Genomic DNA, 57671 nt, shown 5'->3' on the forward strand with positions numbered 1-57671 from the left:
TTTTGGTGACTATTCACCCCGTATCAGAATAGCTCTCATTTGATGCATGTTATATAAAAAACATTTTAAAAAAACCGCACATCATCATTGGGCCAAAATATTTTTTATTTAACCTGCACTAAATCTAAACCTAGCTTTGATATAGGGGTAGTTCATTACAATTCTTGAGGAATTCTTTCGCCACCGCAATATCATCATATATCTGCGCAATTAAAGCATCCACCGAAGTGAATTTAACCTCATCACGCAATTTGTGCAAGAAAAACACTTGCAATAATTCACCATAGATAGACTGATCAAAATCGAATAAATGCACTTCCAAAATATTCTTACTGCCATCTACTGTAGGACGACGTCCCACATTAGCAACACCATATACTATTTGGTTAGCAATTCGAACCTGAACTGCAAATACCCCCTGTAAAGGTAACGAGTATCGGTTCAGAGCCAGATTGGCAGTAGGGATTCCCCACTGACGCCCTCGTCCATCTCCATGTAACACACGCCCACAAATACTATAAGGTCTACCCAGGTATTTGGTAGCTGTATTCAACTCACCATGCTGTAATGCTGTTCTAATTCGAGTGGAGCTGATTCGGTTTTCATTAATACAAAAATTTGAATAAATATTCACATCGCAGGCATACTGAGAACTGAGCTCTTTCAATAAGCGCACATCACCTTCTCTATTTTTACCAAAACGAAAATCTTCACCTATGAGCAAATATTTTACATGGAGTGTAGAAAACAAATAGGTGCGTGCAAAATCAGTCGCAGATGTTTCCGCTAATACACTATTAAATTTTAAACAGTATACATAGTCAATCTGACATGAGCCTAAAACCTCTAATTTTTCTCTTAAACTGGAGAGTCGTGCAGGCGCTTTTTCCTGTTGGAAATATTCTCTAGGCTGTGGTTCAAATAGAATAAGAACTAAAGGTAACTTTAAGTCATTTGCTTTATTTCTTAAAGTCCTAATAAGATTTTGATGACCTAAATGCACGCCATCAAAGTTACCAATAGTAGCTACCACACCTTTATCAAAAGCAGAAAAATGTTGAATCCCGCGCAACAATTTCATAATAATTCAATCGTGTAACTCGAATGCAAGTAGTATACTTGTTTTCTGTCCAGTTGAGAAATTAAAAGATTGAAAAGAAACTATTAGAATTCCCTGCAAATTTGGGGCAAACAAAGCGTAACCTAGGTTCCTAATGGAAATTATTCTCTGGATTCGCTTTGCTGCTCTGGTACTATTCTTATGATTTTTCTGGATGAATAGAGCGGACAATCAATACATCACATTGAGCTCCATGCAAAATTGAGTTTGCTGTTGAACCTAATAATAATGAAAGCCCATGTTTTCCATGACTTCCGGTAACAATCAAATCGATATGTCGCTCATGCGCAACTCTTAAAATTTCATTTTTGGTGGAACCAAATTCAATAAATCGGTGTTTTGCATCAACCCCCAACTTTTCACCCAATTCATTGAGTTCTTTTTCGGCTTGCTCACGAATGGATAATTCAACCTCAGCAAATCCGGCAAAACCAGGATATGCATATGCAGGAATGGGTTCTACGACATGAACTAATATCAAATCAGCGCCATTTTCATCAGCAATTTTTTTTGCTTTATGCGCTGCTATAATACCAACTTCATCAAAGTCAGTAGCAAATAATACCCTCTTATACATCATTTTCTCCTTAAAATTCCGATGCCTACTTATAGACTAGCAGATTTAAAATTAATTGCATTACAATTAGGAAGGGTTTCATATCTTAAAGAACAGATTATTAATGTATGTAATTTTTTGTTCTTTTCGGAAGGACGTGTTTTCGTTACCAACGTACTTCCGAATGACTCTAATGAAGTTTTTTCAAATGACAGGTTTAGGTCTTAATTTATTTTGGCATTTATCGTAATCTAATATGCTCTTCAGCTTTAGCAATGGCTTTTCGAATTGCATTCGCTTCTTCTGATTGTTCTGGCGCCAGTTTTAATAAACGTTGCCAATAATTAATTGCATCCTCATAAGCATGACTCACAAAAGCATCCATCGCAAGCATAGCTAGTGCATCTGGCTGATTTGGATTATTTTTTAATAATCGACTAAATATTTCGGTAATTTGTTCGGTAAATTGTTGGTTATTCAGAACCCACAAGCTATGTGCATAATTGACGGCATATTGTTCATCATCTGGATAAAATTGATATGCTTTCGAAAAAGCCTCTACAGCGTTTTGCCGTTTATCTTGGCTATTATACAAACGTCCCAATAGATACCATCCTTTAGCACTCTTAGGAGTATCATCCAATTTTGCGCGTAATTTATCGATTAACTCTTGCGGGCTTTTAACTGATTCCAGCATTTTTTTAGCTTGTTCCTGAGCGTTCCGATGTTGAATGTATTTTTGCCATCCACCAAATCCACCCCAATAATAATATCCAATAAATGCCACCAAAAATATAACCGGAACCAACAACAAACCCGTTATAAAATGACGTCTGAATGGATAAATTATAATCATACAGGCCAGTCCTGCTAGACCTGCTAATAATCCCAATAACCACCATTCATTCATAAGAAACTCACTAATTTTAAACAGTACCTGGGTTCGCGAGAGCCCAATCCCATGACTCACTAACCTAGTTCAAGTGAAGTATGCTTCTTCTCTCGGGTTCTAAAACAAGTTCGCCAAAAAATAACAAACCCTAATAATAAAAATAAAAGAGGTCCAAACCACAGTAAAAAAGTTACCGACTTAACAGGTGGTTTGAATAGGATAAAATCACCATAACGAGCAGTTAGGTAATCACTAATTTCACTATCACTTTTACCTTGTTTAACCATTTGATACACTTGAGCACGCAGGTCTTTGGCTAATTCAGCATTGGAGTCAGCCAAGTCTTGATTTTGACAAACCAGGCACCGCAAATCTTTGAGTAGATGGTTAAACTGAGCTTCCTTTTGAGCTGAATCCAAAGGATAAGTGCTGTTTGCCCAAATAGATGAGCATAAAAAAAGTAACAATCCAAACAAAATTTTGTCTATTCTCATGATGTCTGCTCCAATTGTTTTATCAAAGGTAAAACCTCTTTTAACCAGACTTCTTGAGTCAAAACTCCTGCATGTCGATAGCGAATGACTCCTTTCTTATCCACCACAAAAGTCTCCGGTGCCCCATAAACTCCCAAATCAATCGCAACCTTTCCATCTTGGTCCTGGATAATGAGCTTATAGGGATTTCCCCATTGCTCTAACCATCGGAGTGCATCATTTGCTTTGTCTTTATAATTTAACCCATAAATGGGTATTCCTTCACGCGCCAGTTGCAACATAAACACCTGCTCATCAATACAAGCCGCGCACCAACTGGCCCAAACATTTAACAAAAGTACCTGATCGCGTAATTGATTTGAATTAAAAAAGGAATTCGGATCCTGCAATTGGGGTAAACTAAACTCAGGCAATGCCTTTCCCAGCTGAACTGAAGGTAGCTCGTGTGGGTTTAGAGATAAACCGCGCCAAAGGAAAACACATAGCAGCAAAAAAAGAGCAATTGGAATAACCTTCCATCCTATTTTTTTCATGCTTTTAACTCCTGTACAGCACCCACAACCGACTGTCTTTTTTGATAATATCGTCTGTCAGTCAATGCAAAAAAGCCACCCGCTAAAATCATGAATCCACCTGCCCAAATCCAGCGGATTAAAGGTTTATAATAGAGTCTTACCGACCATGAATCACTCGTTAATGGTTCACCGAGGGCAATGTAAATATCTCTAAAAGGTGTTACATCAATTGCCGATTCAGTCATAGGCATTTGCCCTATTGTGTACAGCCTTTTCTCAGGATAAATCATCTTCGTCCTACCTTGATAATTTATTTTAAATTGCGCTTTGGTTCCTTTATAGTTAGGGCCTGATAATGACTCTTGCTGCACAAACTCGATAGAATAACCTTGCAGGCTAACCTTTTTCCCTGGCTCCATTTGCACATCATCTTGCACGCCATACGCTGTGGACACTGCTATACCAATTACCGTAGTAGCCACACCTAAATGCGCTAGAATCATTCCCCAATAAGCTTGCCCTACCTGAAATAAGCCACGCTCGTAAATCCGTTTGTAAGCCGCTTGAATCGTGCTTAAAATCACCCAGGAAGCCAGACTTAAACCCATAAAGGCAGCAATGTCAAATTCTCTGGAAGTAGTAAGCAATAAAACGAAAGGAAATAAAACACTGAGAAATGCAGTTTTCCAAAGTTTCTTTAACACATCTCGCCAACGATCACTATTCCATCTTAAATGAATACCAATTCCCATCAATAACAAAAGAGGAATCATCAATGGAACAAAAACCGCATTAAAATAAGGAGCGCCTACAGATAATTTACCCAGTCCTAATCCTTCAACAAGCAGCGGATATACTGTTCCCATTAAAACAGTAAGCATAATTACCACTAAAAAAACGTTATTTAATAACAAAGCACTTTCTCTCGAAAAAGGACTTGGGTTACTGCCTGACTGCAAATTTTGTGCTCTAAAGAGAAACAATAATAAAGATCCGCCAATAACAAATATTAAAAAACCTAAAATGTATAATCCACGCTGTGGATCTACAGCAAAGGCATGAACTGAGGTGAGAACACCGGAACGTACCAGAAAAGTACCAATTAAACTTAAAGAAAATGCTGCAATTGCCAACAACATAGTCCACGCTTTAAATTGTTGACGTTGCTCCGTAACTGCCAAAGAATGCAATAAAGCAGTTCCTACTAGCCAAGGCATAAACGAAGCATTCTCTACTGGGTCCCAAAACCACCACCCTCCCCAGCCTAATTCACGATAGGCCCACCAACTTCCTAAAGTAATCCCTGCAGTTAAACAACACCAGGCAGCTAGAGTCCAGGGCCTAGTCCATTTGGACCAACTGGTTTCTACCTTTCCAGCCCAAAGTGCTGCAATAGCAAAAGCAAAAGCAACTGAAAAACCAACATAGCCCATATACAACATGGGTGGATGAAATAAAAATCCGGGGTCTTGTAACAGAGGGTTTAAATCACGGCCCTGAGTATCTAAAACTTGAAATTGACGTAAAAAAGGATTGGAGGTGGTTAGTAAAAACAAAATAAAACCTATACTAAGCCATCCAAGAACTACTAAAACGCGAGTCCGCATCGCCTTGTCGAGTCCTGTACTGCAAAAGGCTACAAGTAACATCCAAAAACTAAGAATGCCGACCCATAACAGCATAGAACCCTCATGCCCACCCCAAACAGCGCAAAGTTTGTAAAACCAAGGTAAGGAAATACTGGAATTACTAAGTACATAAATTACTGAAAAATCATTCTTTAAAAAACAAAGAGTAAGGAACAAATAAGACAAGGCAATAAAGAAAAACTGGGAAACCACATAAATGCCTGCAGCGTCCATCCAGTTACTGCGTTTTAATTGCAACCCTGCAAGCGGAACCAATGCAAGCATTATGGAAGAAAGTAAAGCCAAAATTAAAGAAAAAACCCCTAATTCTGCAATCATGAGTGTACCTTTTTAGATAAAGCGGCTTTCACTTCCGGCGGCATATAATTTGCATCATGTTTCGCCAATACTTGTGAGGCACGAAAATGTTGATTATCAAGCAGCTGCCCTTCAGCAACTACCCCCTGCCCCTCTCGAAACAAATCAGGAAGAATTCCCATATAAGTTACGGTAATTGTTTGATCAAAATCAGTTATTTTAAACGTTACATTCAAACTATTTTTCGAACGGACGATGGAACCTTTCTCTACCATACCCCCTACTCGAATTGTATGTTGTTTTGGTGCTTCCCCTGCTACAACTTGGGTTGGAGCATAAAACAGGCTGATATTTTGCCTTAAAGCATATAGAACCAACGCCGCAGCAATGGATAAAATAGACAAGCTAAATGCGAGAATCTTTATCTTGCGTCTGCGTACTGGAGTCATTTTTATCGCTTAAACCATTGTTGTAATTTTTGACGTGTTTGTTTTCCTTTCCATTTCATACCTAATAAATTCATTACTAAAACAACACAAACCAAACCATAAGCAGGCCAGACATAGATGGAATACCCCCCCATTGCCAACCATTCTAAAAATTGATTCATTTAACTTCCCCTTCAAACTGAACCTTGACCCAAGCTTGTCTTTTTTCCCTAATTAACAATTCTTGACGTGCTTTCTCTAAAATAATCCACAGACAATATAAAAAAAATCCAGCTATGGTTATCAATAAAGGATATAACATGCTCCCATCAATTTTAGGTTTGGCAAAAACTGATAAAGTAGATCCTTGGTGTAAGGTATTCCACCAATAAACGGAATAATGAATAATTGGTAAGTCAATAATTCCAACTAAGGTTAAGATGGCAATAATTTTGTCACCATCTTCTTTGTTTTTAATAGCATAATGAGTTGCTAAAATCGCAGCATAAAGCAATAAAAGGATCAATTCAGACGTTAAACGAGCATCCCAAACCCACCAAGCGCCCCACATGGGTTTCCCCCAAATACTTCCGGTGACCAGCGCCAGAAAAGCCATACTAAGACCAATTTGGGCCACAATATTAATTAAAAGACCGGCGATTTTAATACGCCACACCAAAAGCAATACCGCTAAAAATCCCATCCAGGCGTAAAGCATCATGGACAAAAATGCACTGGGAACATGGACATAGATAATTCGAAATGCATCGCCTTGTTGATAATCAGGCGGTGTAAATACCAATCCCCAAATAATACCAACAAGTAACGTTACTAAAGCACCCACTGCTAAGATTGGAGTGAGACGTCCAGTAAAACTATAAAATAACTTAGGCGAAGCCAGTTGGTATAATAATTTCCACATAGGAATAATTGAAATCAAAAAAACCGGATTTTATCACGTATCCACCTATTCGCAAACACTTACGGTCTGTTTCCCTTTCGCTAGCTTGAGCCCAAATGGCTCGATTTGCGACTACTGAAGCGCAGCATACATAAAGTATGTGAGCATCGGAACGCAGAAAATCGGGACAGTTTGGGCAAGCTAGTAGAAAGGGAAACAGACCTATTCAATGTGACTGATACGCATAACACCGGCTATTGCATAGGGTAAAAAACCCGTAGCCATCACAGACATTGCTAATAATAAGGCCAAATAGGCACTTATGGGCAGTCCTTGCATGGCAATATTTAAAGTTCCACTTCCAAAAATAAGTAAGGGCAAGGTTAATGGTAATAAAATCAAAGCCATTAAAAGACCTTTTTGATTGACTCCAACACCAAAGGCAGCTGCCAAGGCACAAAGAAAAAGCAAAGCGGGGGTTCCACAAATAATAGTCAGCGCAAGAACTTCTGTTTCCCATGCGGTCAATGAAAACAATAAAGCAATTAAAGGGCATAAAACAAGTAAAGGGAGTAAATTGAATAACCAGTGCGCAATTACTTTTGCACTAATCAATAAAGGTAATGAAAGACCGGATACAATCCATTGTTCAATTACGCCATGCTCGTAATCTTGCTGAAATAAACGCTCTGCTGAGAGCAGTAACGAGAAAAGTATTGCCATCCAAACCATACCAGGAGCTATAGTCCTAAGCAAGGTAACTTCTGGCTTCACGGTGAGAGGAAACATAAACAGAAAAATTAATAAAAATAAGCATGAATTGACTAAAAAACGAATTTGTCGTACTTGAATAAGCAGCTCACGCTTGCATTGGTTAGTAAATAAAGCAAAAGCTGAAATCATAAAGAATACTCCTCATAATCAGAGGAGCTGAGTGGTAATTGTTGGTGCGAAGTCAATATAACGGAACCACCCTGCTTCCGATGCGCGGCTATTTTATCCATAATTCTAACTATTGACTTATCATCCAGTGCCACTAAAGGCTCATCTAGTAGCCACAATTTGACCTTTGAAAACCACAAGCGTAGCAATCCTGCTTGTCTACGCTGTCCTGCAGATAATAAGCCACAGGGGGTATTAAGATGATGTTCCAGTTTAAAAATTGCAGCCAACTCTTCTAAAGAGATAAATTTATCTTTCTTCATACCAGGCAAAAAGGTGGAAGGATAATGAAGATCAAAAAAACAATTTTCTTTTAACGTCAAGTTAGGATTAATCCCTGTTTTGTGACCTACAAAACATACTTGGCGTTGATAAGCCGCTCGATCGTGATCAATATTTTGACCAAAAAATTGAATTTCACCGTAATGCGGATGATATAAACCGGCTATTAATTTCAGTAAGGTCGTCTTACCAGCACCATTTCTCCCTCGTAGATGAATTAACCCACCTGATGGCAAATGAAAAGCTACCTTCTTTAAAAGAGGCTGCTCCTGGTAATCAAAATCAAGGTTAATCACATCGAGCATAGATAAATAATACACTTCATTGGTTGGTTTTAAGTAGCCTAGGTGCTGCACAGCGGAACCGGAAAATTTAGGTCTCCTAAATTCCCGAGTTCCGCAATGCTGCACTGGGGGCTAAACTTTATAAAGAAATACTACTCGAACTAAAAAACAAAACAAGTTTTATTTCATTTGCAAAGATTGTTCAAACTCCAGATCGCTTTTTCGTTCAGCGACCATCTCTCTGAAAGCAATTACCGAAGAGGTGTCACGTCCTAAAATCCAAGTTGTAAACCCTTGGCTTGTAGCAAGAACCTCATATTCTTTCGTTTTAGTTAACCTCTCTATGGTTTGCTCCAAATTATCTAAGGTTGTTTTTTCAAGTTGTTTTTTAAAATTCAACAAAATTCGGCTTTTTAAATGATCACCTTTAAACTGTGTATAAATACCACCTAATTTCTCCCCTTTTGCCTCGAAGAAGTGATATCTATTTTCTGATCGATTATTTACTTGAGCCTCATAATGTGTACTTAACAAATTAAAATTAGGTCTAGTTAACTGCGATACGTTGTCAATTAAATCCGCGCAAATTGTATTTTGTTTTTCAGCTTGCTCCATAGCCGCTTTCGGAACATTTAAATCAATCAATGGAAAAATGTTAGGACCAAACATTCTGCCTAAATTCTCAGATCCCATCTGAGTAGCTTCCTTTTTTTTGCTCACTTTGTTTAATAGGGTCAACAAGCAATAAGCAATTTTCTGATTGCTCTCTGATTTTCCTTTTAATATATATTTGATAACTTCTAGATAATTATCTTTTTGGTTTTTAGCTTCGTTTAAGGTATTAAATTGGACCGAACTAAACAAGGCCTCATCATGACCTTGTAACGCACCTAAACTTGATTTGAGTAGTTGGGCACATTCAGAAATAGACATTCCGGTGAAATCTGCTTTTCCTTCTTCTATTTCAGCAATTTTGGCCTTACGTTGTGGCTCTGTTAACGCGGCTACACGAAAAAGCCCTATAGGGAGAGCTTTTTCATTTTTTAACTCAGTATCTATTAGTTTGATTAGCTTTAAACTAGCATCCTGCAAGTGTTCAATTTTCTTTTGTCTTAATTTTGCATTGGATGGCATAATGTTATCTTCTCCTATTTTTAATGTAGTAGTGAACTAACTCTTGCGAACTCTCTTATTGAGAGCCATAATTTCGTTTTTATTTTTAAGGTTAATGATGGAATTTTTAGCACAATACGGTATGTTTCTTTTAAAATCAGTGACTGTAGTGATTGCCTTTCTCATAATATTTGCAGGTTTCTTTTCCCTAAGCCGCAAACCCAAACCTAAACTTGAAATAACATCCTTAAATAAGCAACATGAGCATATCATAAACATAATGAACAAAGAAGTGCTTGGCAAAAAAACACCCAAACCGAAAAAAAATAAAGAAGAACAACCCACTCTTTTTGTTCTTGATTTCCATGGAGACATGCGAGCCTCTCAGGTAGAACAACTTAGAGAGGAAATAACGGCAATTCTCTCCATTGCAAAAGCTGGGGACGAAGTTTTAGTTCGACTGGATAGCCCTGGTGGTGTAGTCAATAGCTACGGTTTGGCTGCCTCACAGCTCCAACGTATTCGCGATCGAAATATTCCTTTGACGGTAAGTATTGATAAAATGGCTGCCAGTGGTGGGTATTTAATGTCCTGTGTAGCCAATAAAATTATTGCAGCACCTTTTGCGATTATAGGCTCTATAGGTGTAGTAGCCCAAATTCCTAATTTCCATCGATGGCTTAAAAAACATGATATTGATGTAGAATTGTTAACCGCTGGAGAATATAAACGGACCTTAACACTCTTCGGTGAAAATACTGAAAAAGGAAAGAAAAAAGCTCAGGATGATCTCGAAAAAATTCATGCGGCATTCAGAAATTACGTGGCTGCAAATCGAGAGCAACTTGATATCGATCAGGTTTCCACAGGAGAACATTGGCTAGCCAAAGATGCATTTGATCTGAAACTCGTCGATAAACTCTGCACTAGTGATGACTATATCATCGAAAAAATAGCGAACTATAAGGCATTTAAATTAACCGTGCCTCCCAAAGCGTCTCTAGCCAATAAATTACTTAAACCAGCAGCACGACTGATGCACCCTTGGGGATAAAAGAACCGCAGGGACATTTCTATATTAATGTTCTTGCTAATAAGTCATACCCAGGGTTTAGATCTCCCGTGATTTTTGATGTCATTCCCGCGAAGGCGGGAATCTATTTTTAAATAATTCCTCACTGCATTTATGAGAATGCATTCCTTCCTGAGCGGGAATAAGAAAAAAGGGAAGATTCCTCAGGAATAAGAACAACACACCCCAAGATTCGGCAGCAGAATTAGGAACTAAAAAGCTTTAAGATTCAAAATACTGGAGGAACTGCTGAATTTGAGATAATGGTATATAATTAACTTAGATTACATAAGGGAGTGCGCTATGAGTGACTTTAAATCAAAACTACCTGACCTCAAAGAATTAGCTTCAATGACAAGCAAGTTATTTACAGATATTAAAAAAAGTGTTGGTGAAATCGTTCAAACTTATAAAGAAAATAGAGCACAAGAAGCAGAGGATGCAGCAAAAGCAGAGCAAGCAAATGTAGAACCGGTTAAAGAAACTAAATCTAAAAAACCTGTTGAAGAACATGTACCTACAGAACCTACTCAAGTTGATCCTGTTCCACCGGTTAAATCTGCCCCACCAGTTGAGCCTATTCCACCGGTTGAACCTGTACCACCAGTTGAGCCTGAACCACCCATTGTAACTCCAGAAGAGTCCAAAACTGATGACACAAACCGTAAGTAGTCTTACGGATCATAATCTTTCCTGGGTGAAGCGCAGCGAAACCCGGGAGATACCTATTTAATATCCAACTAATAATCACACCCAAATTTCTAAGGTCACCATCGTTTCAAACTCGTTCGGGCCGCGTCAGTCCATATTTGCGCATTTTTTCTACCAAAGTAGTTCGCCTCATATTCAAATAACTCGCAGCATGTGCAACTACCCAATCTGACTCATTTAAGGCTTGGCTAATAAGAGCTAATTCAGTTTTCACTAGATGTTCTTTTAAGTCGATCCCCTCAGTACCCGAAATTTGCTCTTGACTCATTACGTCAAATAAGGCTTCTCGTTCAGAACTTGATGTATCAGATCCTGTTTGCGAAGGTTTATAGCCACCTCGTATCTTTTGTGGTAAATCCTCTTCACTCAAAATTCCTTTTGGATATAAAATAGTTAAACGCTCTACTAGATTAGCTAACTCCCTAATATTACCAGGCCAACTATACTGGCTTAAGGAAGCCATAGCATCGGGCATTAAGCGTACGCTAGGTCTGTTTTCGCTCTCAATACGAGAGATCAACTCATTAAATAATAATGGAATGTCCTCAGCTCGCTCTCTTAAAGGAGGCATTTCTATAGGAAAGACGTTAAGCCTATAAAATAAATCCTCTCTAAATTTTCCTTCTTTAATTGCTTCTTCCAAATTTCTATGCGTGGCAGCAATAATCCTTACATTTACATCAATACTTTTATTGGAACCTACTCGTTCAAAACAACGCTCCTGTAATACTCGCAATAGTTTTACTTGCATAGGTAATGGCATATCACCTATTTCATCAAGGAATAAAGTACCACCATTTGCTAATTCAAATCGTCCTTGACGGGATGTAATCGCACCAGTAAACGCACCTTTCTCATGTCCGAATAATTCACTTTCAAGCAATTCTCCGGGAATGGCACCGCAGTTAATAGGAATAAATGGCCTAGTGGCTCGTGAGGATAGAGTATGGATATTACGTGCTACAACCTCTTTACCAGTTCCAGATTCTCCAAGAATTAGAACACTTGCTTCAGTATCAGATACTTGCTCTATTAATCTGCGAACATTACGAATACTGACACTATTACCTACGAGGCTGCGCAGTAAGGGATTTTTATGATTATTGAGTACAATCGATTTGACTGCTTCTTTTGCAATCTGGCATTGATGCAAAGACTCCATTATTTGAGCATAAGTAAATGGGAAGGGTTGGCAAGCAACAACATTACGTAAAAGGCACTGAGTATTATTCAATTTTTGACCCACAAGAATCACTGGAACCTTGGGAAATCTATTCACCAAAGAATCCAGCTCATTTATAGTCTCCTGGGTTGCTTCGCTAGCACCCAACAGAATAACATTAGGCTCAAAATCAGCAATTTGCCACTCACGGTACTTACTGACTTCAGTAGATTCACCGATAAAATCAAGTATTGTTCGCAGCGTGTTGCCGCGACGTTCATTATTATCAATGATAAAAACTATGTCATTAATACTCATAAACTTATCCTTAAGTTTTATAACCCCACCTATCATTCCTTCTCCTAAAAAGAGAAAGAGTTCAACAATTTACTATCGATAACACACAATCAATTTGAAAGCATTGCACTGATTCCCAAAACACAATTCCTGACTACCAATTGTTTTTGTAGCACTTACCTGACTTTCTTTCACAAAATGCTTGGCGCGTATAAAACCCATACGGCTGCAAAAGGAATTAGCCGCTTGGGAACCACAACCTCGTTTTTGGTCATAACACCAATCCACTCGATATTCATTAAAACGAGGGACAGCAAAACTCTTTTCTCGATAATGATAGGGTTTTGGAGGGGTATGAGATAAGCCATTAGCACAAACAATGGTCATAAAACCATTACATCGCCAACCTTTACATGTTGCGCTCGTTGAGAGGTAATGGGTTAATCCTATATTGTAAGCAATTTCATTATCGCTGGAATAATCGTAACCTAACATTTGGCAATAATGATCTGCTACCATCTTGCCACATTCCTTTCCATCCACCGTACAATAATCCAGCCGCTCTCCTAGATAAGTAGGATGCCAAAAATTTCGAAAAGCTTTATTGTGCTTTTCACTTATATTTGAATGAACCGAAAAGGAACAACATAAAAAAACTAAAAACATAAAGTAACGAAAATTGCTCATTAAAACAATCCTTTAGCGACTATCAAATCATGTTAGCCTATGACGCCAACAGGTACAAGAGTAACATAAGGCAAATCACTATTGATTTATTAAATGTAGCACATTTAAGTCCATTCATTTTTCAAATAGTGATTATTGTTGCTAGTTAAATGATAATTAACTTTCTAGAAGGATAATTGAATTCTTTGCATAATGACCCGTTCATTTGGGCGGTTTATTACTTTACTCGTCGAAGCAGTTGCATAGTATTAGCGGTTAAGCATCCAGGTGTGATAGGTGCATTTAATGCTCCTGTTGAGCAGCCTCCTAAAAAGTTAGTTTGATCATATCGGTCATAATGACTATGATCCCTATTCCCCAGGTATTAGCTCTTTGAACGGATAATCTAGGATCAGCAAAGGTGTAATTAGTTTGCTCTCCTTCGGTAATAAAATAACTAAAAATATTATTATCCATTGCTAATTGGGACCATCTTGCTATTAATTGAAACGCACCCAATGCTCCTCTCTCCCTAGGGGAAAAATTGCGATTAGGTCTTAATGTCCCGAAGGTAAAAGGTTCTTGAGTCAAATTATATGCCACTTGAATCTCAGCGGCATTGTTTCTCACAGAAAACGAATTGGGGATTGGCATTAGGGAAAACCTGACCCTTTGACAAAGTTTGCTGAGTTTGTGTCCATTCCCCAAACAGACCAAAAGAACCGAGAAACCAAAAGGCTTGAGGATGCAGTCATTTTCTGGAGCCATTTCCGTTTACATCCGCTTCATAAAAGAAAATTAGATTTTGGCCCACAGAGACTAGCGCTGGAGGATTTTTTTGATTGTTCACTTCTTCTGTACTTCCCGCAATACCAAATCCTAAATTATTTAAAAATGGCAAAGAACTGTTTAAAAATGGATTAGTAAATAACCGGGTCTCTAATACCTTATTCGCTAAGCTTGCTACCTCCGAATTAAAAGCAGTGGGGGAAACAGGATTTAATCCAGGATTAGAATTATCGAAAGTACCGGTTAGTACTCCGATCTCATAGGAGAACCAATCATTGAATTTATTGTATTTATAAGTGTATGGAGACTCTCCAGTTTTACGCTTTGGCCCAAACGCTCCGTAGAATACGAAGCCATATTCTCTATTAGGCCCCATCATCGTTGCATAGCCACGTTCCACTGTATTGTTGGTAGCTGCACCTCGCAATCGATACCAGCTAAGAGACTTTTTTGTTTCCAGCTCTTAAACCGAGTACTTTAAATTAATGTAGATCAATAATGGCATCAAACACACGAGTTTGACCCTGACCAAAATCTGGAGTGAATAAGAAGTCATTATATTTCCAAAAAGTACCATTAAAAATGGGGCGTACACGTCTCATCCAAAATCGATCAATACTATTTTGATTAATCATTTCGGTACTTGAGGCTCCATTATTTATAGTTAATCCCCTCACATTGAAAAAAGCATCTTGGTCGAATTGATAAAGACCATGCAGAAATAACTTGTGCTGGTTATCATTAGAAATGAAGCCAAAGCCATCTTCACTAGCTATTATATGACCATAGGGTGAGCTATCCGCCTTTTTTACTTCAGGAGTGTCTGCAATAATTATTTGACAGAAAGAACAGAATGAAAAAACTAATAAATATTTAAAATAGGGGGAGTTTAATTTTTATCGGCACAACTCGATCTTCCTTAATCCTTATTTTATGCGAATATTGCCAGAAATTGTAGATAAGTGCAAAACACAAAATGAACTAATAGCCCACAGAAAGGGAATTTATTTGTACTAGATAATTTATTGGTTTTGACTTTACTATTCCATTTGAGATAGGCTTTAAGTGATAACCTAAGAAATTGGGAGCCTAAATAGGATTGTCACTATCAATAAATAAATGTTCTAACTCAAATTGAGAGGCAAGATGGTTACCCAAAGCCTGAATTCCATAACGTTCTGTAGCGTGATGACCGCAAGAATAATAATGAATACCTAACTCTTTTGCTTGATAATAAGTTCGTTCAGATATTTCTCCGCTGATATAGGCATCCACACCTAAACGGAATGCATCCTCGATAAAATCCTGGGCTCCTCCACTACACCAAGCAATATGGGTGATGGGTTTTTCACTACCTGCAATGAACAATGGAGCACGTCGCAATTTATTTGCTAAAAATTCAGTAAACTCTGCTTGCTTCATTGTGTGAGTTAATTTTCCTGACCACAGCAGATTATCAGTACCCCCTGCCCGGTGCATATGAACAACATCGACTTCAAATAATTTGGCCAAACATGCATTATTTCCTAGATCAACATGGCAATCTAAAGGAAGATGATACGCAAATAGATTTAATTCATTACACAATAATTGATAAATCCGTCGACGCTTCATCCCTATAACTATGGGCGCTTCACCACGCCAAAAGTAACCATGATGAACCAACAAAGCATCTGCACCCCATGCAATTGCCTGAGAAATCGCATCTTCAGAAGCAGTTACCGCGGTACAAATTCGCTTAATTTGCTCTTTACCTTCAACCTGCATTCCATTGGGTGCGTAATCATTATATCGATCACAGCTCAAGAATTGATGCAGGTATAAAGATAGTTCTTCTTTGGTTATCACCGGTCAGAAACCCGCTTGATATCAGCGCCTAATAAGGATAGTTTTTCTTCTATACGCTCATAACCTCTATCCACGTGATAGATACGCTCAACTGAGGTTTCACCGTCTGCAACTAATCCAGCTAAAATCAAACTGGCAGAAGCACGTAAATCAGTTGCCATTACGGGAGCGCCGGTTAATCGCTCAACTCCATTAATTATGGCAGTATTTCCATTAAGTTGAATCTGCGCACCCATGCGTTGTAATTCTTGTACATGCATAAAACGATTTTCAAATATCGTTTCTATTATAGTTGAAGAACCATCAGCAACTGAGTTCATCGCCATGAATTGAGCCTGCATGTCCGTTGCAAAAGCGGGATATGGTGCGGTGGCAATATTTACTGCCCTAGGACGTTGGTTATGCATATTGAGACTTACCCAATCCTCACCTATTGTTAACTCTGCGCCAGCTTCTTCAAATTTACATAATTGCGATAATAAGGTATCAGGTCGAACTCGTTTCACGGTAACATGACCTCGAGTTAGAGCTCCTGCTGCAAGATAAGTTCCTGCCTCAATCCTATCAGACATAACCGAATAAGTACCCCCAGAAAGAGACTCCACACCTTCAACTTCGATGATTGAGGTTCCTGCACCAGTAATTTTTGCCCCCATTTGAATCAAAAAATTCGCCAAATCAACCACTTCCGGCTCACGAGCCGCATTTTTAATAATTGTTGTTCCTTCAGCAAGGGTTGCAGCCATAAGAATATTTTCAGTACCCGTCACAGTGACTGTATCAAACATTAAACGTTTGCCTTGCAAACGACCACGTCGACAACGAGCATTGATATAACCATTTTTTACGGTAATATCGGCGCCCATAGTTTTCAATGCTTTTAAATGCAAATCGACCGGTCTTGTTCCGATAGCACAACCTCCGGGCAAAGACACGTCTGCTTTACCAAATCGAGCAAGTAACGGTCCCAATACTAAAATCGAAGCCCGCATAGTTTTTACTAGATCATAAGGAGCAACAAATTCATTTACTTGATTTGCATCAACTTGGACATTCATTTTTTCATCAACAATTAATTGAGCGCCTAATTGACCAAGTAACTCCATCATAGTAGTTATGTCTTTGAGATGAGGAACATTGGAAATAGTGACATGATCTCTCGCAAGTAAGCTCGCCGCCATAATAGGTAAAGCAGCATTTTTTGCTCCTGAAATAACTACTTCACCATTTAATGCTTTGCCACCATTTATTAATAATTTATCCATGTTGCTTCCCCCATTCTTCTTTTGTCCACGTATTCATACTAATTGCATGAAGCTGTCCCGTGGTAATCAATTCTTTCAATTGTGCATAAACCCATTGCTGTCTGGCGACTTTGGACTTATTTAAAAAAACATCACTAACTACGGTTATCTGGTATTGATAACCATCCCCCCCCACTTTGATGTAATAAACATCATCAATGGTTTTAAATTTTTGTTCGATTTCTTCATTACTTATCATTAAAATTAGCTCACAAATTGAAATAAATACAACTTTTGGCATCAATTCTATCGGAGATAAAACAAACGCATCATCCGAGATTTAATTATCCAAATAAAAAAAGAAAAACCCGGGCTCTGGCTCATACCGTCACCCAGGCTACAATTTATAATCCTAAAAAAGTAACCGCCTTTTTAAAAATGGGCATTCCTATTGGAATAATTAAAAACTACACCGCCTCCAAAATGCCCTTTACGCCACAAAACTCTACTAAAGATTGAGTTTCGATAGGCATACCTATGATTTCAAAAAACTTGTTATTTTTTTTACATAGCTTTCTAGCTTCAATAAGTAGTGCTAAACCCGCACTATCACAATGTTTTACATCACTTAGATCCAAACTAAATCGGTCAGTTTTATTTTCCATCAAAGCCTGATAGAGCTTTGCTCGCACCGCAACCACTGACTTAAATGTCAAATCAACCCCAGGTTTAAAATTAACATTTTTCACAATTAAGAAGTCCTTTTAATTTGCTTTTTTTCCATTAACTTAATGACTTCGTCAATACTGGAGTTTTGTAATGCAGCGGCAAACTGGGAGCGGAAACTTTGCAACAGGCTTACCCCTTCAACGCTAAGATCATAGATCTTCCACTGACCATTTTTAGCTACAAGGCTATAAGACAATGGAATATTTTGGCCTTCTGCACGAATAATAATGCTGTTAACACGCAAAAATCGAGCGTTTAAAGAGCCTCTTAACGGTAAAAATTGTATGCTTTCATTAGTATATTGTGCTAAAGGACTGGAATAAGTACGAATAACTAAGCGTGTAAAGGCTTTAGAAAATTGCGCTCTTTGCGCATTTGTTGCCTTACTCCAAGCTTGTCTTCCTAAAACAGAACGTGACATACCTGCAACATCAACAATGGGTAGCAAATTGTTTTCTACAGCGCGATAAATAATACTGGGATTGCTTTTTAAGTTGTCCTTGTTCTCTTTTAGGGTAGCGATGATGTTGTTAGCAGTTTGCTCTAACATAGGTATAGGAGAGTTTTGTGATGCATTCATTATCGGAGATAAAATCACACTGACAACTAATAAAATTGTTTTTATTATTCTCATGTTCTGACCTTATTTTTTAATGTTAAATAATAGTTGACCAATTAAATTTTCAAGAATAATTGCTTCTTGAGTTTTTCCAATCACATCTCCATTTTGCAAATAAGGATGCTCTTTATTCTCGTCATCCTCAAAGCCTGGAACAATACTAATATAGTTTGAACCAAGCAACCCCTCAGTCAAAATGCGTGCTGAAGCATCATCATAAGGTATTTTTTTATCGCTACGCAAACGCATAGTTACCTTTGCGTTCAGGTCTCCCGGCTGCAACTCAATATGAGTTACCTCACCAATCCTAACTCCTGCTACAGTAACAGGTGCCCGTACTTTCAAGCCTCCAATATCGGTAAAATCAGCAGTTACATCATAACTGTCATGAGATCCAAAACTAGAAAAATTACTTACTTTCATTGTCATGACCAGCAAAGCCAATATACCAAGCAACATAAATAGGCCAACACTAAAATCTACGTAACGTTGCTTACTCATTTACCAATCTCCAATCATCATTGCGGTCAACAAAAAATCAAGCCCTAATACAGCAAGCGATGAATAAACTACTGTTTTAGTCGTCGCTTGACTAATACCTTCTGCGGTAGGCACACATTCAAAACCCTGGAATACAGAAATCCAGGTTACAACAAAAGCAAAAACTAAACTTTTAATGATACCACTGAGTACGTCAATTCGGAAATCCACTGCTGCTTGCATATTTGACCAGAAACTTCCTGCATCCACTCCTAACCAATGAACACCAATAAAATAACCACCAAAAATGGCTACAGCAGAAAAAATTAATGCCAAAAGAGGTAAGGTAATAAAACCAGCTATAAAACGAGGATAAATAACTCTGCCTAAAGGATCAACTCCCATCATATCCATACTGGATAATTGTTCGGTGGCTTTCATCAAACCTATTTCGGCAGTTAGGGCTGAACCCGCTCGTCCAGCAAACAACAATGCACTAATTACTGGACCAAGTTCTCTTGAAATACTTAAGGCTAATAATTGACCTAGTTGACTGGAAGCACCAAATTTTTGCAAGGTATTATAACCTTGAAGTCCTACTACCATTCCAATAAATAAAGCAGAAACAACAATGATCAAGCACGATAAAACACCAACAAAATGAATTTGATAGCGTAGCAAGGGCCAAAGTTTTGAAATTCCAGGCCGTCTGAACAACATAAAGAACAAAAATAAGCCTGAATTTCCCAAATTTTGCAAAACCCGGGAACTACGATTACCCATACGTGTAATGAACTCAAGCATCTAATAGCTCCTCTATATACGCTCTGGCAGGATAATGAAAAGGAACAACCCCATCAGCTTCCCCATGCATAAATTGTCTAATCTGAGGTTCAGATGACTGAATGAGCTCATTCGGGGTTCCTTGACCAATGATTTTTGCACCAGAAATTAGGTATATATAATCTGCTATAGAACAAGTTTCTTCAACGTCATGTGAGACAATTATTGTTGTGGTATGCAACAATTCATTTAACCTTTTGATTAAACGAACCAACACCCCCAAAGAAATGGGGTCTTGCCCGGTAAATGGTTCATCGTACATCATAAGTTCAGGATCTAATGCTATAGTACGCGCTAAAGCAACTCGCCTGGCCATGCCACCGGACAACTGAGCAGGCATTAACTTTGCAGCACCTCGTAATCCCACAGCTTCTAGTTTCATTAGTACGATATCACGCAACATGGACTCATTAAGTTGAGTATGCTCCCGCAAAGGAAAAGCCACATTATCAAACACTGAAAGATGGGTAAATAAAGCAGAGCTTTGAAAAAGTAAGCCCATATTACGTCTCGCCTCATACAAAGCTTTGCGAGATAATTGATGCATGTTTTGACCATTGACATGGATGAAGCCACTGTCAGGACTTAGCTGAGCACCTATTAACTGCAATAAAGTTGTTTTTCCAGAACCACTAGGTCCCATAATTGCCGTAATCTTGCCACGCTGAACCCTCATATCAATACCATTAAAAATACAATGGCTTTCGCGAGTGAAGACTAAATTTTTTATTTCAACCCAATTTTCAGGCATGCTCTCTTTCCGATTTAGCCAAAAGTAGAAGTATACCTAAGATACTCTCCAAAATGCTAGGTTTTAAGCGACTTGATTTTTTGTTCACTGCGCTTTTTAAAGAGTGGTACTGAGCAAGGTTTTGCAGGAAATCTTAAAAAATTTTGTTCGGAATGCCATTTTGCATTAGCCAAAGCTTTCCCACACTGGATCAATAAAAAAAATTGGGGTATTTAATTCTATATATTCAAATATTTTTTTGTTAGAATGAAAAATCAACAAAAAACATCCAATTGCCTATGAATTTTTGTACCCTCGGACTGGCGGTCATTGAAACTGAAGCCCAAGCTGTCTTTGAGTTAACTCAGCGAATTGATAGCAGGTTTGAAAAAGCCTGTGAACTTCTGCTCTCCTGTAGTGGACGGATTGTAGTAACTGGGATGGGTAAGTCCGGTCATATAGCGAATAAAATCGCTGCAACTTTATCCAGTACAGGTAGCCCCTCTTTTTTTATGCACCCGGGCGAAGCAAGTCATGGGGATCTGGGAATGATTACCCGTCAAGATACCGTAATTGCCATTTCTCACTCGGGCAATACATTGGAATTAGTTACATTACTTCCTCTATTAAAAAGACTTGAAGTCCCTTTAATTGCCCTAACTGGAAATTCTGAATCAACTTTAGCAAAAGCAGCCGACGTTAACTTAGACGTTAGTATCAAGCAAGAAGCCTGTCCTCTTGGCCTCGCACCAACAACCAGCACCACTGTAGCCTTGGTAATGGGAGATGCACTAGCAATTGCCTTGCTGCAAGCCAGGGGCTTTAGTGAGGAAGACTTTGCTTTATCACATCCTGGCGGCTCATTGGGCAAACGACTTTTGCTACGTATTGACGAGCTCTGTCACCAAGGGGAACAGCTACCCCTTATTCATGAAAACGCAACCGTAAGTGAAGCGTTACTTGAAGTAACCGATAAAAAATTGGGTATGACTTGTGTGGTTGATAACAAAGGATATCTTGTTGGGGTTTATACCGATGGGGACATCCGACGCACTCTAACCCGTCAATATGATATTAATACCACACCAATAAAAGAAGTTATGACCCGTAATGCTCGTACTATTTCTAGAGGGATGCTTGCTGCGGAGGCTTTGACTATTATGCAAAAACACAGCATCACTTCATTAATTGTCATTGATGAAGAAAAACGACCTTCGGCTGTTCTTCATCTTCATGATTTATTAAAAGCGGGTGTTTTTTAAATGAATACATTAATTGAGCGAGCCAAGAATATTAAATGCCTTATCTGTGACTTAGATGGTGTTCTTACTGATGGTCTCTTATATATTGATAACCACTTTAATGAACAGAAAACATTCCATATTCATGACGGAGTGGGTTTAAAATTACTGATGACAGCTGGAATTGAGGTCGCCGTTATTACGGGTTCGCGGAATGCAGTAGTAGATCATAGAATGCAACAATTAGGAATTGTTCATTACTATAAGGATCAATTGGATAAACAAGAGACCTACAAGCAACTAAAAAGTAAATTAAATCTCCAGGATGAGCACTTTGCTTACATTGGTGATGATATTCCAGATGCCCCAATTATGCAGCAAGTTGGGCTTAGTGTCGCAGTGGCCAATGCGGTACATCAAATTAAAGAAATTGCTATGTGGCAAACCACCCTATCAGGAGGCCGTGGAGCGGTACGAGAGTTATGTGAACTTATTTTAAAGGCACAGAATAAGATGGATTCAGCGATAGCAGGTTATCTAAAACAATGAATGCAACAAAACAACTTATATGGCTTTTTTTTACTTTAATTATCCTAGCCTGTTCCGGATGGTATTACAGCCACTCTACGGTTAAAATTCGCTTAGATAGCGAGACTTTGGCAAATTCCGTAGACACTACTATTGTTAACGTTACAGTGCGCCAGTTTAATCCACAAGGTACACTTGCTAATGTCCTCACCTCACCGTTCATGCAACATATTCAAAAAGGTAATGTCTATTTATTACAAAATCCTCATATTATTGTAAGCCAAGAAGAACAACCTCCCTGGGACATTAGCTCACTTAAAGCCAAATCATTTGAAGGGGGCAAACAAATTACTTTTACAGGGAACGTTGTAGTGCGTCAAAAAAAGGGAACGGAGGAAAGTACTTTAAAAACAGAAGAAGTTACCTACTTCCCTAAAGAAAAGAAAGCAAGTTCTGATTTGCTGGTAACCTATGAGCAACCAGGTAATATTGTACAATCAACTGGAATGAATGCTTATCTCGATGAAAAAAGAGTAGAGTTACTGCATCAAGCAAGAGGAAGTTATGCTCCAGAGAATGGTTAACTATAGTTTACTCCTTTTTTTCTTGTTCTCATCTGCTGCCTATGCCTTGACGGAGGATAAAGAACAAGTAATGCATGTCATGGCAGACTCAGCTGACTTAAGCCAACAAGATCATAAAGGAACTTATACGGGCAATGTGGAATTAGTACAAGGAACAACAAATTTACATGCCGATAAAGCGGTGACTATTGGGAATGAAAAAAATCAACTGGTTGTTGCCATAGCCAATGGGACTAAAGAAAAACAGGCACACTATTGGACAATAACGGATCCTCAAAAACCTCCCGTACATGCTTATGCCGACACTATTCGATATTATCCCTTACGCCATTTAATTGAGCTAATAGGAAATGCCCGAGTAGAACAAGGAAAAAATTCCTTTTCTGCTGCAAAAATAAGTTATGATACGGTGAAACAACATGTTCTGTCTCAAGGTGATGACAGTAAAAGGATAGTTATTATTTATCACCCAGAAAAGAAATCATCATGAGTATACTGGAAGCCCGAAATCTTAAAAAATCCTTTAAATCGCGAACTGTGGTTAACGGCATCAGTATCCATATAAAAAAAGGTGAGTGCGTTGGTTTGTTGGGTCCCAATGGAGCAGGAAAAACAACGTGTTTTTATATGATCGTCGGTTTGCAGTCCTGTGATGAAGGTCAAATTTTTCTATCTGACCAGGATATAACACTATGTGCCATGCATCAAAGAGCCCGTCTAGGGATTAGCTATCTTCCCCAAGAAGCCTCAGTCTTTCGTAAATTAACTGTAGCAGAAAACATTATGGCCATTCTCGAACTGAGACCTGATTTAAATGAACAGGCACGAGAAGAAAAGCTCGATCTTCTGCTTCAAGAATTTCATATCACACATCTGCATAAAAGCCTGGGTATGGCTCTATCTGGAGGAGAAAGACGACGTGTGGAGATTGCAAGAGCTCTGGCTATAGAGCCCTCCTTCATCCTCCTTGATGAACCTTTTGCTGGAGTGGACCCGATTTCGGTCATTGATATTAAAAAAATCATTCAACATTTATGTAATAAAGGTATTGGTGTTTTAATCACCGATCATAACGTAAGAGAGACTCTTGATATTTGCGAGCGTGCCTATATTGTCAGTCAAGGAAAAATATTATGTGAAGGAACCCCGGAGTTGATACTAGCCAACCAACAAGTCAGGGCCGTTTATTTAGGAGAAGATTTTACTTTATAAAAGAATAGACTGGATCTGCGCAGTGGATTCAGAATTTATAGCCAGTAGATGTCCGGTATCCTGCGCTGCACCCACATCACCAACCCATATTTAGATTTAACATGCTGCTCATTATCGATAATTATGATTCATTTACCTACAATCTTGTACAATATTTCCAATGCCTCAACCAAGAAGTATTAATTTATACCCATGATCAAATTAATATAAGTCAAATAAAAAGGCTTGCTCCTCAATACTTGGTAATCTCACCAGGGCCGAAAACGCCCAATGAGGCAGGCATTTCCATGGAAGCAATACGCACTTTTTATCGTACTATTCCTATTTTAGGTATTTGCCTTGGTCACCAAAGTATTGCTCAAGTTTTTGGTGGTCGAATAATAACCGCTCCACAAATAATGCATGGAAGAACGTCAACTATAGAACATAATCAACAAAGAATTTTTAAAAACATTCCGAACCCCTTCCAAGCAACACGTTATCATTCTTTGGCAGTTGAGAAACAAAGTCTTCCTGATTGTTTCTCTATTGACGCATGGACAAATGATACAATAATGGCAATTTCACATCGTCAATATCCTGTTTTTGGTCTACAATTCCATCCAGAAGCAATATTAAGCCAACATGGACTGCAATTATTAGAGAATTTCTTAAAATATGAAACCCAATCTTCTATTTGAGCACTTAATCGCGAAAAAAAATTTGAATCCGGAACAAATGCAATCAGTGATTCATGCATGTATGTCCGGTCGATATAATGAGGTACAGATCGCAACATTTTTAGCACTCATGCGCATGAAAGGTGAAACGACTGAAGAATTAATAGCTGCGGCTGAAGTCATGCAGCAATTAGCCCACCCCATCGACTTAGGGACCAACTTAATTGACATCGTTGGAACTGGTGGAGATGGGAAAAATACATTTAACGTCTCTACGGCCTGCAGCTTTGTAGTAGCCGCAGCAGGATTTCCAGTTGCGAAACACGGCAACCGCTCAGTTTCCAGCCGTAGTGGTAGTGCTGATTTATTAGAACAAGCCGGTTTTATATTAAGTCTTTCTGATCAACACATCCAAACGTGTATTGAACAATGTTCTTTGGCATTCTTATTTGCGCCTCACTATCATCCCGCCATGCAACATGCACGTGTTGCACGTCAACAACTGGGGATTAGAACGTTGTTCAACTTACTTGGACCATTAATCAATCCTGCGCGAGTAAAAAGACAAGTAGTAGGTGTATTTTCAAAAGATTGGCAAAAACCTTTAGCTTCGGTACTGGCTCATATGGGAAGTGAGCGAGCTTTAGTTGTAAACTCTCAAGATGGATTAGATGAAATCAGTATTGCAGCCTCTACAGATGTACTTGAGTATCGAGAAGGTTCCTTTCATCACTGGATTATTAACCCAGAAGACTATGGAATCAAACATCACTCATTAGATGAAGTGATCGTTGATTCCCCCCTGCAAAGTTTAGAATTGATTCAAGGGGTGTTTTCCGGAAAACAAGGAGCCGCTCGCGACATGGTTTTATTAAATTCTGCCGCAGCAATTTACTGCGCTCAGGAACATATTTCTTTCATTCAGGCATTGGAACATGCCAAAGTCGTGATAGACAGCGGTAAAGCCAGCCAATGTTTCACTCAACTCAGCCAACTAACTCAAACTTTAAATAAAGAATCGCATCATGAATAGTGTGTTAGAACGTATTGCCCAACGTAAACAAGAAGAAGTAGCTCTTGCTAAAAAAAATAAGCCCTTAAGTTTATTAGCAGAACAACCCTCTATGGAGCGCCGTGATTTCATCGCGGCTCTGAAAGATAAGAATGATCCAGCAATTATTGCAGAAATTAAACGCGCATCTCCAAGCAAAGGGTTGATCAGAGAAGATTTTAATGTAGAAGAGATTGCAACAATCTATGCACGACATGGTGCTCGGTGCCTTTCTGTGCTTACGGATATCGATTTTTTCCAGGGACATCCTGATTATTTAGCTGTAGCAAAAAACCAGTGCAAACTACCTATTCTGCGAAAGGACTTTATTCTTGATTCGTATCAAATTTATGAAAGTCTGGCCTTAGGCGCAGATTGTATCTTACTCATAGTTGCTTTACTTGATGATATTCAGTTAATGGATTTTTGCCAGCTAGCACATGAGTTGGGGCTTTCCGTACTTGTAGAAAGTCATAACAAAGAAGAGCTGGAGCGCGCTTTACGTTTACCTACTCCACTAATAGGTATTAATAATCGCAGTCTTCATACTTTTAAGACAGACATCCAACTCAGTATTCAATTAAAACAATATATCCCTCAAGATAAAATAACCATTACGGAAAGCGGCATTAACTCACCTGTAGACATACATTTAATGCAAGCTCATGGAATTAATACCTTTCTCATTGGGGAAAGCTTAATGAGGGCCAAGGATATAGGCAAAGCGTTGGATCAACTGATAAAAGGGGATTAACTAGGAGGGCTAACCTGAAGACTACCTCGATATCCTCTACAATTTGAATAGGTCTCGTTTTATTGTTTAGTTTCGGTCAAATAAAGCCCCCTGCTTTAAATTGACTTTCCATATGAACAATTGCGAGACATCTACTCCCAATTTGGTTCGGAAGGTTGTGATGGTTCAGGTTCAGGTAATCCAGGATCATCCGGCTCATAAGGATCCGGTTCTTTTGGATATTCGTCAGGCTGATCAGGATACTCATAAGGCTCTGGTATTTCATGGTCGTTTTTCAAGATAACATCCTTATATTTGTAAGATTTATCAAATTATAGCAAAAGGAAAAAAAATGAAAGTAGCTGTAATCACCGGTGCTGCGAATGGAATTGGCTTAGCGTTAAGCCAAGTCCATCTACAACAAGGTAATACTGTAGTAATGGTAGATAAAGATAGCATAAAACTCAAACAAGAAGCCGAACGACTATTATCTCTCTTCCCGGAACAAATTTTGTCAATATCTTGTGATGTAACCCAAGCTAATGAAGTAGCACAATTGGCCAAACAAGTTGAGGCGAAATTAAGACGTATCGATTGGCTCTACAATAATGCAGGAATTATAGGCCCATTAGAGCCTATTTGGGATTTGCATCCAGAACAAATCCAGCGGGTGATGGACGTGAACTTACATGGAATGATTCATATGATTCAGGCTTTTATTCCTTTCTTGTTTGAGCAACCCTTCCATTCACATATTATCAATATAGCGAGCTTATATGCATTATGTACCGGTTCACAAACAGCGTGTTACTCCATGTCAAAACATGCGGTACTTGCTTTATCTGAATCATTATATTTTGATCTGATACGTATGGAAAAGCCAGTGGATGTTTCTATCGTTTTTCCTTCATTTACAGATACTTCCCTTTTATCCCATACAACAAATGCAAACTCCTCTTTACATGAAGCATTGAAATCTCTTTTGTCACATTCACGCCCTGCTATTGATATTGCAGAACATATCGTACAGGAGGTAGATGATAAGAAATTTTATATATTCCCCGATAAAGAAGTAAAAGGATATTGTGAAGATCGAACTAAGGCTATGATTCTTCAAAATAAACCACATGTAACTAATATTGAAAAGTTAATGACTGCGCTAATTAAACGGCAGGAATCCAGGAATTAATCGTTCTACTCAAGCGAGATCTCCTTGCATGTCAGGAGATCCTGTTTGGAGGTAGGTTCTTTGAATTACGGTAGATTAATAAGATACGTACTAATCTACCTAAGATCGTTTACCTTCCAGGAGAAACTTTGCTCAATTAGTTTATTCGTATAGACTCCCGGATAAAGGGATAGCCTTCACCCGGGATGAGATATTAAGCTTCTAACATATCCAATAGTTCACGACGAAACTTATGATAATCCACTTCTACAGCATGTCGTATATGAGATTTAAACCGATAATGAGGTTTATTCATTTCTTGAAGTGTCTTTTCATGCAATTTATCAGGTCGTTTTAAAGTGCCCATAATAATGCGTGCCGCGATTTTTGACTGATAATCAGCTAGCGGCCAAATACATCCTTGAGGCTGGCACAAACCGATAAAATAGAGATTATCATAGTCTGGATGCATCATTTTCCTATAAAGTGGGATTTTGGTAGAATTACTAAAGTCAGCAATACCCTTATCGAGGAAAGGAAAACTTATTTTATAGCCTGTGGCAAAAATCACCGTATCAAATTCTTCAGATTCACCATTTGTAAAATGAACTCGACTCCCCTCGAAATGAGTAATTCCTGGACGAGGGAACACTTCTCCATGGCGAATAAAATAAAGTAACTCTGAATTAATAGTAGGATGGATTTCTAAAGGCCCGCAGTCAGGAGTCATTAATTTATATTTGGCATATCGCCCTTGCAAAATACGAGCACAAAAACTCAAAAACTTCTGTCTTAACCAGGAAGGCATCCATCTAATTTTGGCTACCGCTGCATCAGTGGGTTTGCCAAATACAAATTTAGGAAAAATATGATAGCCTCTGCGCATACTAATACACATTTGCGAAGAGACGCGTGCCACCTCTACTGCAATATCACACGCAGAATTGCCGCCGCCAACAACCAAAACGCGTTGATCTTTAAACGCAGAGGCTTTCTTATATTGATGTGAATGCAGCAGTTGGCCCGAGAATTCCCCTGGATATTCTGGCATAAACGGATCCCAATGATGGCCATTAGCAACTAATAAATAATCAAAAAATTCTTCATGAGTTCCCTGTTCATTTTCAAATACTACTTTCCATTGACGCTGACTAGTATGTTCTACTTTCAAAACATTCGTGTTAAAACGAATATATTTAGTTAAATCAAAATGATCCGCATAGCTTTTAAAATAATCTAAAACCAAGGTATGCGATGGATAATCAGGATAATGCGCTGGCATAGGAAAATCTTCGAATTCTGACCAACGCTTTGAACTAATAATATGAGTCGTTTCATATACACTGGAATGATCGTTTCGTTCATCATATACCCAGTTACCACCAATTTGATTGTTCTTTTCAAATACCGTGATATCGGTTACACCCTCTTCTTGCAAATTTTTAATCGCAGCAAGACCGCTTGGACCGGCTCCAATTATGCATACACGAGAACAATTTTCTTTACCCTTTTTCTTGATTTGCATTACTCAACACCTTTTTTACTTCTTCCATTATCATTGCTTGCACAACGGGATCTTTATCAATAGTGAAATGATTCACTTCGATGCCTTTTAACGTAGTCACGTTAATGTTGTCAATACGTGTTTGCTCTGGATTTACTGCTCTAAGTTTTAAACCACTAAACATGGGTACATATCCAGGCTTATAAAAATTCATTGCATGCTTCACATTGGGTGGAACAATGGTTTGAGATACTGCATCCACAGTGACCAATAAATCCACAGGAATACCCATTTTGTCCAGATTGCGAGCAACTTTAATCTGCTCATTAGCACCTAAAGAATGTCCCACCAGAACAATAGGCCTGTGCTGTTGATGCTTTTGGTAATAGGTAGCTATAGAACGTGTTACATTACCAGCGTTGTACCACATATCACTAGGTGCAGGTATGTTGCATTCTTCAATAACAGTATCGCTCAGTGTTCTCATTCCAGTACTAAAAAGCCCAAGTCCACCTAACATAGTGTGTACTTCACCATGATAAGGTTGCGACTTACTCACTTTCACGGTTTTTGATGTGGTTTTCCCATTATTTTGAGTTTCGGATTTATGAAACACAGATTGAGCGATCTTTGGTATTGGTCTTTTTTCAGAAGCTCTACCTCCTGATAAGTCGACACAGCCCGACATACTTATAGTTATAAGTAAAAACAAAAATGAGCTGAAAACACCTAATTTTCTATTTTGGAATGAGTTCATTTTATTTTTATTCTTAATTTTTAATGCGAGGATCATAGCTTATTCTTAGAAGGTTTGCCAAGATAGGGTTTAAATGAAGTTAAATTCTTTCACTACTATATGTAAGATATTAATTTTGATACTCTGTACGTCATGAATGCTTAAAATTTATCTTTGTTTATTATTTATGGAGCACGTATAAATTGATCGTGGAAAAAAGAAATTCAATTCTTACTGTCAGCCAACTTAATCGACAGGTTAAATGCTATCTTGAAAATGAACTGGGTGTTGTTCATGTTGAAGGGGAAATCTCTAATTTAAGTAAGCCCGGATCGGGACATTTTTATTTTACCCTGAAGGATCATCAGGCGCAAATTCGTGCTGTTTTCTTTAAAAGTCGTCAAACCAATGGACTTGCAAACAAATTATGCGACGGCCAACATATAGTTGCCAGTGGACGATTAAGCCTGTATGAAGCACGCGGTGATTATCAATTAATTGTAGAGCTAATTACTGAAGCGGGGTTGGGAGCACTCTACCAACGTTTTGAAGAATTGAAAAACAAACTTGCCACTGAAGGTTTGTTTGATTCAGTAAAGAAAAAACTCATTCCGGCCATGCCTCGCGCCATTGGGATTATCACGTCAACGTCGGGAGCTGCGATTCGGGATATATTATCTACTCTAGCGCGACGTTTCCCATTAGCCGAAGTCTTTATCTATCCAAGCGAAGTTCAGGGTGCCGGCGCAGCACAACAACTGATTAACGCATTAAAACGTGCCAATATAGAAAAACGATGCGATGTGCTTTTGCTTGCGCGAGGAGGCGGAAGTATTGAAGACTTGTGGGCATTTAATGAGGAGAGACTGGCACGAACTATTGCAAACAGCACAATTCCTATTGTATCTGGGATTGGCCATGAAACAGATTTTACCATTGCCGATTTTGTAGCTGATTATAGAGCAGAAACCCCTACTGCAGCCGCTGCAGCAGTGACACCCGACTGTATTGAGTTGTTTAAATTATTAAACCATTCCATCTCTCGTTTATCTGCGGCAATGCACCGTTTTTTACAAAAATACCAAGTTAGATTGCATCACTTAATCGATAAAATATCCTCACCACAAAAAGCAATTTCCAGTTATTGGCAAACTACTGATTACTTGGAACGGCAATTGATTGCCTGCATGCGCTCATACATCAAACAGAAAACACATCAACTCCACATGTGCATCAATCATTTGCACGTCCAAAATCCCAAAAACCAAATTAATCAAACAAAGATGGTTTTACAAAAAATCTTAGCTCAATTAATTCAGCACATGCAAAATAAGATCAGCCAACTTCAATATCAATTTAGAACTCAATTATCTACCTTGCATGCAGTTAGCCCCTTGGCTACACTGGATAGAGGTTATGCTATTGCTACCAAAGAAAATAAAGTATTGTTTTCGCACCAACAAGTACATCTTGGCGATACAATCGATATACGCTTGGCACAAGGGAGTTTGACTTGTGATATTACCCAAATACATGAGTAAAAAATGCTTGAAGAATTAAACAATAGCCTTTACTTAATTATTACCCAAACTAAAAATAACATTCCCATCCTAGAAATTATTTTGGTGATTCCATGGCTTTTTTTCTTTGTGAGTAAGATCTATAGAAACATCTTATTGCTGGGCATTATTCCAAGACATCTCCGTGGCTTGCCTGGTATTATATTTGCCCCTCTTCTGCACTCAAATTTCAATCATATATTTTTTAACTCGATTCCCTTGGTCGTTTTAAGTAATTTCATTTTAATAAATGGGCTTAACTACTTTCTTGTCGTTACCGTAATGATAACTGTTTTAAGTGGAATTGCCATATGGTGTTTCGCTAAACCTGGTTTACATATAGGTGCTAGTGGACTAATCACTGGATATTGGGGTTTTTTAGTTAGTAATATCTATCAGACCGCTACATTAACAACCATAATCCTGGGCATAATTAGTCTCTATTATTTTGCAGGTATATTCTTTGGTATTTTTCCTAGAGATAAAGGCGTATCCTGGGAAGCACATTTATTTGGTCTATTAGCAGGTTTAGCTACTAGTTATTTAATTGTACTTTATCCTAATGTTCTACATACAATTCAAGTTCCGACTAATAGTTTTTAGAAATATTGGGTTATTTAACTCATTAGTTCTTAAATGCTGAATTTCGAGTCCCAAAACGCAGATAATCAGCACAGCTTGAGTAATATAGTAGAAATTTAAACAAACCCTATGTTATTCTAAAAAGAAAAATAATTCGAGAAATCAAGATGCAGTCACTTAAATCTCTTTTTTGTATCGGTATATTAAGTTTTCTTATTTCACCAGCATATGCGCAATCCCAATATATTTCCGGTTGCTGTGGTCAAATGGGAGGAGTAAGCTATTGTGATTCATCAGCAGGCCGTCTTGTTTGTAAAAATGGTTTTTACTCTACATGTTATTGCACCCCACACGCCGTTATGGATTTACAATTATTTCGTGGTTGCTGCTTATGGAAAGGCGGCGTCGTTTCAACCTACAGCGTGACAGGATACGTTGTATGCAATGATGGCTCAATTTCAGAAGAATGTTCTTTACGACCCGAAGAGAAAATTGCAGCTTGGTAGGTATCCAATATATACTTCGGAGCTTATTCTCATGCTGCGAAGTATCGTTTTTCAGGACCCGATATGCTTGAGCACATACAATTCACCCTCACCCGTTTAAAGCAACAAAAACCCTTAATACTTTGCCTTACTAATTACGTTACTATGGATTTTATGGCAAATAGCCTTTTGGCTTTGGGTGCTGCACCCCTCATGTCCGAATCTCAAGTCGAGATTGAAGAACTGATTGATTTAAGTCAAGCTGTATATATTAATATCGGAACTTTGAATGATTCATTTATGGAGAGAGCTCGATTTGCAGCCAACATTGCAAACTCAATAGATAAACCCCTAATTCTCGATCCTGTAGGTGCAGGAGCGAGCAAACTTCGAACATCTGCTGCAATGGAGTTATTTCCTTATGCTCAAGTGATCCGAGGGAATGCGAGTGAAATCATTTCATTAGCTGGTTCAAATGGAAGCACTAAAGGAGTCGAAAGCTCAGATCCTGTAACTAAAGCAATTCAGAGCGCCCATATGCTGGCAAAATCAAAAAAAACAATTGTAATCAGTGGCCCTCAAGATTTTATAACTAACGGAGTGGATGAGATTTTACTTCCATTTGGTTCAAACCTTATGCCCCTGATCACAGGGATGGGTTGCACTATGACTGCTGTCCTGAGTGCCTTTGTTGCTTGCGAAGCAAACCATTTTCACGCTGCAGTTCAAGCAACTGCATATTTTGGCTTGTGTGGACAATTGGCTTATGAACAAGCCAAACGCCCTGCTACATTCAAAGAAGTGTTTATTAATAATTTATTCGATCCCGACTGGATTTTAATGTCAACAACTGTACAAGAGTCTAGTCATGCAATATAAAGCTTTATCTATAGCAGGATTTGATGGTTCAGGTGGAGCCGGAATTCAGGCTGATTTAAAAACATTTTCGGCATTAGGCTGCTATGGGATGACGGTACTTACCGCTTTGCCGGTACAAAATACGTGCGGAGTGAGAAACTGTTACCCTATTCCATTAAAGGCAATAGAAGATCAGCTGAACGCTATATTTGACGATATTAAACCGGACAGTATAAAAATAGGGATGCTCTTCAACACGGAAATCATTGAATTAGTGTCATCGTTCCTAAAAAAAAATGCCCTGGATATTCCTATTGTTATTGACCCTGTAACTGTTGCTAAAAGTGGTGATCCATTATTACTACCCGAAGCAGTGAACTCTCTAATCACCCAACTGGTACCACTAGCTACTTTGATCACCCCTAACCTTCCAGAAGCTTTTACTTTCACCGGCCTAAATGCATCATCTGAAATAGAAATGAAGTATATTGGTCAAAAGCTGCTTGAGTTTGGCCCCAAATACGTTTTACTTAAAGGGGGACATCTTTTGCATTCAGTTGAATCGAATGATTTATTAATAGGTGCAAACGGAGACATTCATTGGTTTGCGAGCCCAAGAATTAACTCTAAAAATACTCACGGAACTGGGTGCACCCTATCTGCAGCCATAACAGCCTGTCTTGCCCAAAAAATTGATTTAATTAAAGCGTGCGATATCGCAAAAAACTATTTATTTAATGCCATACAAGCGGCAAAAGAACATTCTGTGGGCTTTGGAAATGGACCCGTTCATCATTTTTACCATCTCTGGCCTATTCAATTATTAGATAATTAAAGGTACAAAGCCGCAACCGGGCATTATTGCTAGAGGTTCGGTTTCGCTTCGATGCACCAGGCTAAAATCGGAGTTCGTGCTGAGGTTATTTGTACTCATGCGCCTGATCGATTATTGCCTTTTGATTTTCTATGATTTCACCAAAACATAATGCACTGAAAAGAATTAACAAGTAACCTATTGTTGAATAACAAAATATAGTATCTGAGAACGATAAAACACAAAAAGAAACCAATAATCCTAAAAGAATGGGCTTCATTTGGTTAAGCCTGAAGGCAGTTAAAAACAAGGTTCCTATAAAAAAAAGAAACAGAATAATACCTACTAATCCCAGTTCTGCAAGAGTTAACCAATATTGACCATGAGGCTCATTAAGCTTTTTTCCCCAAGCAGGAATAGGCTGATCTTTCTGAAAGCTATATTGAAAACCTCCAGTGCCCACACCTATAAGTGGATGTTTTTCAAATAAAGATTGCGCATATTGATGAAATTGAATTCTAAAACCTAAAGAGGTATCTGCTTGGTTGTGTTTCAGAAGCTTGATATCTGTAATCATTAAATGAACTCCATTTTGCATCACAGGGCTCAAAGTATAAGCTAAACTAATTGCAACGATAAACCCCAAAATTCCTACCAAAGCCTTTTTAAAGGGAAGTTTTTGCACTATTAGTAAAGACATTAAAACACCATAAATAATGTAACCTGTTCTCCCTGGATTAAGAAAAAATGTCTGATAAGTTCCTAAGATAATCATAAATAGATAAAAAATCCGTAATCCTTTATTCATATTCTGCTGTAATACCAAGATGCCAGCAAAATAAACACCTAGGGCTACCATAAATCCAGTAATAATGTGGTTATAAAATACATCAGCAGGATCTGTGGAATGAAATGTTATTAAATGTTTTGACTTTAGCACTGATATAATACACGTCAATATCATCGTTAATATATAGCTATTTAAAACCCATAATCTAGTCTGTGGTTTAATAAACCCTACGGCAAATACAGGCAGGAAAATTAACTTAGAATATTTATCGACAATATTGTACTGTAAGGCGTACGGTGCTTCAGACCACAAACAGGCGATAATGACAAAAAGAAATAAACCAATAGCGGCACGAGCCCATAATGTATTAAAAGCATAATACATATATTGTCTGTAATAAGGCGCTAGCAAAAGAGCCACTATACTAACTACCACTAAAATGGACTTGATGCTGACACTTATTGGGATAAAAAATGCTAACAAAACAAGAAGCGTTGGTATCAATAAATTGTTTTTTTCTTCTAGCAAGCTCAGTCTCAAATTAATTCCTCTGTGCTTTTTGGCAATTGGTCTATATTGCTATCTTGATACAATTGTTTAATACCACGATAAAAAGTACCTTGTGCATTAAACACTGCAAATAAAAAACCTATTCTGCCATCTAAAAAACCACGTTGCAAGATATAACATCTGAAAAACATCCATGTTGTACTGGCCACTGTTTTGCTGAAACTGGATTTTCTCTTATTTAAGATGTATGTTTTCGCGCTATAAGATGAATATTTATTCATCTTATATAAGACATGACTTACATCTTTAAATGAGTGGTGCATAATGACATTTTTGATTTTACCAATTCGTGTACTCTCGGGTAGTACTATTTTTTCATGCACAATGTCATTACTGAAATAGGCGTTTTCCCGTTTAAAAAGGCGAACGTGACGTTTAGGACTAGAAGAGTATTTTAAAGGTTGATTATAGAAATACATTTGAATTGCAATTCTAAAAGCATCGGCTGAATTTGAGGACATGGCTGCCTTGATTTCTTGCTGCAACTCCTCGCTGACGGATTCATCAGCATCAAGATTTAGCACCCAATCTCCTGTAGCTTTAGATAATGCTCTTTGCTTTTGAGCACCATAGCCTGGCCAGTCAGTAGAGAAAACATGCTCCGTATATTCTTTGGCAATGGCAACTGTTTTATCAGTACTTCCCGAATCCAGTACAACTACTTCATCAGCAAATCGTACGGATTCGAGACATCTTCTGATATTTCTCTCTTCATTTTTAGTTATTATTATTACAGTCAATGTCATCTAAAAAACGCCCTCTCTATGATCATGACTGACAAAATGTAACTTACCGTCTTTAACTTTTAAGGTGACGTGACCACCATGCATTAACTTACCGAATAAAAGTTCATCAGCGAGAGGTTTTTTTACATTCTCTTGGATCAATCGTGCCATGGGTCGAGCGCCCATTACTTTGTCGTAACCGTGCTCAATAAGCCATTCACGAGCCATTTTATCAACGTTAAAAGTGACACCTTTATGACTTAATTGTTCATCCAACTCCATAATAAATTTATCGACAACTAAACCAATGGTCACTGAATCCAATGGAGCAAAATTAATAATTGCATCGAGCCTATTTCTAAATTCGGGACTAAATTGTTTCTTGATCACTTCAAGCCCATCATTGCTATTATCTTGTTGGGAGAATCCAATGGAGTTCCGTACTATCTCTCCGGCACCTGCATTAGAGGTCATTACCAGAATAATATGTCTAAAATCGGCTTGACGTCCATTAGTATCCGTTAAAGTACCATGATCCATAATTTGCAACAGCAAATTAAATACATCTGGATGGGCCTTTTCTATTTCATCAAGCAACAACACTGCATGAGGGTTTTTAGTAACTGCTTCGGTCAGCAAACCGCCTTGATCATAACCAACATATCCTGGGGGAGCACCAATTAGACGAGAAACAGTATGTTTTTCCATGTATTCAGACATATCAAAACGTAGCAATTCAATTCCTAAAACGTTAGCCAATTGTCTGGTTACTTCTGTTTTTCCAACCCCTGTTGGTCCAGCAAATAAGAAACAACCCACGGGTTTTTGTGGATCTCTAAGGCCAGAGCGACCTAATTTAATTGCAGAAGCTAACGCAGTGATCGCCTGATCTTGTCCATAAACTAAGAGCTTCAAATCGCGTTCTAAATTCCGTAAAGTATCTTTATCACGAGCAGAAACTTTCTTGATAGGTATGCGTGCAATTTTCGCAACAACACTCTCAATTTCGGTCACACTTATAATTTTTTTGCGTTTGCTCGCCGTTAATAAATTCTGGTAAGCACCTGCCTCGTCAACCACGTCAATTGCTTTATCCGGTAAAAATCGATCATTGATGTATTTCGCAGATAATTCAGCAGCTGCTTTCAGTGCAGGAATAGTGAATTTTACTCCGTGATGTTCTTCTAATCGTCCTTTCAACCCCTTCAATATTTCAAACGTTTCGTCAACTGTAGGTTCAGGAATATCAATTTTTTGGAAACGTCTTGCTAAAGCTCTATCTTTCTCAAAAATACCTCGGTATTCTTGGTACGTTGTAGAACCTATACATTTCAGCTCGCCGTTTGCCAATAGGGGTTTAATTAAATTAGAGGCATCCATAACCCCACCGGATGCAGCTCCGGCACCAATAATTGTATGAATTTCATCAATAAACAGTACTGCCCCATCTTGTTGACCTAATTGTTTTAATACTGCTTTCAATCGTTTTTCAAAATCACCCCGATATTTGGTTCCAGCAAGTAATGCCCCTAAATCCAGCGAATAAACAATACAATCCCGGATGGCGTCAGGTATTTCCCCATCTACAATACGTCGAGCCAGGCCTTCTGCAATCGCAGTTTTACCCACTCCCGCTTCACCTACCAGCAAGGGATTATTTTTTCTACGTCGACATAATACCTGAATAGTACGTTGTACTTCTTCATGACGTCCAATCAAGGGATCAATTTTTCCTTGTTTCGCACGTCGGTTGAGGTTCGTACAATAGCTTTCCAAAGGTGACTCATTTCCCTCTGATGAACTCATATCATCTTCCATAGAGTTCATATTTTCATGCATATCATTGTTTTGATACTTCGAAACACCATGAGAAATATAATTAATTACATCAAGTCGCGTAATGTTCTCACGTCGTAAAAAATATACTGCTTGGCTTTCTTGTTCACTAAAAATTGCTGCTAATACGTTAGCGCCAGTTACTTCGGTTTTGCCAGCAGATTGGACGTGAAATACTGCACGTTGTAACACACGTTGAAAGCCAAGTGTAGGTTGTGTTTCTCTATCCAATTCGTCTTCAGGAATTCTAGGAGTTGTTTCGTCAATGAACTCAATTAAATCGCGACGTAATGCTTCAATATTTGCATCACATGCTTGTAATACACTTCCAGCCGCTGGATTATCAAGCAATGACAACAACAAATGCTCAACGGTCATAAATTCATGACGCTTCTCTTTTGCTTCCTTGAACGCTAAATTCAAGGTGAATTCAAGTTCTTTATTTAACATTGTCGTTGCTCCTCTTCAGCCCACAGCAAATTACTCGGGTTCCATGCTGGATAGCAATGGGTGCTGATTCATTCTGGCGTATTCATTTACCAGTGCTACTTTTGTTTCTGCTATATCTCGTGTAAATACCCCACACACGCCTTTTCCTTGGATATGAACCTGTAACATCACCTGAACAGCGATTTCTTCACTCAAGTGAAAAAAATGCTTCAGTACCTCTACTACAAAATCCATAGGTGTATAATCATCATTGAGCAATACTACTTTGTACTTTCTAGGCACTCTGATTTCCGTGCTCAACTCAGGTTCAGCGACTTTATGCCTAACAATTTCCTCTAGATTTTGCCCGCTCATAACATACAACCTCTATACTATTTTTATAGACTCCCTACGCACTTTTGGCCAGTAAAATCATCTATTTTTAATGAAAAAATTAGTCTTTGAAATAATCAAAAACATATTGATTAGATAACATTCATTAAAGGTATAAATTGTAGATGGTACAAAAGTAGCCTTGGTGAAAATACAAAAAAAGGGATAATACCAATTGTATTGTATTCCACTAAGGCTCAAATTCATCCATACGATTTACATATGTTTAATTATTTCATCTCCAAAACCAGAGCTACTAACCAAAGTTGCACCGTTCATACCACGCTCAAAATCATAGGTGACTGTTTTAGCTGCAATGGCACCTTGCATGCCTTTGATTATTAAATCAGCAGCTTCATTCCATCCCATGTGACGCAACATCATTTCGGCAGATAGAATAATTGACCCGGGGTTAACTTTATTCTTGCCCGCATATTTTGGTGCCGTGCCATGGGTTGCTTCAAATACAGCAACGTCATCGCTTATATTTGCCCCTGGAGCAATACCGATACCACCTACTTGAGCAGCTAAAGCATCGGAAATATAATCACCATTTAAATTAAGCGTAGCAATTACGCTGTAATCTTCCGGTCTTAAAAGAATTTGTTGCAAGAACGCGTCGGCAATTACATCATTTATAATGATTTGCTTACCTGTCTTAGGATTCTTGAATTCCATCCAAGGACCCCCTTCATATTCTTTAGCACCAAAAACATCACGTGCCACTTGGTAACCCCAATCTTTAAAGGCCCCTTCAGTAAATTTCATGATATTACCTTTGTGAACCAAAGTAACTGTTTGGCGATCATTATCAATGGCATATTGGATTGCAGCTCTTACCAAGCGTGTAGTTCCTTCTTTAGAAACAGGTTTTATACCTATACCACAGTGCTCTGGAAAACGAATTTTTTTAACACCCATATCCTTTCGTAAGAATTCAATCACTTGCTTAGCTTCTGGGGAATCAGCCTTCCATTCAATACCCGCATAAATGTCCTCAGAGTTTTCTCTAAAAATAACCATATCGGTTTTCTCAGGCTCTTTGAGTGGACTTGGGACGCCGTCAAAATAACGAATGGGTCGCAAACAAGTGTAAAGATCCATTTCTTGGCGAATAGCAACGTTTAGTGAACGAATTCCGCCTCCAACTGGAGTAGTCAGGGGACCTTTAATCGAAACAACATATTTTTTCATCGCATCTAAAGTTTCTTTAGGTAACCATTGATCGGAACCATAAACTTCAGTTGCTTTTTCTCCTGCATATACTTCCATCCAGGCAATTTTTCTCTTATCGCCATATGCCTTTGCAACCGCAGCATCAACAACACGAATCATGGGTGGAGTTACGTCCACACCAATACCATCTCCTTCAATGAAAGGAATAATGGGATTATTAGGTACACGAAGTGACAGATCAGCAGCAACTGTTATAGCCTCACCCTGTGAAGGCACTTTGATTTTATCGTAGGTCATTGACAACTCCGTAAAATTAGAGAAAAGGCAATGATAGCATGTGATAACTTGGAATCCCAAGTACCATTTCTATTTAATTAGCATGTCTTGAATGTTTACTATGCATGTTGCAACATTTTGATCTGTTCAACAAGTTGATCGTATCCTGCTTCGACATTGATATAATCATTTTTTGCCAAATAGATGGATAATGATCCATCATCTGTTGCGGAAGGTTTTTGTAAAATTCCATTATAACCTTTACTTTTTAAACGAAGGAAATCATTAATTTTGGTGACTAAATAAAAATTACGGAAATAATTTTCGGGGATCATATGTATCGCCTGCGCATCTTTTTCTAACGTGTTTCCGGGTAAATAATCTTTAAGTGAATAAGTTGAATTATTATGAACCGCTACTACTTTACCTTTTGGAAGTAACTGCTTGATTTTAGTGGCCAACTTATTTACTTCTTGATGCGCCCGTGAATTATATTGACCGAACTGTGAGAGCGTTTTTTTGATTCCATTGTCAGTAAAAATCCGATTCGGATCAAATTCAAAACGTTGGTTGTTTAAATGAAAGACTACATTGCGACCGCCAGAATGTACTAAAGTAATAAGACTTCCTCCATCTTTCTGAACCACTGCCTGAGCCGCTTTTAAAGCTGTTTGTTCATTATGATGCAAGTGTATAAAAGTCTTACCTCTTCCGACAATATGCTTAATTTCTACTTTTTCATCACCAACCATGACAATATGACTCATCGCATAGGTACATTGACAAAAAAGGAGAGAAATTAAGATTGAATATTTCATAAACAATTTTCACCATAAAGTATAATTTTTGCGTTATTGTATAAGAATTAACCTATAAAAACAATGAATTTGGAATTGCTCATAATAGAAAAAGACCCTACTATAAACGCACTTAAGCTTTTTTATATCATACTTAATGCCAGAAATTATACTGTTCAATAAACCCTATGGGATTGTTAGCCAATTCTCCGGTGAAGCTCAGGAACATACATTAGCTTCTTTTATTAATAAACCTGATTTTTACGCAGCAGGAAGGTTAGATAAGAACAGCGAAGGCCTATTATTATTAACGAATAACGGTACGCTGCAATATCAGTTAACTCACCCCAAATTCAATAAAAGAAAATATTATTGGGTTCAGGTAGAAGGCATTCCCGATGAAATGGATTTAGTTCCGCTGAAAAAAGGTTTAGTACTCAAAGATATTAGCTTTTTGCCTGCCGAAGTTAAAATCATAGATGAGCCTCTATTATGGCCACGTAATCCCCCTATTCGCTTTCGTAAAAACATCCCTACAAGCTGGTTGGAAATTATTTTAAAAGAAGGAAAAAATCATCAGGTTCGTAGAATGACTGCTGCTATTGGGTTCCCTACTTTAAGATTGGTTCGCCATAGAATAGGTAATTGGAGCTTAGAGAATTTACAGCCTGGGGAATATAGAACAATACATCACCTATAACCAAACCCTTCATCCCGAGTAAAACCAGGGCCCTTTCATCTTAGTACTGTGTTACAGAATGAAGGTTCTTCGCAACGATTGGATGAAGTTTAACGATATACCAAGCGTTTCAACAAAGTATCTTCACCAAGGAGGCGGATCCATGGCCAGATAAACATGCCCACTAAAGCACTCGCTACAGGCATGAACAAACTATAGTTGAAACCAAGTAGGGCCGTAGTTAAAGATATAATTGATTGATATAAAAGACAAAAAAATCCAATTAAAAATATTTGCTGCATCATAGAGAAGAATTGGAATCGTCTGGATTTGCTGGAAGCAATCCAAGTAACTAAAAGCAAGGCAAACGAGTGTTCTCCAATTACCGTTGCCAATAGAACATCCAATAATAATCCCACAAACAATAAGGTGGTCAATCGAAAATTGCCCGGTAAAAAATATTCTATATAAAGCACGAGTAATAGAACCCAAGGAGGCCTAAAAGCAGAGATTAATTCAGGCATAGGTAATATTGACAATAGAAGAGCCACAATAAATCCCAAGCATAACCGTATGCGAAGATTTCTCATCACATAGTCTCCTTAGCATTTAAACGTTCATTAATTTGCGTATTTAATTGCTCTTGCTCCGCATCTTGCCAGATCAATAGCACCAGCCGATTACGATTAAGTAAGGCAACAGGTTTTACTTTCACCTTAACAAAATCTTCACCAGGAATGCTATTCACCTCTTCTACACGCCCTACAGGATATCCTTCAGGGAAATGCCTGTCCAAGCCTGAGGTCACCAATACATCGCCTGGGTGGATCGAGGAGGTTTTCGGTAAATTAATTAAAGATAATTTCTCTATGTCATTCGTTCCCACAAGAATCGCACGTTCTCCAGTACGATTATTTCGTACCGGGACAGCACTCTTGGAGTCAGAAATAAGTAAGACTGTACTGGTTATAGGACCTACATCAACAATTTGCCCCATAACACCTTTGGCATCTAAAACGGGTTGCCCAACGTAGGCACCATCACGTTTTCCTTTATTTAAGATAACGACCTGACGTGAATTACTCGTATCAACAGCAAGAATTTGTGCAGCCATTGCACTCATATCTGCTTTTGATGAAGTGAGAAGTAACTCTTTCAGTTGAGAGTTTTCTTTTTGAATGATAATTAATTTTTGTAATTCGGCCTCCAGCATGGTCTGCTGATACCGTAACTGCATGTTTTCGGCTATTAAAGCTTTTTTCGCACTAACCAGAGACTGTACCCAACCAATAACGCGAACAGGATAATCTACTGCATATTGCAAAGGAGCAACAACAAAGGAAAAACCACTCCGCACATTATCTAAATACCGATAATGATAATCTGAAAACATCAAAAAAACAGAAAAGACAAGCGCGAGCACAAATCCAATAGAACTGTACCCGCGCCTACTAAATAATCTGTTATACGTATTATTCTGTTGAGAGGAAATCACCGCCGCGCAAATCCATGGTTTCTAAAGCTTTACCACCACCACGTGCTACGCAGGTCAGCGGATCTTCAGCAATTAATACAGGTAAACCAGTTTCTTCCATGAGCAAAGTATCTATATTTTTCAACAGAGCCCCGCCTCCGGTTAAAACCATACCTCGTTCAGCAATATCAGCAGCCAACTCAGGTGGAGCTAATTCCAACGCAGCTCTCACTGCGCCAACAATACCTGATAAGGGCTCTTGAAGAGCTTCTAAAATTTCTGCACTGGTAAGGATGAAACTACGAGGAACTCCTTCAGCCAGGTTTCTTCCTCGGACTTCTATTTCAAACAAATCACGACTTGGAAATGCGGAGCCAATTTCATGTTTAATACGCTCTGCGGTGGTTTCACCAATAAGTGTTCCATAGTTTCGACGTACATAAGATACAATCGCATCATCAAACTTATCACCACCTATACGAACGGATTGGTGGTAAACAATTCCACTTAAGGAAATAATCGCAACTTCGGTTGTACCGCCACCTATATCGACAACCATAGAGCCACTGGCTTCCTCAACCGGCATTCCAGACCCTAAAGCAGCAGCCATAGGTTCTTCAATCAAAAATACTTCACGAGCACCAGCACCCATTGCAGATTCACGAATCGCACGACGTTCAACTTGGGTCGAACCACAGGGAACACAAACCAAAACACGAGGACTTGGACGTAAAAATTTGTTTTCATGAACTTTATGAATGAAATGCTGCAGCATTTTTTCAGTAACAAAAAAGTCAGCGATCACACCATCTTTCATTGGTCTAATCGCATTTATGTTTCCTGGGGTTCTTCCCAACATACGCTTCGCTTCAAGACCTACTGCCGCAACGCGCTTTTGTCCTGATTCATTACGTAAAGCCACTACAGAGGGTTCATTTAGAACAATCCCTTTATCTCTCACATAAATCAATGTATTAGCTGTTCCCAAATCAATTGATAAATCATTGGAGAACACGCCCCTTAATTTTCTGAACATAAGCTGCACTATCCCGTTCTTTTTTTTGCGCTACTTTATACTAAATTTGGATAAAAATCGACAGTTCTTACACAACAATTTAAAATTAAAGAGTGAATTTTTATACATGAAGAGAGTTTTCAATTTTGGTAAGCATCGGAATCAAAAATAAGTAGCTTTTGATACTATTATGCACATTCAACAATCACAAATTATTTTTAAAATTATACACTTAAAATGAGTCAAAACTTCCCATATGCTCTAATTTTGTTAAATTAAAAAATATTCTGAAATCAATTTGATTATATTAAATATTCCTTTATGGTTCAATTTCCAATTAAAAATATATTTTGTAATCAAATTGATTATATAATACACTACCATTCCTAAAATAGATAATCTTAACTTGAGGTTTTAATTTATTATGCCCAGCAGCTTACAATCAAATGAATTATCACAATGGACTCAAGGCGAACCGGATCTAATAGCTAAACTTCTTTTCAATCTTTTTTGTTTTTTAAAAGAAGCAACCAATAAAGGAAAAGATACTCCCGAATATAAAAAGATAATGGACAACATTGCTAATTTTATAAGCCTGAGAGGAGATCAGCGACTTCATATCCCCCAGCCAAGCAAAGCCGCAATTGATGCATCAGCGCTGTTGGGTGCTTATTTACGCTTAGGAATAAAATTGAACGACAAGCCGATTGTTGAGTTGAGTGAGGAACAAATCGACATAGTTCATACTTTTGTTAAACCATTAATTCCTGAAGGTTTTACACCTCAAAAATTTTTTGACAGTCTCGAGGGTACTCCATCTCAAAAACATAAAAAAATATTACATCTTCTACTATTTAAAGACATTGCTCCCCAACGTCCAAAAGAGTTATTCGAAGGTAAGTATGCAGACAAAGTAAATAACCTCCTTGATTCAATCCTTAATTTAGCTGACTTCATGCGAACCCCTTTTAGTGTATTACCCGAAGAGGAAAGAGCAGCTGTAGCTGAAGCAAAGAGAACAGGTAAAGGACAAGCGCAGACATCTGGGATAGATTTGCAATGGACCTCGATGTGCAAAGCAATTGAGCAAAGTCTGCAAGATATTATCAATTTAAAAAAGAGTAAAGCAAAACAAGCCCTAATATTCAGTGATGAAATAAGAGCATCATTAGAACAATGTAGAAAATGTTTTGGAATAGCTAATGCCCGTTACGAAGTTGTGAAAGAATTTGCCAAGGAAGCAAAAAGGCATGAAGAAGTCCTTAATGAGACTTTTCAAAATCTTGGTTTCCCGCAAGGAAATCAAGAGAAAATCAATCAATATATTCGTGATTTTAGGAACAATTTGCTAGAGAAAGAGAAAGATCCTAAAAAAGCCGAAGCATTGCAATCCATGACGCTCATTCAACTTATCAATGTTTATGACGCACAATGGCGAGCAGCTTTCGATAAAATTAGAAAAGAATTATTGGCTTCTCAGGAAGAATTGAATAAGGCAGTTGAAACCTCAAAACAAAAAATGGTTGCTCTAGAGGAATCTGAAAAAGCGCTAAAAAGTTTACAACAACGCTATGAACATTTTACGCATGAGTTTGATGCTACGGTCAAAAAGCTTGACCAACAAAATAAAGAGGTTGAACGATTACAAAAAGTCGAATCAGCTTCTAAAGAACTCATTGAGAAGCAAAAAAGCGAAATAGAAAAAACTAGGAGCACTGTCCGACAAAACAGTAACACTCTAGAAGAGTTGAGGAAACAATTACAGATTGTTCAAAACGAAAATAACGAATTAAAAAAGAAGTTAATTTCAGCACAAAAACACGAGCAAACTATCGTTGAACTTACAAAACAGTTAGAAATCTTACAACGAGAACAAATTTTATTACAACAACAACTCAAGATAGTGGAACAAACTACCATACCATCTAGTGAAGTTGTATCCGAGACAGCCTCGCTTAAATCTGAGTTGGAATTTTTACGAAATGAAAATAGCTTATTACTTAAGCGAGTTGAAAAAGGGAAACAAATCCAAGAACCTGAAACTGATGTGATTGATCTTAAAACTCAGTTAGAATCTTTGCGGCAAGAGAACGCTCAACTCAAGGAATTATTACTTAAAAAACAACCAATACCCGAACCAGAACGTTTAAATCAGCCCGTTGAATTACCTACTGATAATATAAAACCTGATCTGTTAATCGCTCTCGGAAGATTGCGTCTAAATAAAACAGATACAAGCAAAATAAAACAAGAAATAATGAGCTGTAACGAAAAAGAAAGTTTAGCAAAGATAGTCACTGAAATTAAACGCTTGGAAAAGATTAATGAATTTATAGAAACAGTAAATAAAGGGATTTTAGAGAGAGCGGGTTTCTTTTCTTCTGATCCACATAAGAAAATTGAGGCAATTGAAACAGCGTTCCAACAGCTGTCTATTGAAGACAAAAATAAATTAGCTACTTTGACTGAAATTGAAATAAATAATGAGTTGAGCAAAGAAAAAGATAAAGAAAGTGGTATCGGGAAACTTCTTAAAGCCATTCAGCATAAAAGAGGGTTTATTCCGATTCGATCAGCAACGAGCTTTACATTCTTTAAGAGCGAAATAAGTCATTTAAAACATGATTTAGATGAAATTAACACACCAATACAGACACTCTAAATCACGTTCTTCACTTGTGTGTCACTGTTGTAATTAATACTTACAACAGCGACATAAAAGTGTTCCACTTAATTTATATAATTCTTATTCTATTTTATTAATAACAAACACTTGATTTAATTTATCACGATTCAATGTCACAAAATGTTGGCCTAAGCCCTTCACATCAGCCAGCTCTTCCAAAGACTTAAAACCATGATGACTTTTACGATATGCGATAATCGCTTCAGCTCGCTTTTTTCCTATGCCTTTAACTGAACCGGTAAGCATTGATAAATCAGCTGTGTTGAGATCAATTTTATGAATTACTACAGGGGGTTTTTTTTTGACTGAGATTTCTTTAGTGATAACTGCATGAGCAGAGCAAGTAACTACAGATAATGACAAAACAGTAGCAATAAATTTTGCTTTCATAATTTTCTCCTAATTGTTGGACTAAGTGGCTCGTTCCAGAGCCGGCAAAAGTATCCCAAGATTTGTACTTTATGTCGAGAGTTTTTTAATTTTTTTTGCTTTAAGTTCAATACGTAACAAAATTTGGATGAAATTTTCTGCTCGTTTCAATAGATTAAATAGCATGAGTTTTAGATCAAGAAGTATTATCTCTCATCACTTGCTTTACCCATTCTGCGGGGATCTTCTTCCGAGAGAAGGTAGAATTTATCAAAATTATAACCCCCTCTTTAATGGAGAGGGTTAACATGAGGAAATGCTTAGCTTAACAAATACATTACCTTACATGATAAAGTACATATGCCACCGATGCAGTTAATTTTCTCACCATACCTAAGTGCAAGAATTCATTAGGACCATGAGCATTGGAATGAGGGCCCAAAACTCCGGTAATCATAAATTGAGCATCTGGGAATTTCTTACCTAACATCCCCATGAAAGGAATAGTACCACCTTCTCCCAAATAAGCAGCTGGCTTTCCATAGTAAGCCATTGAAGCCGCATCAACCGCTTGTTCTAACCAAGAAGCAAGTTGAGGCGCATTCCACCCCTGTGAACCATCTCCGATATTAAAACTCACTTTAGCTTGATACGGTGGTTCTTTAGTTAATACATCGTGCATCACTGTTGCTGCAAGTCTAGGGTGTACCAAAGGGGGCAAACGCATAGATAATTTTAGTGCAGTTTTTGGTCGTAAAACATTGCCGGCGTTCTCTATAGAAGGAAATCCATCAGCTCCGGTGACAGTTAACGCAGGTCTCCATGTCCGATTTAGAATCAATTGAGCCTTATTCTTCGTTAACGGCTCAACCCCTTCATGCAAGGGAAATTCTGCATAAACAGAGTCTCCTAATACTTGAGCACACTGGTCAGCTTGTTTTATTCGTTCTTCGGGAATATCACAATACAACTCGGATAGTTTTATCTCTCCTGAAATCTCATCCTCAATACGACTAATTAATTGCCGAGCGACGCGAAAACTGTCTGCTACGATACCGCTTGCAGCACCTGAATGAACACCCTCATGAATGAGTTCAACGGATAATTCACCGACTAAGTTTCCTCGTAATGAGGTAGTCATCCACAATTGCTCGTAGTTCCCAGCTCCTGAATCAAGGCAGATCACTAACTTGGGTTTGCCAATCCGATCATTTAATTGCTCGATATAATAAGGCAGATCATTACTACCACTCTCTTCACACGCTTCGATAATCAAAACACAACGCGGGATGGGTAATCCTTGATTCTGCAAAGCACAAATTGCAGTTAATGAGGCATAGGCAGCATAACCATCATCTGCCGCTCCCCGACCATATAAACGCCCATCTTTCAACACAGGTTTCCACGGGTGCAAATCTTCATTCCATCCAGACATTTCCGGCTGTTTATCGAGATGACCATACAACAAAACGGTTTCATCAATTTCGCCAGGGATTTCAATAAAAATTAATGGAGTACGCCCCTCCAGTCTCATAATCTCCAGCATCATTCCTTTAGGAGCATGAGACTTACACCAATCAGCAATATGTGATACTGCCTTGTCCATGAAACCATGTTCCTGCCATTTAGGATCAAAGTGAGGTGATTTATTAGGAATTTTTATGTAATCACATAAACTAGGGATAATTTCTTGTTTCCATTGATGACAAACGAATTCATACAGTGCTTGCGGATTGAACATGAACTTGCTCCTCGATAATAGCTACGAGTTGGTCTGTAGCGGACTTAATATTTAATTCATTGATTTTATTATTAATATCCCTTTTATTATTCTCCAGTTCATGTAAAGTTTGTAGTAAAATATCCGTATTCAAAGCGCTATCTTCAATCACAAGACTAATGCCTATTTTTTGAAAATAACGAGCATTTTGAATTTGATCTCCTCGGCTGACCTCAGCGGGTAAAGGAATTAAGATATGCGGTTTTCCAAGGGCTAAAATTTCATAAAGAGAATTAGCACCAGCTCGCGAAATTATAACTGATGCTGCAGCAAATAAATCAGCTAATTCTTCGTTAGCATATTCAAACTGCTTGTAGTTCTTAAGGTTTACTAAAGAAGCCTCTAGTTTTCCTTTTCCACATATATGAATAACTTGATATTCCTTGGTCAATTGGGGTAACGCCTTACGAATACTCCGATTAATAGATCCTGCTCCTAAACTGCCTCCTATAACTAATAGACAGGGTTTCTCTGCATGAAACCCACAAAGCTCACGTCCATGGTCGCTATTACCGACAAATAACTGCTTACGGATTGGGGTTCCTGTTACTTCTATTTTATCTTGTTTTTTAAAATGCTTTTTTCCTGCCGCAAAAGTTAAACAAATTTTATTCACGAAAGGAAAACACAAACGATTTGCCAGTCCCGGACTCATATCGGACTCATGAGCCACCACCGGAATTCGATTTAACCAAGCACCTAGTACAACCGGAAATGCAACAAAACCACCCTTTGAAAAAACTACATCCGGTTTTAATTTATTAAGCAAGAAAAAAGATTGCACAATACCAAATACGATCTTAAAAGGATCGAATAAGTTTTTTAGACTTAAATACCGACGTAATTTGCCACTGCTTATGCCATAAAATGGTATTTTAAGAGGTTCTATCATTTGCTTTTCAATTCCATGAGCAGAACCTATATAAGCAATTTCCCAACCTTTATTGCTGAACTCGTGTATTAATGCCAGATTAGGCGCCACATGCCCTGCTGTACCTCCTCCGGTAAAAACTATCATTGGCATCATAAAATATTCCTAATAAGTAAGCTTAAGTCTATAGCCTGGATTGATTTAGTAATTGCACCTACAGAAATGAAATCCACCCCTAATTGGCTAATTGTAGCAATATTTTCTAGGGTAACTCCTCCAGACACTTCTAAAGCACAACATTTGGGCTGATTTATTTTAATCGCCTCTTCAAGCATATGATGATTAAAATTATCCAGCATTATTCTATCAGGGCGAGCACCAATTGCTTCACGTAACTCATCCAGAGTTTCAACTTCCACTTCAACTAATACATTTTTATAATTTTTTCTTGCCAATGCAACGGCTTGTGCCACCGAACCACAGGCTTTGATGTGATTTTCTTTAATTAAAATAGCATCATAAAGCCCCATACGGTGATTGAAGCCACCTCCGCAAGTCACCGCATATTTTTGTGCTGCTCTTAATCCAGGAAGTGTTTTCCGGGTATCGAGTAATCGAGTCTGTGTACCACGAAGCTGTTGCGCATAATGATAGGTTTGGGTAGCCGTAGCAGACAGCGTTTGTAAAAAATTCAAGGCAGTACGCTCTCCAGTTAAGACGCTTCGTGCTGGGCCATATAACCTACATAAAGTAGTCGGAGCCTCTAACCATTCTCCTTCAGTAACTTGCCACTCTAGTTTGACTTGATTATCAAGTTGATTAAATACTTCATTCACCCAACGTTGGCCGCATACAACCATAGCTTCTCGAGAGATAATTTCTGCTTCAGCTCGAAGATCAGCGGATAATAAAGTTGCAGTAATATCTCCATCACCTACATCTTCGTGTAAGGCACGGGTCACCTCTGTCTCTATCTGTAAAGAAGTTTTACTCATGTAATTTTCCTGTCTTTCTGAGCGTAACGTATTTTTAATAAAAGAGGAGCAATAAATGTCGTCACCATGACCATTAAAACAATTGCTGAAAATAAATCATCAGAAATAACACCTAAAGTTCGACCAATCGAAGCGAAAACTAACCCGACTTCACCGCGGGGTAGCATGCCGATACCAATTAGTAGACGATCATTTGAGGAGCGCGCGCCATATCCACTCACTAGCTTGCCAATCACTGCTGCAATGGTTAAACCGGTGGCCAAAACAATTACATTTAAGTGATAAAAACTCTCTAATTTCACTTGGATGCCAATTACCACAAAAAACATAGGTGCTAAGATAGACTCTAAGGGCGATAATAAATGATAAATACTCCGATTTTCTTGTTGGCTTAAAGGTACGCCATCAAAATAGTCATCATGAAGAATGACTCCGGCAGTAAATGCCCCAATAATTGTGGCAAGTTCAAGCACTGAAGCTAACCAAGAAAGAGTCATGATGAACAAAAAGGAAATGAATAACTTTGCTTCCCAAGGCTCGAGAAAACGAAAAAAATGAATCGCCTTGCGTAAAACAATGGGACCCAAAAATAAGCTGCCTGAAAAAAAGAGCATTGCGCTTACGATAATACGCAATACAATCATGAGATCTACTACCCCACTAATCACTAAGGAGCTGACGACAGCTAAAATAATTAGGCCCAAGACATCATCTAACATTGCCGCACCCAATATAGTCCTTGCTTCTTTAGTGCGTAATTTTTTCATTTCGGTAAGGACCCGTGCAGTAATTCCGATACTGGTTGCACTCAAGGTCGCCGCAATGAATAAATCGGATTGGTAGGAGGCATCGGGCATCAATAAATAAACGGTACCAAATCCTAATAACATTGGGGCAATCACACCAATCAAAGCAACAATAAGCGAATCGCGACCAGTATGTTTCATTTCCTCTAGCGAGCTTTCCAACCCCACCATAAATAGCAGAAAAATAACCCCATATCTTGAAAAAATATCAACTATATAAGCAATTTTGAGATAATCGGAACCATGCGGTCCACTCAAAGCACCTACAACTTGCTGTGCATAATTTGGGTTAGGAATAACCGAACTAACTGCCTGATTTAATGGCACTCCTTGAAGTATTTCCTTAACGGCATCAAAAATTGAGGAACCTTCTCGTAATAAAATTGCTAAGGGGGATCCGTAATAATAGAATAAATTTCCAATAAGAATTCCTATGAGCAATTCCCCAAGTACGCTAGGCTGATTGATGCGTCTTGCCGTATAACGACCAATAATTGCAAAGAAAAAAATAGTAGTAACACCGAGTAAAACAAATGCAACCGGATCAGCATGGCTAGCCTCAGGAGAAGCAAAAGCAATAACAGGGATTATTCCTGCGATTAGAAGCAACCATTTTAAAACTTGCATTAATATTTTATACCTCGCTAAAGCTATGATAATTAGGCTGGAGTAGAAGACCTCTTTACAAATTTAAGATCACCGTTCTATACACGTAATGAGGCTTCTATTCTGCAGCTTAGGCCACAAATTTTGATTGCTTAAACTGCGAATAGGTTTTTTTGTGCTCAGGCTTATCAGTTACATTGACTTACACCCAATTCTATTGCTTTGCCAAAAATAAACATGTTTCTAAAACTGAATCTGGGTTAAGTGACACGCTTTCTATCCCTTCTTTCATTAACCATTGAGCAAAGTCTTGATGATCCGAGGGACCTTGTCCACAGATGCCTATATATTTGTTAGCCTTTTTACATGCAGTAATTGCCATATGCAAAAGAACCTTCACTGCTTCATTACGTTCATCAAATTGAGCTGCGATTAATCCTGAATCCCTATCTAATCCTAAGGTTAACTGGGTTAAATCATTAGAGCCTATAGAAAACCCATCAAAATGCTCTAAGAATTCTTTAGCTAATAATGCATTGGAGGGTAATTCGCACATCATAATCACCCGTAACCCATGCTTACCTCGCTCAAGTCCATGTTGCTTCAAAACTTGAATTACATTAGCCGCCTCATCTACTGTTCGTACGAATGGAATCATGACTTCTACGTTAGTTAAACCCATATCTTCGCGAACCCGTCGTACGGCTTTACATTCCAAAGCAAAACATTCTGCAAATGACTCAGAAACATATCGTGATGCACCTCTAAAACCCAACATTGGATTTTCTTCATGCGGCTCATATAAATTTCCACCGACAAGATTTGCATATTCATTTGATTTAAAGTCTGACAATCTTACAATGACTGGTTTTGGATAAAACGCAGCAGCAATCGTTGCAATTCCTTCCTTCAAGCGCTCAATATAGTATTCAACGGGAGAATTATAAGCTGCTGTTTTTTCAGTAATGAATTGCTTTAATTCCTTATCTTTCAATTGATCAAAATCAAGTAAGGCACGGGGATGAATCCCAATCGTATTGGAAATTAAAAATTCCAACCGCGCCAAACCTACTCCTGAGTTAGGTATGGATTGAAATGTAAAGGCTCTTTCAGGGTTACCTACATTCAACATAATTTTCATTGGCAATTCAGGCATGGTGTCTACATCAAGACGTGCTTGTTCGTATGGCAACAATCCTTCATAAACGTAGCCGTTATCTCCCTCCGCACAGCTGACCGTAACCTCATCACCGTCACGTATCGTTTTCGTGGCATCCCCACAGCCCACTACGGCCGGAATACCCAATTCACGAGCAATAATAGCCGCATGACATGTTCTACCGCCACGATTAGTCACAATAGCGGCAGCACGTTTCATTACGGGTTCCCAATCAGGATCCGTCATATCGGAAATCAACACATCACCAGGTTGCACCCGATCCATTTCATTTACATCTTTAATAATTCTTGCCTTACCTTGGCCTATACGTTGTCCGATACTTCGTCCTTCAGCCAACACTTTACCTTTTTGTTGTAAGGTATAGCGCTCTAATATTTGTTTATTGTCTCGGCTTTTAACGGTTTCCGGACGAGCTTGCAAAATATATAATTGACCATTTAAACCATCTTTTGCCCACTCTATATCCATCGGTCTACCATAATGTTTTTCAATAATTATGGCTTGATGAGCTAAAAGCTCTACTTCACTTTGCGTTAAAGAAAACAGTAATCTCTCTTTCGCATCAACCTCTACGGTTTTAACTCGTTCTGGCTTGCTGAGATCATCATTGTAGATCATTTTTAGAGCTTTACTTCCGAGATTTCTTCGAATAACCGCAGGTCTTCCTGCTAGGATACCGGGTTTATGTACGTAATACTCATCAGGATTAACTGCTCCTTGAACAACCATCTCTCCCAAACCATAAGAAGATGTAATAAATACCACTTGATCAAAACCAGACTCAGTATCCATAGTAAACATCACACCACTTACAGCCATATCACTGCGAATCATTTGTTGAATACCCGCGGATAAAGCTACTTCATGGTGAGCAAACTGATGGTGAGTACGATAAGTAATCGCTCTATCGTTAAAAAGTGATGCGAAAACATGTTTTATCGAGAGCAAAACTTGATCAATTCCTTTGACGTTTAAAAAAGTTTCTTGTTGACCCGCAAATGATGCATCGGGTAAATCTTCAGCTGTGGCTGATGAGCGAACGGCTACACTGAAATTATCATGGCCGATGGACTGTGACAGCTGGTCATAACCCTCTCGAACAGCACATTCAAACTCAGGGGTAAATGGTGTATTAACAATCATTTGTCTGATTTCTTTCCCAATAACCGCTAATTGCTGTACATTGTCTGCATCTAAAGAAGCCAATTTTGCATAGATTTTTTTATCTAAATTATCTTGAGACAGAAATTCTCTGAACGAATCCGCAGTAGTCGCAAATCCACCCGGAACAGATACGCCTGCTGAGGATAAATGACTGATCATCTCTCCAAGGGAAGCATTTTTTCCACCAACCTGCTCTAGGTCATGCATGCCAAGATGTGCTAAATCAATAATATGTGTTTTGACCGTCATAACTACCCCAAGTCCATAAAATGATAATCATTTTACTTAAAATGTAGGGCTATGGGAAATAGAAACTTTAGTTACCCGAAACATTAGTACTCATATCCCAGAATAAAGTAGTTTTTAAGCTACTCCTGAGCATGAGTACCGATATTTGAATGAGATTATGCATTACATGCAATTAATGCCTGGGAAAATTCTTTATGGAAATTGGCGTTACCTAAAAGTTTAATAATACCGCCCTTACGCAACTTTTCCTCTACCAGGGGATTAGCCCCACTTAAAATGACTCTCACATTACGTTCCTGCAAATCTTCAATAATTTCTTCTAAAGTTTGTAACCCCGTAACATCCATAAAGGGAACCCAGCGCATTCTAATAATTAAAGTTTTAGGATCGGTATGAGTTACAGCTAAAGCATGTTGGAATGCTTCCGCTGCTCCAAAGAAAAAAGGCCCTTCTACAGCATAAACCAATACTCCATCGGGTAAGGTTTCTATATTTTGGCGTGCCAATTCATGTGCTAATTCTTCCTGAGTCATTTGCTGCACCTCAACACTGGTCGCCATTCCCCGTATGAAGTGTAATATAGCTATAATTACGCCAATATTTACTGCCACTACCAAATCCACAAACACTGTAAGGAAAAAGGTAACCAACAAAATCACTACATCAGCTTTTGGAGCACACTTAATTAATTTAATGAAATGTTTTACTTCACTCATATTCCAAGCCACCACAAATAAAACTGCGGCCAATACGGTAAGTGGGATATTCACGGCCAAAGGAGCTAGAAAAAGAATAATTAAAATTAAAGTGAGCGCATGGATAATACCCGCTAAAGGGCTATTACCCCCATTACGAATGTTTGTCGCAGTACGTGCAATCGCTCCGGTTGCTGCGAATCCTCCAAACAAGGGTGCAAAAATATTTGCAATTCCCTGGCCGAGTAACTCCCGATTGGAATTGTGTTTTGTACCGGCCATCCCATCCGCTACAACTGCTGATAAAAGCGACTCTATAGCACCAAGCATCGCGATAGTAAACGCTGGGCCAATCAACTCAATCACTCGATCGATTGTCAAGTTGGGTAATTTAAATTCAGGTAGGCCTTGAGGTATCCCACCAAATAAGGAACCTATAGTCGCAACTCCAGAAAAATGACAAACCGATTGCAATCCTGTCACAATTAATAGAGCCACGAGAGGACCTGGAACACGCTTCAGTCCAGGAATTTTATTTGAAAAAATGACGGTGAAGAGTGAAAAAAAGCCTAAAATGGTTGTAGTTGTATTAAGCTGAGGGAGAGTCTGTATTAAATACCATAATTTTTCATGAAAATGACCGCTTCCTCCTGAAGGAAGACCAAAAAAGTAATGCCATTGCCCTACCCAGATGACTACGCCAATACCTGCCGTAAAACCAATAATCACTGGAGCAGGTATAAACTTGATAATGCCTCCCAGACGAGCAAGGCCAAAAAATAACAACATGAACCCGGCGAGTATCGTTGAAATTTGTAAGCCAGAAACTCCATACTTCGCTGTAATACCTGACAGCACTACAATAAAAGCTCCGGTTGGGCCAGCGATTTGTAACCGGCTTCCTCCCATAATAGAAACAATCAAACCAGCAATAATTGCTGTATAAATCCCTTGTTCTGGTCTCACACCCGAAGCAATAGCAAATGCCATTGCTAAAGGCAAAGCGACAACCCCTACGATAATTCCGGAGATAATATTTTGGAGCCAATACTTCTTCTGAAACAAGCCTGCTTGATAGGATTCAATGATTGTTTTCATGAAATGCCGTGATTCATTTTTAAAAATGAAATCATTATACACAATCATATTAAAAAAATATCAATTTCTGATAAAATTCCTCACTTTAATTCACATCTGCTCGCGCATCTAATATTATATGTGCTTTACCATTAGGGCTAGCTACTTATGACTCTTACTGCTTTAAATGCGATCTCTCCAATCGACGGGCGTTATATTAATAAAACACGGGCTTTGAGTCCTTATTTTAGTGAATTCGCCTTAATTTATTATCGCCTGACTGTAGAAATCCGCTGGCTTGAATCTTTAGCAGCTAATCAAGCTATTACCGAGGTCCCCCCATTAGATCAAAAGACTAAACAGTTCCTCAATAATCTGATTACCAATTTTAATGAGGATGAAGCTCTTAAAATTAAGGAATTTGAGCGACAGACAAATCATGATGTGAAAGCAATAGAATATTATTTAAAAGACAAATTCCAACATCATGCTACTTTGAAGGCCATTACTCCCTTTATTCATTTCGCATGCACTTCAGAGGACATCAATAATTTAGCTTATGCATTAATGGTAAAACAGGCCATTGCCCAGGTCATTCAACCTACCCTTGCTGAAATTATGGGTGGCATTACGCTGCTTGGTAAGCAACATGCTGA

63 protein-coding genes (1 of these 63 running past the window's edge) are annotated in these 57671 nt (G+C 38.3%); 19 read left to right on the forward strand and 44 right to left on the reverse strand.

Annotated elements, in window-relative coordinates; translation table 11 throughout:
• Positions 1–130: 130 nt before the first annotated feature.
• The 12 genes from ribF to HBNCFIEN_RS10445 all read right to left on the reverse strand — a co-directional run bounded on the left by ribF (position 131) and on the right by HBNCFIEN_RS10445 (position 9494).
• Positions 131–1081: a bifunctional riboflavin kinase/FAD synthetase gene (gene ribF, locus HBNCFIEN_RS10390; RefSeq protein ID WP_182391023.1), complete on the reverse strand. Its 951-nt coding sequence runs from the start codon at positions 1079–1081 to the stop codon at positions 131–133.
• Between the two features lie 178 nt (positions 1082–1259).
• A complete protein-coding gene (locus HBNCFIEN_RS10395) occupies positions 1260–1697 on the reverse strand; it encodes a universal stress protein (RefSeq protein WP_182393676.1) in 438 nt (145 codons plus the stop codon).
• A 220-nt stretch (positions 1698–1917) separates the two neighbouring features.
• Positions 1918–2586 (reverse strand): tetratricopeptide repeat protein, encoded by a 669-nt coding sequence (locus tag HBNCFIEN_RS10400; RefSeq protein ID WP_182391024.1) that lies wholly within the window; start codon positions 2584–2586, stop codon positions 1918–1920.
• Between the two features lie 59 nt (positions 2587–2645).
• Positions 2646–3062 (reverse strand): cytochrome c-type biogenesis protein, encoded by a 417-nt coding sequence (locus tag HBNCFIEN_RS10405; RefSeq protein WP_182391025.1) that lies wholly within the window; start codon positions 3060–3062, stop codon positions 2646–2648.
• Positions 3059–3595 carry a DsbE family thiol:disulfide interchange protein gene (locus HBNCFIEN_RS10410; protein ID WP_182391026.1) on the reverse strand — a complete coding sequence of 179 codons (537 nt, stop codon included), beginning with the start codon at positions 3593–3595 and terminating at the stop codon, positions 3059–3061. The genes HBNCFIEN_RS10405 and HBNCFIEN_RS10410 overlap by 4 nt, the downstream gene beginning before the upstream one ends.
• Positions 3592–5544 carry a heme lyase CcmF/NrfE family subunit gene (locus HBNCFIEN_RS10415; RefSeq protein WP_182391027.1) on the reverse strand — a complete coding sequence of 651 codons (1953 nt, stop codon included), beginning with the start codon at positions 5542–5544 and terminating at the stop codon, positions 3592–3594. The genes HBNCFIEN_RS10410 and HBNCFIEN_RS10415 overlap by 4 nt, the downstream gene beginning before the upstream one ends.
• Complete coding sequence (gene ccmE, locus HBNCFIEN_RS10420; protein WP_182391028.1) at positions 5541–5972, reverse strand: cytochrome c maturation protein CcmE; 432 nt, start codon at positions 5970–5972, stop codon at positions 5541–5543. The genes HBNCFIEN_RS10415 and ccmE overlap by 4 nt, the downstream gene beginning before the upstream one ends.
• A 2-nt stretch (positions 5973–5974) precedes the next feature.
• Positions 5975–6133: a heme exporter protein CcmD gene (gene ccmD, locus HBNCFIEN_RS10425; RefSeq protein WP_058468303.1), complete on the reverse strand. Its 159-nt coding sequence runs from the start codon at positions 6131–6133 to the stop codon at positions 5975–5977.
• The gene (gene ccmC, locus HBNCFIEN_RS10430; protein ID WP_182391029.1) at positions 6130–6873 is read right to left on the reverse strand and encodes a heme ABC transporter permease CcmC; all 744 of its coding nucleotides are present in this window, start codon (positions 6871–6873) and stop codon (positions 6130–6132) included. The genes ccmD and ccmC overlap by 4 nt, the downstream gene beginning before the upstream one ends.
• Before the next feature lie 201 nt (positions 6874–7074).
• Positions 7075–7755, reverse strand: a complete 681-nt coding sequence (gene ccmB, locus HBNCFIEN_RS10435; RefSeq protein ID WP_182391030.1) for a heme exporter protein CcmB — start codon at positions 7753–7755, stop codon at positions 7075–7077.
• Positions 7752–8381: a heme ABC exporter ATP-binding protein CcmA gene (gene ccmA / locus HBNCFIEN_RS10440; protein WP_182393677.1), complete on the reverse strand. Its 630-nt coding sequence runs from the start codon at positions 8379–8381 to the stop codon at positions 7752–7754. Before ccmA ends, ccmB begins: the two co-directional genes overlap by 4 nt.
• Before the next feature lie 159 nt (positions 8382–8540).
• Positions 8541–9494 carry a RhoGAP domain-containing protein gene (locus HBNCFIEN_RS10445; protein ID WP_182391031.1) on the reverse strand — a complete coding sequence of 318 codons (954 nt, stop codon included), beginning with the start codon at positions 9492–9494 and terminating at the stop codon, positions 8541–8543.
• Between the two features lie 97 nt (positions 9495–9591).
• On the opposite strand from HBNCFIEN_RS10445, the gene sohB reads away from it, so the two are divergent.
• Both sohB and HBNCFIEN_RS10455 read left to right on the forward strand, forming a co-directional pair.
• The gene (gene sohB / locus HBNCFIEN_RS10450) at positions 9592–10527 is read left to right on the forward strand and encodes a protease SohB (protein WP_182393678.1); all 936 of its coding nucleotides are present in this window, start codon (positions 9592–9594) and stop codon (positions 10525–10527) included.
• 321 nt (positions 10528–10848) lie between these two features.
• On the forward strand, positions 10849–11217 hold the full coding sequence (locus HBNCFIEN_RS10455; protein WP_182391032.1) for a hypothetical protein: 369 nt from the start codon (positions 10849–10851) through the stop codon (positions 11215–11217).
• Positions 11218–11323: 106 nt separating this feature from the next.
• Here the strand turns inward: HBNCFIEN_RS10455 and HBNCFIEN_RS10460 are convergent, their stop codons facing one another.
• The 13 genes from HBNCFIEN_RS10460 to HBNCFIEN_RS10520 form a co-directional block, all read right to left on the reverse strand.
• The gene (locus HBNCFIEN_RS10460; RefSeq protein WP_182391033.1) at positions 11324–12736 is read right to left on the reverse strand and encodes a sigma-54 dependent transcriptional regulator; all 1413 of its coding nucleotides are present in this window, start codon (positions 12734–12736) and stop codon (positions 11324–11326) included.
• Positions 12737–12808: 72 nt separating this feature from the next.
• The gene (locus HBNCFIEN_RS10465; RefSeq protein ID WP_182391034.1) at positions 12809–13402 is read right to left on the reverse strand and encodes a hypothetical protein; all 594 of its coding nucleotides are present in this window, start codon (positions 13400–13402) and stop codon (positions 12809–12811) included.
• 306 nt (positions 13403–13708) lie between these two features.
• Entirely contained in the window at positions 13709–14035 is a 327-nt protein-coding gene (locus HBNCFIEN_RS10470) for a hypothetical protein (protein WP_182391035.1), read from the reverse strand.
• A gap of 97 nt (positions 14036–14132) precedes the next feature.
• The gene (locus HBNCFIEN_RS10475; protein ID WP_182391036.1) at positions 14133–14597 is read right to left on the reverse strand and encodes a hypothetical protein; all 465 of its coding nucleotides are present in this window, start codon (positions 14595–14597) and stop codon (positions 14133–14135) included.
• Between the two features lie 55 nt (positions 14598–14652).
• On the reverse strand, positions 14653–14805 hold the full coding sequence (locus tag HBNCFIEN_RS10480) for a hypothetical protein (RefSeq protein ID WP_182391037.1): 153 nt from the start codon (positions 14803–14805) through the stop codon (positions 14653–14655).
• 454 nt (positions 14806–15259) lie between these two features.
• Positions 15260–16018 carry a Nif3-like dinuclear metal center hexameric protein gene (locus HBNCFIEN_RS10485; protein ID WP_182391038.1) on the reverse strand — a complete coding sequence of 253 codons (759 nt, stop codon included), beginning with the start codon at positions 16016–16018 and terminating at the stop codon, positions 15260–15262.
• A complete protein-coding gene (gene murA, locus HBNCFIEN_RS10490) occupies positions 16015–17283 on the reverse strand; it encodes a UDP-N-acetylglucosamine 1-carboxyvinyltransferase (protein WP_182391039.1) in 1269 nt (422 codons plus the stop codon). Before murA ends, HBNCFIEN_RS10485 begins: the two co-directional genes overlap by 4 nt.
• Positions 17276–17521, reverse strand: coding sequence for a BolA family protein (locus tag HBNCFIEN_RS10495; RefSeq protein WP_182391040.1), 246 nt, complete (start codon positions 17519–17521; stop codon positions 17276–17278). Before HBNCFIEN_RS10495 ends, murA begins: the two co-directional genes overlap by 8 nt.
• Before the next feature lie 208 nt (positions 17522–17729).
• Complete coding sequence (locus HBNCFIEN_RS10500) at positions 17730–18011, reverse strand: lipid asymmetry maintenance protein MlaB (RefSeq protein WP_182391041.1); 282 nt, start codon at positions 18009–18011, stop codon at positions 17730–17732.
• A 2-nt stretch (positions 18012–18013) separates the two neighbouring features.
• A complete protein-coding gene (locus tag HBNCFIEN_RS10505) occupies positions 18014–18625 on the reverse strand; it encodes a phospholipid-binding protein MlaC (RefSeq protein WP_182391042.1) in 612 nt (203 codons plus the stop codon).
• A 9-nt stretch (positions 18626–18634) separates the two neighbouring features.
• Positions 18635–19111, reverse strand: coding sequence for an outer membrane lipid asymmetry maintenance protein MlaD (gene mlaD / locus HBNCFIEN_RS10510; protein ID WP_182391043.1), 477 nt, complete (start codon positions 19109–19111; stop codon positions 18635–18637).
• Positions 19112–19894 (reverse strand): lipid asymmetry maintenance ABC transporter permease subunit MlaE, encoded by a 783-nt coding sequence (mlaE, locus tag HBNCFIEN_RS10515; RefSeq protein ID WP_110143469.1) that lies wholly within the window; start codon positions 19892–19894, stop codon positions 19112–19114. It lies immediately after the preceding gene.
• Positions 19887–20684: an ATP-binding cassette domain-containing protein gene (locus HBNCFIEN_RS10520; protein ID WP_182391044.1), complete on the reverse strand. Its 798-nt coding sequence runs from the start codon at positions 20682–20684 to the stop codon at positions 19887–19889. Before HBNCFIEN_RS10520 ends, mlaE begins: the two co-directional genes overlap by 8 nt.
• Before the next feature lie 278 nt (positions 20685–20962).
• On the opposite strand from HBNCFIEN_RS10520, the gene HBNCFIEN_RS10525 reads away from it, so the two are divergent.
• The 8 genes from HBNCFIEN_RS10525 to trpC all read left to right on the forward strand — a co-directional run bounded on the left by HBNCFIEN_RS10525 (position 20963) and on the right by trpC (position 26692).
• Complete coding sequence (locus HBNCFIEN_RS10525; RefSeq protein WP_182391045.1) at positions 20963–21925, forward strand: KpsF/GutQ family sugar-phosphate isomerase; 963 nt, start codon at positions 20963–20965, stop codon at positions 21923–21925.
• The gene (locus HBNCFIEN_RS10530) at positions 21926–22453 is read left to right on the forward strand and encodes an HAD family hydrolase (RefSeq protein ID WP_182391046.1); all 528 of its coding nucleotides are present in this window, start codon (positions 21926–21928) and stop codon (positions 22451–22453) included.
• Complete coding sequence (lptC, locus tag HBNCFIEN_RS10535; RefSeq protein WP_182391047.1) at positions 22450–23016, forward strand: LPS export ABC transporter periplasmic protein LptC; 567 nt, start codon at positions 22450–22452, stop codon at positions 23014–23016. Before HBNCFIEN_RS10530 ends, lptC begins: the two co-directional genes overlap by 4 nt.
• A complete protein-coding gene (lptA, locus tag HBNCFIEN_RS10540; RefSeq protein WP_182391048.1) occupies positions 22997–23506 on the forward strand; it encodes a lipopolysaccharide transport periplasmic protein LptA in 510 nt (169 codons plus the stop codon). The genes lptC and lptA overlap by 20 nt, the downstream gene beginning before the upstream one ends.
• Positions 23503–24228 carry an LPS export ABC transporter ATP-binding protein gene (gene lptB / locus HBNCFIEN_RS10545; protein WP_182391049.1) on the forward strand — a complete coding sequence of 242 codons (726 nt, stop codon included), beginning with the start codon at positions 23503–23505 and terminating at the stop codon, positions 24226–24228. The genes lptA and lptB overlap by 4 nt, the downstream gene beginning before the upstream one ends.
• A gap of 101 nt (positions 24229–24329) precedes the next feature.
• Entirely contained in the window at positions 24330–24908 is a 579-nt protein-coding gene (locus HBNCFIEN_RS10550; protein ID WP_182391050.1) for an aminodeoxychorismate/anthranilate synthase component II, read from the forward strand.
• On the forward strand, positions 24886–25920 hold the full coding sequence (gene trpD / locus HBNCFIEN_RS10555; RefSeq protein ID WP_182391051.1) for an anthranilate phosphoribosyltransferase: 1035 nt from the start codon (positions 24886–24888) through the stop codon (positions 25918–25920). Before HBNCFIEN_RS10550 ends, trpD begins: the two co-directional genes overlap by 23 nt.
• Positions 25913–26692 carry an indole-3-glycerol phosphate synthase TrpC gene (gene trpC / locus HBNCFIEN_RS10560; RefSeq protein WP_182391052.1) on the forward strand — a complete coding sequence of 260 codons (780 nt, stop codon included), beginning with the start codon at positions 25913–25915 and terminating at the stop codon, positions 26690–26692. The genes trpD and trpC overlap by 8 nt, the downstream gene beginning before the upstream one ends.
• A 131-nt stretch (positions 26693–26823) precedes the next feature.
• Here the strand turns inward: trpC and HBNCFIEN_RS10565 are convergent, their stop codons facing one another.
• Complete coding sequence (locus HBNCFIEN_RS10565; protein WP_182391053.1) at positions 26824–26970, reverse strand: hypothetical protein; 147 nt, start codon at positions 26968–26970, stop codon at positions 26824–26826.
• A gap of 53 nt (positions 26971–27023) precedes the next feature.
• Between HBNCFIEN_RS10565 and HBNCFIEN_RS10570 the strand changes: the two genes are divergently transcribed.
• Complete coding sequence (locus HBNCFIEN_RS10570) at positions 27024–27860, forward strand: SDR family oxidoreductase (protein WP_182391054.1); 837 nt, start codon at positions 27024–27026, stop codon at positions 27858–27860.
• Between the two features lie 193 nt (positions 27861–28053).
• Here HBNCFIEN_RS10570 and HBNCFIEN_RS10575 read toward each other — a convergent pair whose 3' ends face one another.
• Positions 28054–29364 carry an NAD(P)/FAD-dependent oxidoreductase gene (locus HBNCFIEN_RS10575; RefSeq protein ID WP_182391055.1) on the reverse strand — a complete coding sequence of 437 codons (1311 nt, stop codon included), beginning with the start codon at positions 29362–29364 and terminating at the stop codon, positions 28054–28056.
• Complete coding sequence (locus HBNCFIEN_RS10580; RefSeq protein ID WP_182393679.1) at positions 29342–30100, reverse strand: thioesterase domain-containing protein; 759 nt, start codon at positions 30098–30100, stop codon at positions 29342–29344. The genes HBNCFIEN_RS10575 and HBNCFIEN_RS10580 overlap by 23 nt, the downstream gene beginning before the upstream one ends.
• Positions 30101–30288: 188 nt before the next feature.
• Here HBNCFIEN_RS10580 and xseA point away from each other — a divergent pair, with 188 nt between their 5' ends.
• From xseA to thiD, 5 genes are all read left to right on the forward strand, one after another.
• Entirely contained in the window at positions 30289–31620 is a 1332-nt protein-coding gene (xseA, locus tag HBNCFIEN_RS10585) for an exodeoxyribonuclease VII large subunit (RefSeq protein WP_182393680.1), read from the forward strand.
• 3 nt (positions 31621–31623) lie between these two features.
• On the forward strand, positions 31624–32241 hold the full coding sequence (locus tag HBNCFIEN_RS10590) for a rhomboid family intramembrane serine protease (RefSeq protein WP_182391056.1): 618 nt from the start codon (positions 31624–31626) through the stop codon (positions 32239–32241).
• Positions 32242–32387: 146 nt separating this feature from the next.
• The gene (locus tag HBNCFIEN_RS10595) at positions 32388–32726 is read left to right on the forward strand and encodes a neurogenic locus notch (RefSeq protein WP_182391057.1); all 339 of its coding nucleotides are present in this window, start codon (positions 32388–32390) and stop codon (positions 32724–32726) included.
• Positions 32727–32789: 63 nt separating this feature from the next.
• Positions 32790–33584, forward strand: a complete 795-nt coding sequence (gene thiM / locus HBNCFIEN_RS10600; protein WP_182391058.1) for a hydroxyethylthiazole kinase — start codon at positions 32790–32792, stop codon at positions 33582–33584.
• Positions 33574–34398: a bifunctional hydroxymethylpyrimidine kinase/phosphomethylpyrimidine kinase gene (gene thiD, locus HBNCFIEN_RS10605; protein ID WP_182391059.1), complete on the forward strand. Its 825-nt coding sequence runs from the start codon at positions 33574–33576 to the stop codon at positions 34396–34398. The genes thiM and thiD overlap by 11 nt, the downstream gene beginning before the upstream one ends.
• 85 nt (positions 34399–34483) lie before the next feature.
• Here the strand turns inward: thiD and HBNCFIEN_RS10610 are convergent, their stop codons facing one another.
• The 6 genes from HBNCFIEN_RS10610 to HBNCFIEN_RS10635 all read right to left on the reverse strand — a co-directional run bounded on the left by HBNCFIEN_RS10610 (position 34484) and on the right by HBNCFIEN_RS10635 (position 41390).
• Positions 34484–35707, reverse strand: a complete 1224-nt coding sequence (locus HBNCFIEN_RS10610; RefSeq protein WP_182391060.1) for an O-antigen ligase — start codon at positions 35705–35707, stop codon at positions 34484–34486.
• The gene (locus HBNCFIEN_RS10615) at positions 35704–36483 is read right to left on the reverse strand and encodes a glycosyltransferase family 2 protein (protein ID WP_182391061.1); all 780 of its coding nucleotides are present in this window, start codon (positions 36481–36483) and stop codon (positions 35704–35706) included. Before HBNCFIEN_RS10615 ends, HBNCFIEN_RS10610 begins: the two co-directional genes overlap by 4 nt.
• Positions 36484–38748, reverse strand: coding sequence for an ATP-dependent Clp protease ATP-binding subunit ClpA (gene clpA, locus HBNCFIEN_RS10620; RefSeq protein WP_182391062.1), 2265 nt, complete (start codon positions 38746–38748; stop codon positions 36484–36486). It abuts the gene before it with no gap.
• 30 nt (positions 38749–38778) lie between these two features.
• The gene (gene clpS / locus HBNCFIEN_RS10625) at positions 38779–39102 is read right to left on the reverse strand and encodes an ATP-dependent Clp protease adapter ClpS (RefSeq protein WP_182391063.1); all 324 of its coding nucleotides are present in this window, start codon (positions 39100–39102) and stop codon (positions 38779–38781) included.
• A gap of 234 nt (positions 39103–39336) precedes the next feature.
• On the reverse strand, positions 39337–40593 hold the full coding sequence (gene icd, locus HBNCFIEN_RS10630; protein ID WP_182391064.1) for an NADP-dependent isocitrate dehydrogenase: 1257 nt from the start codon (positions 40591–40593) through the stop codon (positions 39337–39339).
• 98 nt (positions 40594–40691) lie between these two features.
• A complete protein-coding gene (locus HBNCFIEN_RS10635; protein ID WP_182391065.1) occupies positions 40692–41390 on the reverse strand; it encodes a protein tyrosine phosphatase in 699 nt (232 codons plus the stop codon).
• 136 nt (positions 41391–41526) lie between these two features.
• Between HBNCFIEN_RS10635 and HBNCFIEN_RS10640 the strand changes: the two genes are divergently transcribed.
• Complete coding sequence (locus tag HBNCFIEN_RS10640; RefSeq protein ID WP_182391066.1) at positions 41527–42069, forward strand: pseudouridine synthase; 543 nt, start codon at positions 41527–41529, stop codon at positions 42067–42069.
• An 89-nt stretch (positions 42070–42158) separates the two neighbouring features.
• On the opposite strand, the gene mreD is transcribed toward HBNCFIEN_RS10640, so the two are convergent.
• Genes mreD through HBNCFIEN_RS10655 form a run of 3 tightly spaced genes read right to left on the reverse strand, consistent with a single transcriptional unit; the run spans position 42159 to position 44558 of the window.
• The gene (gene mreD, locus HBNCFIEN_RS10645) at positions 42159–42638 is read right to left on the reverse strand and encodes a rod shape-determining protein MreD (RefSeq protein ID WP_182391067.1); all 480 of its coding nucleotides are present in this window, start codon (positions 42636–42638) and stop codon (positions 42159–42161) included.
• Positions 42638–43543, reverse strand: a complete 906-nt coding sequence (gene mreC / locus HBNCFIEN_RS10650; protein WP_182391068.1) for a rod shape-determining protein MreC — start codon at positions 43541–43543, stop codon at positions 42638–42640. Before mreC ends, mreD begins: the two co-directional genes overlap by 1 nt.
• Complete coding sequence (locus tag HBNCFIEN_RS10655; RefSeq protein WP_003636696.1) at positions 43521–44558, reverse strand: rod shape-determining protein; 1038 nt, start codon at positions 44556–44558, stop codon at positions 43521–43523. Before HBNCFIEN_RS10655 ends, mreC begins: the two co-directional genes overlap by 23 nt.
• A 403-nt stretch (positions 44559–44961) precedes the next feature.
• Between HBNCFIEN_RS10655 and HBNCFIEN_RS10660 the strand changes: the two genes are divergently transcribed.
• Positions 44962–47199 carry a hypothetical protein gene (locus HBNCFIEN_RS10660; protein WP_182391069.1) on the forward strand — a complete coding sequence of 746 codons (2238 nt, stop codon included), beginning with the start codon at positions 44962–44964 and terminating at the stop codon, positions 47197–47199.
• A gap of 84 nt (positions 47200–47283) precedes the next feature.
• Here HBNCFIEN_RS10660 and HBNCFIEN_RS10665 read toward each other — a convergent pair whose 3' ends face one another.
• The 7 genes from HBNCFIEN_RS10665 to HBNCFIEN_RS10695 form a co-directional block, all read right to left on the reverse strand.
• Positions 47284–47613 (reverse strand): helix-hairpin-helix domain-containing protein, encoded by a 330-nt coding sequence (locus HBNCFIEN_RS10665; protein WP_182391070.1) that lies wholly within the window; start codon positions 47611–47613, stop codon positions 47284–47286.
• 316 nt (positions 47614–47929) lie between these two features.
• Positions 47930–49333 carry a M20 family metallopeptidase gene (locus HBNCFIEN_RS10670; RefSeq protein ID WP_182391071.1) on the reverse strand — a complete coding sequence of 468 codons (1404 nt, stop codon included), beginning with the start codon at positions 49331–49333 and terminating at the stop codon, positions 47930–47932.
• Entirely contained in the window at positions 49308–50399 is a 1092-nt protein-coding gene (locus HBNCFIEN_RS10675; protein ID WP_182391072.1) for an undecaprenyldiphospho-muramoylpentapeptide beta-N-acetylglucosaminyltransferase, read from the reverse strand. Before HBNCFIEN_RS10675 ends, HBNCFIEN_RS10670 begins: the two co-directional genes overlap by 26 nt.
• On the reverse strand, positions 50396–51238 hold the full coding sequence (gene nadC, locus HBNCFIEN_RS10680; protein ID WP_182391073.1) for a carboxylating nicotinate-nucleotide diphosphorylase: 843 nt from the start codon (positions 51236–51238) through the stop codon (positions 50396–50398). The genes HBNCFIEN_RS10675 and nadC overlap by 4 nt, the downstream gene beginning before the upstream one ends.
• Positions 51235–52671: a cation:proton antiporter gene (locus tag HBNCFIEN_RS10685; RefSeq protein ID WP_182391074.1), complete on the reverse strand. Its 1437-nt coding sequence runs from the start codon at positions 52669–52671 to the stop codon at positions 51235–51237. Before HBNCFIEN_RS10685 ends, nadC begins: the two co-directional genes overlap by 4 nt.
• A gap of 193 nt (positions 52672–52864) precedes the next feature.
• On the reverse strand, positions 52865–55243 hold the full coding sequence (ppsA, locus tag HBNCFIEN_RS10690; RefSeq protein WP_182391075.1) for a phosphoenolpyruvate synthase: 2379 nt from the start codon (positions 55241–55243) through the stop codon (positions 52865–52867).
• Positions 55244–55398: 155 nt separating this feature from the next.
• Entirely contained in the window at positions 55399–57036 is a 1638-nt protein-coding gene (locus HBNCFIEN_RS10695) for a SulP family inorganic anion transporter (protein ID WP_182391076.1), read from the reverse strand.
• Between the two features lie 147 nt (positions 57037–57183).
• On the opposite strand from HBNCFIEN_RS10695, the gene purB reads away from it, so the two are divergent.
• Positions 57184–57671, forward strand: partial view of an adenylosuccinate lyase gene (gene purB / locus HBNCFIEN_RS10700; RefSeq protein ID WP_182391077.1) — the 5' portion only. 883 nt of this gene lie beyond the right edge of the window; only the first 488 of its 1371 coding nucleotides appear in the window; the start codon lies at positions 57184–57186; the stop codon falls past the right edge of the window.

This window comes from Legionella sp. PC997, assembly GCF_014109825.1.
Lineage (GTDB): Bacteria > Pseudomonadota > Gammaproteobacteria > Legionellales > Legionellaceae > Legionella.

Excerpts from the sequence above, each read along its gene's own strand:
- HBNCFIEN_RS10675 (WP_182391072.1), bottom strand. The coding sequence starts at position 50,399 with ATGATGCCAATGATAGTTTTTACCGGAGGAGGTACAGCAGGGCATGTG.
- ccmC (WP_182391029.1), bottom strand. The coding sequence starts at position 6,873 with ATGTGGAAATTATTATACCAACTGGCTTCGCCTAAGTTATTTTATAGT.
- sohB (WP_182393678.1), top strand. The coding sequence starts at position 9,592 with ATGGAATTTTTAGCACAATACGGTATGTTTCTTTTAAAATCAGTGACT.
- HBNCFIEN_RS10665 (WP_182391070.1), bottom strand. The coding sequence starts at position 47,613 with ATGAAAGCAAAATTTATTGCTACTGTTTTGTCATTATCTGTAGTTACT.
- trpD (WP_182391051.1), top strand. The coding sequence starts at position 24,886 with ATGAAACCCAATCTTCTATTTGAGCACTTAATCGCGAAAAAAAATTTG.
- HBNCFIEN_RS10445 (WP_182391031.1), bottom strand. The coding sequence starts at position 9,494 with ATGCCATCCAATGCAAAATTAAGACAAAAGAAAATTGAACACTTGCAG.
- HBNCFIEN_RS10570 (WP_182391054.1), top strand. The coding sequence starts at position 27,024 with ATGAAAGTAGCTGTAATCACCGGTGCTGCGAATGGAATTGGCTTAGCG.
- HBNCFIEN_RS10415 (WP_182391027.1), bottom strand. The coding sequence starts at position 5,544 with ATGATTGCAGAATTAGGGGTTTTTTCTTTAATTTTGGCTTTACTTTCT.
- HBNCFIEN_RS10395 (WP_182393676.1), bottom strand. The coding sequence starts at position 1,697 with ATGTATAAGAGGGTATTATTTGCTACTGACTTTGATGAAGTTGGTATT.
- HBNCFIEN_RS10520 (WP_182391044.1), bottom strand. The coding sequence starts at position 20,684 with ATGCCTGAAAATTGGGTTGAAATAAAAAATTTAGTCTTCACTCGCGAA.
- clpS (WP_182391063.1), bottom strand. The coding sequence starts at position 39,102 with ATGAGCGGGCAAAATCTAGAGGAAATTGTTAGGCATAAAGTCGCTGAA.
- HBNCFIEN_RS10590 (WP_182391056.1), top strand. The coding sequence starts at position 31,624 with ATGCTTGAAGAATTAAACAATAGCCTTTACTTAATTATTACCCAAACT.
- HBNCFIEN_RS10470 (WP_182391035.1), bottom strand. The coding sequence starts at position 14,035 with ATGCCAATCCCCAATTCGTTTTCTGTGAGAAACAATGCCGCTGAGATT.
- HBNCFIEN_RS10405 (WP_182391025.1), bottom strand. The coding sequence starts at position 3,062 with ATGAGAATAGACAAAATTTTGTTTGGATTGTTACTTTTTTTATGCTCA.
- HBNCFIEN_RS10465 (WP_182391034.1), bottom strand. The coding sequence starts at position 13,402 with ATGAGCAATTTTCGTTACTTTATGTTTTTAGTTTTTTTATGTTGTTCC.
- HBNCFIEN_RS10400 (WP_182391024.1), bottom strand. The coding sequence starts at position 2,586 with ATGAATGAATGGTGGTTATTGGGATTATTAGCAGGTCTAGCAGGACTG.
- nadC (WP_182391073.1), bottom strand. The coding sequence starts at position 51,238 with ATGAGTAAAACTTCTTTACAGATAGAGACAGAGGTGACCCGTGCCTTA.
- mlaE (WP_110143469.1), bottom strand. The coding sequence starts at position 19,894 with ATGCTTGAGTTCATTACACGTATGGGTAATCGTAGTTCCCGGGTTTTG.
- thiD (WP_182391059.1), top strand. The coding sequence starts at position 33,574 with ATGCAATATAAAGCTTTATCTATAGCAGGATTTGATGGTTCAGGTGGA.
- HBNCFIEN_RS10480 (WP_182391037.1), bottom strand. The coding sequence starts at position 14,805 with ATGATTAATCAAAATAGTATTGATCGATTTTGGATGAGACGTGTACGC.
- HBNCFIEN_RS10455 (WP_182391032.1), top strand. The coding sequence starts at position 10,849 with ATGAGTGACTTTAAATCAAAACTACCTGACCTCAAAGAATTAGCTTCA.
- ccmA (WP_182393677.1), bottom strand. The coding sequence starts at position 8,381 with ATGCTCGATGTGATTAACCTTGATTTTGATTACCAGGAGCAGCCTCTT.
- HBNCFIEN_RS10670 (WP_182391071.1), bottom strand. The coding sequence starts at position 49,333 with ATGTTCAATCCGCAAGCACTGTATGAATTCGTTTGTCATCAATGGAAA.
- HBNCFIEN_RS10655 (WP_003636696.1), bottom strand. The coding sequence starts at position 44,558 with ATGTTCAGAAAATTAAGGGGCGTGTTCTCCAATGATTTATCAATTGAT.
- ribF (WP_182391023.1), bottom strand. The coding sequence starts at position 1,081 with ATGAAATTGTTGCGCGGGATTCAACATTTTTCTGCTTTTGATAAAGGT.
- mreD (WP_182391067.1), bottom strand. The coding sequence starts at position 42,638 with ATGAGAAATCTTCGCATACGGTTATGCTTGGGATTTATTGTGGCTCTT.
- clpA (WP_182391062.1), bottom strand. The coding sequence starts at position 38,748 with ATGTTAAATAAAGAACTTGAATTCACCTTGAATTTAGCGTTCAAGGAA.
- HBNCFIEN_RS10575 (WP_182391055.1), bottom strand. The coding sequence starts at position 29,364 with ATGCAAATCAAGAAAAAGGGTAAAGAAAATTGTTCTCGTGTATGCATA.
- HBNCFIEN_RS10635 (WP_182391065.1), bottom strand. The coding sequence starts at position 41,390 with ATGAAATATTCAATCTTAATTTCTCTCCTTTTTTGTCAATGTACCTAT.
- ppsA (WP_182391075.1), bottom strand. The coding sequence starts at position 55,243 with ATGACGGTCAAAACACATATTATTGATTTAGCACATCTTGGCATGCAT.
- HBNCFIEN_RS10640 (WP_182391066.1), top strand. The coding sequence starts at position 41,527 with ATGCCAGAAATTATACTGTTCAATAAACCCTATGGGATTGTTAGCCAA.
- murA (WP_182391039.1), bottom strand. The coding sequence starts at position 17,283 with ATGGATAAATTATTAATAAATGGTGGCAAAGCATTAAATGGTGAAGTA.
- HBNCFIEN_RS10660 (WP_182391069.1), top strand. The coding sequence starts at position 44,962 with ATGCCCAGCAGCTTACAATCAAATGAATTATCACAATGGACTCAAGGC.
- ccmE (WP_182391028.1), bottom strand. The coding sequence starts at position 5,972 with ATGACTCCAGTACGCAGACGCAAGATAAAGATTCTCGCATTTAGCTTG.
- ccmB (WP_182391030.1), bottom strand. The coding sequence starts at position 7,755 with ATGATTTCAGCTTTTGCTTTATTTACTAACCAATGCAAGCGTGAGCTG.
- HBNCFIEN_RS10685 (WP_182391074.1), bottom strand. The coding sequence starts at position 52,671 with ATGCAAGTTTTAAAATGGTTGCTTCTAATCGCAGGAATAATCCCTGTT.
- lptB (WP_182391049.1), top strand. The coding sequence starts at position 23,503 with ATGAGTATACTGGAAGCCCGAAATCTTAAAAAATCCTTTAAATCGCGA.
- HBNCFIEN_RS10550 (WP_182391050.1), top strand. The coding sequence starts at position 24,330 with ATGCTGCTCATTATCGATAATTATGATTCATTTACCTACAATCTTGTA.
- thiM (WP_182391058.1), top strand. The coding sequence starts at position 32,790 with ATGCTTGAGCACATACAATTCACCCTCACCCGTTTAAAGCAACAAAAA.
- HBNCFIEN_RS10695 (WP_182391076.1), bottom strand. The coding sequence starts at position 57,036 with ATGAAAACAATCATTGAATCCTATCAAGCAGGCTTGTTTCAGAAGAAG.
- HBNCFIEN_RS10530 (WP_182391046.1), top strand. The coding sequence starts at position 21,926 with ATGAATACATTAATTGAGCGAGCCAAGAATATTAAATGCCTTATCTGT.
- HBNCFIEN_RS10615 (WP_182391061.1), bottom strand. The coding sequence starts at position 36,483 with ATGACATTGACTGTAATAATAATAACTAAAAATGAAGAGAGAAATATC.
- icd (WP_182391064.1), bottom strand. The coding sequence starts at position 40,593 with ATGACCTACGATAAAATCAAAGTGCCTTCACAGGGTGAGGCTATAACA.
- mlaD (WP_182391043.1), bottom strand. The coding sequence starts at position 19,111 with ATGAGTAAGCAACGTTACGTAGATTTTAGTGTTGGCCTATTTATGTTG.
- HBNCFIEN_RS10595 (WP_182391057.1), top strand. The coding sequence starts at position 32,388 with ATGCAGTCACTTAAATCTCTTTTTTGTATCGGTATATTAAGTTTTCTT.
- HBNCFIEN_RS10495 (WP_182391040.1), bottom strand. The coding sequence starts at position 17,521 with ATGATAAGTAATGAAGAAATCGAACAAAAATTTAAAACCATTGATGAT.
- trpC (WP_182391052.1), top strand. The coding sequence starts at position 25,913 with ATGAATAGTGTGTTAGAACGTATTGCCCAACGTAAACAAGAAGAAGTA.
- lptC (WP_182391047.1), top strand. The coding sequence starts at position 22,450 with ATGAATGCAACAAAACAACTTATATGGCTTTTTTTTACTTTAATTATC.
- HBNCFIEN_RS10580 (WP_182393679.1), bottom strand. The coding sequence starts at position 30,100 with ATGAACTCATTCCAAAATAGAAAATTAGGTGTTTTCAGCTCATTTTTG.
- HBNCFIEN_RS10410 (WP_182391026.1), bottom strand. The coding sequence starts at position 3,595 with ATGAAAAAAATAGGATGGAAGGTTATTCCAATTGCTCTTTTTTTGCTG.
- HBNCFIEN_RS10505 (WP_182391042.1), bottom strand. The coding sequence starts at position 18,625 with ATGAGAATAATAAAAACAATTTTATTAGTTGTCAGTGTGATTTTATCT.
- ccmD (WP_058468303.1), bottom strand. The coding sequence starts at position 6,133 with ATGAATCAATTTTTAGAATGGTTGGCAATGGGGGGGTATTCCATCTAT.
- HBNCFIEN_RS10525 (WP_182391045.1), top strand. The coding sequence starts at position 20,963 with ATGAATTTTTGTACCCTCGGACTGGCGGTCATTGAAACTGAAGCCCAA.
- HBNCFIEN_RS10460 (WP_182391033.1), bottom strand. The coding sequence starts at position 12,736 with ATGAGTATTAATGACATAGTTTTTATCATTGATAATAATGAACGTCGC.
- lptA (WP_182391048.1), top strand. The coding sequence starts at position 22,997 with ATGCTCCAGAGAATGGTTAACTATAGTTTACTCCTTTTTTTCTTGTTC.